The sequence below is a fragment of the Serratia sp. PGPR-27 genome (assembly GCF_022678525.1).
GTDB classification, from domain to species: domain Bacteria; phylum Pseudomonadota; class Gammaproteobacteria; order Enterobacterales; family Enterobacteriaceae; genus Serratia; species Serratia nematodiphila.
The window spans coordinates 1-56255 of record NZ_JALBYS010000015.1; the positions used below are offsets into that span (position 1 = coordinate 1).

Annotated in this window: 55 protein-coding genes and 2 pseudogenes (1 of these 57 running past the window's edge); 36 read left to right on the top strand and 21 right to left on the bottom strand. The window is 57.9% G+C overall.

Features of this window, described 5'->3' with window-relative positions; all coding sequences use genetic code 11:
- The first annotated feature begins 514 nt into the window (after nt 1-514).
- The 6 genes from MMS95_RS10195 to MMS95_RS10220 all read left to right on the top strand — a co-directional run bounded on the left by MMS95_RS10195 (nt 515) and on the right by MMS95_RS10220 (nt 7412).
- Entirely contained in the window at nt 515-1981 is a 1467-nt protein-coding gene (locus MMS95_RS10195) for a peptide MFS transporter (RefSeq protein WP_156865700.1), read from the top strand.
- A gap of 127 nt (nt 1982-2108) precedes the next feature.
- A complete protein-coding gene (gene ghrA / locus MMS95_RS10200; protein ID WP_156865499.1) occupies nt 2109-3050 on the top strand; it encodes a glyoxylate/hydroxypyruvate reductase GhrA in 942 nt (313 codons plus the stop codon).
- Nucleotides 3051-3140: 90 nt separating this feature from the next.
- Nucleotides 3141-3878, top strand: coding sequence for a phosphatase (locus MMS95_RS10205; protein ID WP_004928821.1), 738 nt, complete (start codon nt 3141-3143; stop codon nt 3876-3878).
- A 42-nt stretch (nt 3879-3920) separates the two neighbouring features.
- A complete protein-coding gene (locus tag MMS95_RS10210; protein WP_015377474.1) occupies nt 3921-4499 on the top strand; it encodes a molecular chaperone in 579 nt (192 codons plus the stop codon).
- A gap of 157 nt (nt 4500-4656) precedes the next feature.
- Nucleotides 4657-5310: a DUF533 domain-containing protein gene (locus MMS95_RS10215; protein ID WP_076740540.1), complete on the top strand. Its 654-nt coding sequence runs from the start codon at nt 4657-4659 to the stop codon at nt 5308-5310.
- Between the two features lie 68 nt (nt 5311-5378).
- Complete coding sequence (locus MMS95_RS10220) at nt 5379-7412, top strand: prolyl oligopeptidase family serine peptidase (protein ID WP_118892170.1); 2034 nt, start codon at nt 5379-5381, stop codon at nt 7410-7412.
- 35 nt (nt 7413-7447) lie between these two features.
- Here the strand turns inward: MMS95_RS10220 and exoX are convergent, their stop codons facing one another.
- Nucleotides 7448-8116 carry an exodeoxyribonuclease X gene (gene exoX, locus MMS95_RS10225; RefSeq protein WP_004928833.1) on the bottom strand — a complete coding sequence of 223 codons (669 nt, stop codon included), beginning with the start codon at nt 8114-8116 and terminating at the stop codon, nt 7448-7450.
- Between the two features lie 26 nt (nt 8117-8142).
- Nucleotides 8143-8889, bottom strand: coding sequence for a carbon-nitrogen hydrolase family protein (locus tag MMS95_RS10230; RefSeq protein WP_242141637.1), 747 nt, complete (start codon nt 8887-8889; stop codon nt 8143-8145).
- 369 nt (nt 8890-9258) lie between these two features.
- Here MMS95_RS10230 and dksA point away from each other — a divergent pair, with 369 nt between their 5' ends.
- Nucleotides 9259-9684, top strand: coding sequence for an RNA polymerase-binding protein DksA (gene dksA / locus MMS95_RS10235; protein ID WP_004928840.1), 426 nt, complete (start codon nt 9259-9261; stop codon nt 9682-9684).
- Nucleotides 9685-9688: 4 nt separating this feature from the next.
- On the opposite strand, the gene MMS95_RS10240 is transcribed toward dksA, so the two are convergent.
- A complete protein-coding gene (locus MMS95_RS10240) occupies nt 9689-10585 on the bottom strand; it encodes a LysR family transcriptional regulator (RefSeq protein ID WP_277951807.1) in 897 nt (298 codons plus the stop codon).
- 148 nt (nt 10586-10733) lie between these two features.
- On the opposite strand from MMS95_RS10240, the gene MMS95_RS10245 reads away from it, so the two are divergent.
- Nucleotides 10734-11129 carry a RidA family protein gene (locus tag MMS95_RS10245; RefSeq protein WP_015377479.1) on the top strand — a complete coding sequence of 132 codons (396 nt, stop codon included), beginning with the start codon at nt 10734-10736 and terminating at the stop codon, nt 11127-11129.
- A gap of 156 nt (nt 11130-11285) precedes the next feature.
- Nucleotides 11286-12239, top strand: a complete 954-nt coding sequence (pip, locus tag MMS95_RS10250) for a prolyl aminopeptidase (RefSeq protein WP_242141639.1) — start codon at nt 11286-11288, stop codon at nt 12237-12239.
- A 31-nt stretch (nt 12240-12270) separates the two neighbouring features.
- Here the strand turns inward: pip and MMS95_RS10255 are convergent, their stop codons facing one another.
- Nucleotides 12271-12501: a DNA polymerase III subunit theta gene (locus tag MMS95_RS10255; RefSeq protein WP_016928156.1), complete on the bottom strand. Its 231-nt coding sequence runs from the start codon at nt 12499-12501 to the stop codon at nt 12271-12273.
- Between the two features lie 344 nt (nt 12502-12845).
- On the opposite strand from MMS95_RS10255, the gene ftnA reads away from it, so the two are divergent.
- The 5 genes from ftnA (at nt 12846) to MMS95_RS10280 (ending at nt 16261) form a co-directional block, all read left to right on the top strand.
- Entirely contained in the window at nt 12846-13364 is a 519-nt protein-coding gene (gene ftnA, locus MMS95_RS10260; RefSeq protein ID WP_015377481.1) for a non-heme ferritin, read from the top strand.
- 291 nt (nt 13365-13655) lie between these two features.
- Complete coding sequence (gene yobA / locus MMS95_RS10265) at nt 13656-14072, top strand: CopC domain-containing protein YobA (RefSeq protein ID WP_046686875.1); 417 nt, start codon at nt 13656-13658, stop codon at nt 14070-14072.
- 2 nt (nt 14073-14074) lie between these two features.
- On the top strand, nt 14075-14956 hold the full coding sequence (gene copD / locus MMS95_RS10270) for a copper homeostasis membrane protein CopD (RefSeq protein WP_242141640.1): 882 nt from the start codon (nt 14075-14077) through the stop codon (nt 14954-14956).
- A 69-nt stretch (nt 14957-15025) separates the two neighbouring features.
- Nucleotides 15026-15367 carry a YebY family protein gene (locus MMS95_RS10275; protein ID WP_004940890.1) on the top strand — a complete coding sequence of 114 codons (342 nt, stop codon included), beginning with the start codon at nt 15026-15028 and terminating at the stop codon, nt 15365-15367.
- A 489-nt stretch (nt 15368-15856) separates the two neighbouring features.
- A complete protein-coding gene (locus MMS95_RS10280) occupies nt 15857-16261 on the top strand; it encodes a hypothetical protein (RefSeq protein ID WP_015377537.1) in 405 nt (134 codons plus the stop codon).
- On the opposite strand, the gene MMS95_RS10285 is transcribed toward MMS95_RS10280, so the two are convergent.
- Together MMS95_RS10285 and MMS95_RS10290 are read right to left on the bottom strand one after the other, a co-directional pair.
- Nucleotides 16258-16476, bottom strand: coding sequence for a hypothetical protein (locus MMS95_RS10285; RefSeq protein ID WP_004940942.1), 219 nt, complete (start codon nt 16474-16476; stop codon nt 16258-16260). The genes MMS95_RS10280 and MMS95_RS10285 overlap by 4 nt on opposite strands.
- 74 nt (nt 16477-16550) lie before the next feature.
- Nucleotides 16551-16901: a hypothetical protein gene (locus MMS95_RS10290; protein WP_015377538.1), complete on the bottom strand. Its 351-nt coding sequence runs from the start codon at nt 16899-16901 to the stop codon at nt 16551-16553.
- 248 nt (nt 16902-17149) lie between these two features.
- On the opposite strand from MMS95_RS10290, the gene MMS95_RS10295 reads away from it, so the two are divergent.
- On the top strand, nt 17150-17500 hold the full coding sequence (locus MMS95_RS10295) for a DUF4377 domain-containing protein (RefSeq protein WP_004940949.1): 351 nt from the start codon (nt 17150-17152) through the stop codon (nt 17498-17500).
- A gap of 39 nt (nt 17501-17539) precedes the next feature.
- On the opposite strand, the gene MMS95_RS10300 is transcribed toward MMS95_RS10295, so the two are convergent.
- Nucleotides 17540-18439: an aminoglycoside phosphotransferase family protein gene (locus tag MMS95_RS10300; protein ID WP_080497816.1), complete on the bottom strand. Its 900-nt coding sequence runs from the start codon at nt 18437-18439 to the stop codon at nt 17540-17542.
- Between the two features lie 138 nt (nt 18440-18577).
- Here MMS95_RS10300 and fabV point away from each other — a divergent pair, with 138 nt between their 5' ends.
- The 4 genes from fabV (at nt 18578) to MMS95_RS10320 (ending at nt 21083) form a co-directional block, all read left to right on the top strand.
- Nucleotides 18578-19777: an enoyl-ACP reductase FabV gene (gene fabV / locus MMS95_RS10305; protein WP_021504847.1), complete on the top strand. Its 1200-nt coding sequence runs from the start codon at nt 18578-18580 to the stop codon at nt 19775-19777.
- Between the two features lie 226 nt (nt 19778-20003).
- The gene (locus MMS95_RS10310; RefSeq protein WP_021504846.1) at nt 20004-20222 is read left to right on the top strand and encodes a hypothetical protein; all 219 of its coding nucleotides are present in this window, start codon (nt 20004-20006) and stop codon (nt 20220-20222) included.
- A gap of 171 nt (nt 20223-20393) precedes the next feature.
- Nucleotides 20394-20699 (top strand): hypothetical protein, encoded by a 306-nt coding sequence (locus MMS95_RS10315; RefSeq protein WP_004940954.1) that lies wholly within the window; start codon nt 20394-20396, stop codon nt 20697-20699.
- 48 nt (nt 20700-20747) lie between these two features.
- Nucleotides 20748-21083: a hypothetical protein gene (locus MMS95_RS10320; protein WP_004940957.1), complete on the top strand. Its 336-nt coding sequence runs from the start codon at nt 20748-20750 to the stop codon at nt 21081-21083.
- Nucleotides 21084-21120: 37 nt separating this feature from the next.
- Here MMS95_RS10320 and dcuR read toward each other — a convergent pair whose 3' ends face one another.
- The 3 genes from dcuR to MMS95_RS10335 all read right to left on the bottom strand — a co-directional run bounded on the left by dcuR (nt 21121) and on the right by MMS95_RS10335 (nt 24414).
- Nucleotides 21121-21840: a two-component system response regulator DcuR gene (dcuR, locus tag MMS95_RS10325; protein ID WP_004940959.1), complete on the bottom strand. Its 720-nt coding sequence runs from the start codon at nt 21838-21840 to the stop codon at nt 21121-21123.
- Nucleotides 21833-23446, bottom strand: a complete 1614-nt coding sequence (locus MMS95_RS10330) for a sensor histidine kinase (RefSeq protein WP_076740328.1) — start codon at nt 23444-23446, stop codon at nt 21833-21835. Before MMS95_RS10330 ends, dcuR begins: the two co-directional genes overlap by 8 nt.
- A 125-nt stretch (nt 23447-23571) precedes the next feature.
- A complete protein-coding gene (locus tag MMS95_RS10335; RefSeq protein WP_015377543.1) occupies nt 23572-24414 on the bottom strand; it encodes a deoxyribose-phosphate aldolase/phospho-2-dehydro-3-deoxyheptonate aldolase in 843 nt (280 codons plus the stop codon).
- Nucleotides 24415-24898: 484 nt separating this feature from the next.
- On the opposite strand from MMS95_RS10335, the gene MMS95_RS10340 reads away from it, so the two are divergent.
- The 5 genes from MMS95_RS10340 to MMS95_RS10360 all read left to right on the top strand — a co-directional run bounded on the left by MMS95_RS10340 (nt 24899) and on the right by MMS95_RS10360 (nt 30331).
- Nucleotides 24899-25828 carry a sugar ABC transporter substrate-binding protein gene (locus tag MMS95_RS10340; protein WP_015377544.1) on the top strand — a complete coding sequence of 310 codons (930 nt, stop codon included), beginning with the start codon at nt 24899-24901 and terminating at the stop codon, nt 25826-25828.
- 75 nt (nt 25829-25903) lie between these two features.
- The gene (locus MMS95_RS10345) at nt 25904-27388 is read left to right on the top strand and encodes a sugar ABC transporter ATP-binding protein (protein WP_004940975.1); all 1485 of its coding nucleotides are present in this window, start codon (nt 25904-25906) and stop codon (nt 27386-27388) included.
- A gap of 15 nt (nt 27389-27403) precedes the next feature.
- Nucleotides 27404-28444 (top strand): ABC transporter permease, encoded by a 1041-nt coding sequence (locus MMS95_RS10350; RefSeq protein ID WP_004940978.1) that lies wholly within the window; start codon nt 27404-27406, stop codon nt 28442-28444.
- A gap of 63 nt (nt 28445-28507) precedes the next feature.
- The gene (locus tag MMS95_RS10355; RefSeq protein WP_004940980.1) at nt 28508-29428 is read left to right on the top strand and encodes a sugar ABC transporter substrate-binding protein; all 921 of its coding nucleotides are present in this window, start codon (nt 28508-28510) and stop codon (nt 29426-29428) included.
- A gap of 138 nt (nt 29429-29566) precedes the next feature.
- The gene (locus tag MMS95_RS10360; protein ID WP_004940984.1) at nt 29567-30331 is read left to right on the top strand and encodes an SDR family oxidoreductase; all 765 of its coding nucleotides are present in this window, start codon (nt 29567-29569) and stop codon (nt 30329-30331) included.
- Between the two features lie 46 nt (nt 30332-30377).
- Here the strand turns inward: MMS95_RS10360 and metQ are convergent, their stop codons facing one another.
- Nucleotides 30378-31193, bottom strand: a complete 816-nt coding sequence (gene metQ / locus MMS95_RS10365) for a methionine ABC transporter substrate-binding lipoprotein MetQ (RefSeq protein WP_015377546.1) — start codon at nt 31191-31193, stop codon at nt 30378-30380.
- A gap of 236 nt (nt 31194-31429) precedes the next feature.
- Between metQ and MMS95_RS10370 the strand changes: the two genes are divergently transcribed.
- From MMS95_RS10370 to MMS95_RS10390, 5 genes are all read left to right on the top strand, one after another.
- On the top strand, nt 31430-31948 hold the full coding sequence (locus MMS95_RS10370) for a hypothetical protein (RefSeq protein WP_015377547.1): 519 nt from the start codon (nt 31430-31432) through the stop codon (nt 31946-31948).
- Nucleotides 31949-32096: 148 nt separating this feature from the next.
- Nucleotides 32097-32522 (top strand): universal stress protein, encoded by a 426-nt coding sequence (locus MMS95_RS10375; protein ID WP_015377548.1) that lies wholly within the window; start codon nt 32097-32099, stop codon nt 32520-32522.
- Between the two features lie 121 nt (nt 32523-32643).
- Nucleotides 32644-32958 (top strand): metalloregulator ArsR/SmtB family transcription factor, encoded by a 315-nt coding sequence (locus MMS95_RS10380; protein ID WP_004941008.1) that lies wholly within the window; start codon nt 32644-32646, stop codon nt 32956-32958.
- Complete coding sequence (locus MMS95_RS10385) at nt 32955-33284, top strand: SRPBCC domain-containing protein (RefSeq protein ID WP_015377555.1); 330 nt, start codon at nt 32955-32957, stop codon at nt 33282-33284. The genes MMS95_RS10380 and MMS95_RS10385 overlap by 4 nt, the downstream gene beginning before the upstream one ends.
- 45 nt (nt 33285-33329) lie before the next feature.
- Complete coding sequence (locus tag MMS95_RS10390) at nt 33330-33923, top strand: ATP-dependent Clp protease proteolytic subunit (protein ID WP_015377556.1); 594 nt, start codon at nt 33330-33332, stop codon at nt 33921-33923.
- 5 nt (nt 33924-33928) lie between these two features.
- Here MMS95_RS10390 and MMS95_RS10395 read toward each other — a convergent pair whose 3' ends face one another.
- The 6 genes from MMS95_RS10395 to MMS95_RS10420 form a co-directional block, all read right to left on the bottom strand.
- A complete protein-coding gene (locus MMS95_RS10395; protein ID WP_015377557.1) occupies nt 33929-34795 on the bottom strand; it encodes a hypothetical protein in 867 nt (288 codons plus the stop codon).
- A 43-nt stretch (nt 34796-34838) separates the two neighbouring features.
- A complete protein-coding gene (locus MMS95_RS10400; RefSeq protein WP_242141641.1) occupies nt 34839-35588 on the bottom strand; it encodes a molecular chaperone in 750 nt (249 codons plus the stop codon).
- On the bottom strand, nt 35588-36928 hold the full coding sequence (locus tag MMS95_RS10405; RefSeq protein ID WP_156865504.1) for a fimbrial protein: 1341 nt from the start codon (nt 36926-36928) through the stop codon (nt 35588-35590). The genes MMS95_RS10400 and MMS95_RS10405 overlap by 1 nt, the downstream gene beginning before the upstream one ends.
- Nucleotides 36929-36955: 27 nt before the next feature.
- Nucleotides 36956-39487: a fimbria/pilus outer membrane usher protein gene (locus MMS95_RS10410; RefSeq protein WP_242141642.1), complete on the bottom strand. Its 2532-nt coding sequence runs from the start codon at nt 39485-39487 to the stop codon at nt 36956-36958.
- 20 nt (nt 39488-39507) lie between these two features.
- Nucleotides 39508-40230: a molecular chaperone gene (locus tag MMS95_RS10415; RefSeq protein WP_242141643.1), complete on the bottom strand. Its 723-nt coding sequence runs from the start codon at nt 40228-40230 to the stop codon at nt 39508-39510.
- A gap of 88 nt (nt 40231-40318) precedes the next feature.
- Nucleotides 40319-40852 (bottom strand): fimbrial protein, encoded by a 534-nt coding sequence (locus MMS95_RS10420; RefSeq protein ID WP_033633310.1) that lies wholly within the window; start codon nt 40850-40852, stop codon nt 40319-40321.
- A gap of 375 nt (nt 40853-41227) precedes the next feature.
- Between MMS95_RS10420 and MMS95_RS10425 the strand changes: the two genes are divergently transcribed.
- Nucleotides 41228-41911 carry a LuxR C-terminal-related transcriptional regulator gene (locus tag MMS95_RS10425; protein ID WP_232733352.1) on the top strand — a complete coding sequence of 228 codons (684 nt, stop codon included), beginning with the start codon at nt 41228-41230 and terminating at the stop codon, nt 41909-41911.
- A gap of 7 nt (nt 41912-41918) precedes the next feature.
- Here the strand turns inward: MMS95_RS10425 and MMS95_RS10430 are convergent, their stop codons facing one another.
- Entirely contained in the window at nt 41919-42413 is a 495-nt protein-coding gene (locus MMS95_RS10430) for a helix-turn-helix domain-containing protein (protein WP_242141644.1), read from the bottom strand.
- A 155-nt stretch (nt 42414-42568) separates the two neighbouring features.
- Between MMS95_RS10430 and MMS95_RS10435 the strand changes: the two genes are divergently transcribed.
- Nucleotides 42569-42997: a tautomerase family protein gene (locus MMS95_RS10435; RefSeq protein ID WP_048322987.1), complete on the top strand. Its 429-nt coding sequence runs from the start codon at nt 42569-42571 to the stop codon at nt 42995-42997.
- 54 nt (nt 42998-43051) lie between these two features.
- On the opposite strand, the gene MMS95_RS10440 is transcribed toward MMS95_RS10435, so the two are convergent.
- The 3 genes from MMS95_RS10440 to MMS95_RS10450 form a co-directional block, all read right to left on the bottom strand.
- Complete coding sequence (locus MMS95_RS10440; RefSeq protein ID WP_242141645.1) at nt 43052-46378, bottom strand: efflux RND transporter permease subunit; 3327 nt, start codon at nt 46376-46378, stop codon at nt 43052-43054.
- Between the two features lie 10 nt (nt 46379-46388).
- Nucleotides 46389-47552: an efflux RND transporter periplasmic adaptor subunit gene (locus MMS95_RS10445; RefSeq protein WP_242141646.1), complete on the bottom strand. Its 1164-nt coding sequence runs from the start codon at nt 47550-47552 to the stop codon at nt 46389-46391.
- Between the two features lie 916 nt (nt 47553-48468).
- The gene (locus tag MMS95_RS10450) at nt 48469-49053 is read right to left on the bottom strand and encodes a TetR/AcrR family transcriptional regulator (protein ID WP_060444381.1); all 585 of its coding nucleotides are present in this window, start codon (nt 49051-49053) and stop codon (nt 48469-48471) included.
- A gap of 317 nt (nt 49054-49370) precedes the next feature.
- Between MMS95_RS10450 and MMS95_RS10455 the strand changes: the two are divergent.
- The 5 genes and pseudogenes from MMS95_RS10455 to MMS95_RS10475 form a co-directional block, all read left to right on the top strand.
- Nucleotides 49371-49662, top strand: a pseudogene (locus MMS95_RS10455) (Arm DNA-binding domain-containing protein); the annotation flags it as partial.
- A pseudogene (locus MMS95_RS10460) lies at nt 49644-50111 on the top strand (GNAT family N-acetyltransferase). The pseudogenes MMS95_RS10455 and MMS95_RS10460, both read left to right, overlap by 19 nt.
- A 138-nt stretch (nt 50112-50249) precedes the next feature.
- Nucleotides 50250-51365, top strand: a complete 1116-nt coding sequence (locus MMS95_RS10465; protein ID WP_242141647.1) for a DNA cytosine methyltransferase — start codon at nt 50250-50252, stop codon at nt 51363-51365.
- A gap of 9 nt (nt 51366-51374) precedes the next feature.
- Nucleotides 51375-54140 carry a hypothetical protein gene (locus MMS95_RS10470; RefSeq protein WP_242141648.1) on the top strand — a complete coding sequence of 922 codons (2766 nt, stop codon included), beginning with the start codon at nt 51375-51377 and terminating at the stop codon, nt 54138-54140.
- A 35-nt stretch (nt 54141-54175) separates the two neighbouring features.
- Nucleotides 54176-56255 carry the 5' portion of a kinetochore protein gene (locus MMS95_RS10475; protein WP_242141649.1) on the top strand. Its footprint extends 701 nt past the window's final position, so only the first 2080 of its 2781 coding nucleotides appear in the window; it begins with the start codon at nt 54176-54178; its stop codon lies off the right edge, out of view.

Below are 56255 nucleotides of genomic sequence, written 5' to 3' on the forward strand. Positions count from 1 at the left end.
CCCTCGATACACTTTCGCGTATACACACTTTCCAGGCGTGCTCCTTCAGCCACTCAGACACCTCACCGTTTTGTTGTCGATAACGCTTTGCGCTGTCGACGGGCGCTAATGTAGGAGAATCTGATCTCAGCGTCAACCCTCTTATTTCATTCTCATGACTGTTTAGCCAAACTTGCAGCAATTTGCTGATTTACCGAACGATATTCCAACTCTTGGCCACCGGCGGGCAGGGCGGACTATGTTCAAAACGCGTGAAAGATGATTGTTTGACCTTTTTCTGTACGGGTAGCTCAATATATCGCCAATGAGATTAGTCTATTTGATGTTATATGCATTAATACTGGATTATTAGTCAAATGTGTCGCTAAATGGAATTATGTCGGCGCGGCGTTTTTGGCAAGGAACATCACGGCGCCGCGCAGATTGCCGGGAGACAGGCCGGCGATATCGCAGACAGGGACAGACTCATTACATAATAATGCAGTAGAGGTTCGTTTTGACTCCTTCAGATGCCATGCCGGCGCCGCAAGCGCGCCATGCCATTCCCCCCGGTGCGGGGGCGCTGTTCTTCATCCAGATCTTCGCCACACTGGGCTTCGCCGTGCTTTACTCCACGCTGGTGCTGTACGCCACCAAGCGATTGGGCTTCAACGAAAGCAGCGCCAACGCCATGATGGGCGTGTTCGGCGCCTTCAACTATGGTCTGCACATGTTCGGCGGCTACCTCGGCGGCCGTTTCCTCAGTAACCGCAACCTGTTCGTGCTGGGCATGGTGCTGCAGGTGATCGGCTGCGCGCTGATTGCCGTCGCGGGCGTGTGGGGGCTGTACTGGGGGCTGGCGATGTTCCTGACCGGCAGCGGCCTTAACGTGACCTGCATTAATATGATGCTCACCCAGCGTTTCAAACCGGATGATGACCGGCGCGAATCGGCATTCCTGTGGAACTACGCCGGCATGAACCTCGGGTTCTTCGTTGGCTTTACCGTGGCCGGGTATTTCCAACTGACGGAAAACTATCGCGCGCTGTTCCTGTTCGCCACGCTGGGCAATGCGGCGGCGATCATCGTCGCCGTCTGCCGCTGGCGGATTCTGGCGGATCTCAATACGCCGCTGCACGATGCCAGCCTCAGTCAATACCGTTGGCGCATGCTGGTCGGGCTGGCGGTGCTGGTGGCGCTGGTGCCGATTATCCGCGTGATGCTGACCCACGCCGAGTTCAGCGGCCATTTCGTGATCGTGCTCGGCGCGCTGATCTTCCTGATGCTGTGCGTGGTCACGCTGCGCCACCATCCGCGCGATGAGCGCCGCAGAATGGCGGCCTATCTGATCCTGGCGCTGGGGTCGCTGGTGTTCTGGGCGCTGTATCAGCTGGCGCCGATGGGGCTGATGCTGTTCTCCGAGCACAACATCAACCTGAACGTTTACGGCATTCAGGTGGCGCCGCAGTGGATCCAGAATATCAACACGCTGGTGATCGTGGTGGGCGGCCCGCTGCTGGCCTGGTGGTTCAACCGCCTGCGCGCCCGCGGTTGCAACATCGACATTCCGCTGCAGTTCTCCGGATCGCTGTTCTGCATCGGGCTCGGCATGCTGGTGCTGCCGCTGGGCATCAGCATGGCCGGCGGCGACGGGCTGGTGGCGTTTAAATGGATCGTCATCAGCTATGTGCTGCAAAGCGTCGGTGAATTGATGATCTCGCCGATCGGTTACGCGATGATCGGCAAGCTGGCGCCGCCGCGCTATCAGGGCGTGATGATGGGCTGCTGGATGATGGTGACCGGCGTCGCCTCGGTGCTGGCGGGCTACGTCTCCGGCCTGATGCCGGAAAACAGCGGCAGCACGCCGCTGCAAACCAATCCAGGCTACAGCGAAATCTTCAGCGCACTGGGCTGGGGGGCGACGGGCGTCGGCGTGGCGATGCTGATTTTAATTCCGCTGTTGCGGCGCCTTATCCGGCGCGACGGCGCGTCTGCCGCCTGATTTGGCGAGAATACACAACAGCCCCACTGGTCGGGGCTGTTTTTATTTTGGGCTTTAACGCTTGCATCCGGCGATGAATCGCGGAAGGCTGAAGGAAAACCAATAAAAACAAACCGGAGCCCGCAGTATGAACATCATCTATTACCACCCCTTGTTTAACGCCCAGGAATGGCTGACCGGCATCAAGCAACGCCTGCCGCAGGCAGAGATCCGCGAATGGCAGCGCGGCGACGAGCGGCCGGCGGATTACGCGCTGGTATGGCGCCCGCCGCACGAGATGCTGGCCAACCGCCGCGATCTGAAAGCGGTATTCGCCCTCGGCGCCGGCGTCGACGCCATTCTCGATCAGGAGCGCAAACACCCCGGCACACTGCCCGCCGGCGTGCCGCTGCTGCGGCTGGAGGATACCGGCATGGCGCAGCAGATGCAGGAATATGCGCTGAGCTATGTGCTGCGCTATTTCCGCCGTTTCGACGAGTATCAGGCGTTGCAGCAGCGGCAGGAATGGCAACCGCTCGAACCCCACTCGCTGGATGATTTCACTATCGGCATCCTCGGCGCCGGCGTGCTGGGGCAGAGCGTGGCGCGCAAGCTGACCGAGTTTGGCTTCAGCGTACGCTGCTGGAGCCGCAGCGCCAAACAGATCGACGGCGTGCAAAGCTTCGCCGGAGAGGCGCAGCGCGGCGCCTTTCTCGACGGCGTCAAACTGCTGATCAACCTGCTGCCCAATACGCCGGAGACCGTCGGCATTCTCAACCGCGAGCTGTTCGCGCAACTGCGGCCGGGCGCTTACCTCATCAACATCGCGCGCGGCGCGCATCTGGTGGAGGCCGATCTGCTGGCGGCGCTGGAGCAGGGGCAGCTGGCCGCCGCCACGCTGGATGTGTTCACCCGCGAGCCGCTGCCGCAGGATCACCCGTTCTGGCGTCATCCGCGTGTCACCATTACCCCGCATATTGCTGCCATCACGTTGCCGCAGCAGGCGATGGATCAGATCGCCGCCAACATCCGCGCGCTGGAGGCGGGGCATGCCCCGGCCGGCGTGGTCGACAGGCAGCGGGGTTACTGAGCCTTCAGCCGCCGTTCGGTAACTGATAAGCTGTTATCGTCATCGCGCCTGCCCGTACCTTTGCGGGCGGGCCCTCTGGAAGGAGAAACAATGTACCCCGTTGATTTGCATATGCACACCGTCGCCAGCACTCACGCTTACAGCACGCTGCACGATTACATCGCCGAAGCCCAGCAGAAGGGCATCAAGCTGTTCGCCATCACCGATCACGGCCCGGACATGGCCGATGCGCCGCACTACTGGCACTTTATGAACATGCACGTGTGGCCGCGCCGGGTGAACGGCGTGGGCATCTTGCGCGGCATCGAAGCCAACATCAAAAACCTGCAGGGCGACATCGACTGCACCGGCCCGATGCTGACGGCCACCGACGTGATCATCGCCGGTTTCCACGAGCCGGTGTTTGCGCCGCAGGATAAAGCGTCCAATACTGAAGCGATGATCGCCGCGATGGCGCAGGGGGACGTGCATATCATCAGCCACCCCGGCAACCCGCGTTACCCGATCGACATTCCCGCCGTCGCGGCGGCGGCGGCCAAATACGAGGTGGCGCTGGAGCTGAATAACTCGTCGTTCACCCACTCCCGCAAGGGCAGCGAGGCCAACTGCCGGGCGATCGCCGCCGCGGTGCGCGACGCCGGCGGCTGGCTGGCGCTGGGTTCGGATTCGCACGTCGCTTTTTCACTGGGTAATTTCGAGCACTGCGAGCGCATCATCGAAGAGGTGGGCTTCCCGCAGGAGCGCATTCTCAACGTCAGCCCGCGCCGGTTGCTGGATTTTCTCGAGCGGCGCGGCAAGCCGGCGATTGCGGAATTGGCCGATTTGTGACATCGTCCCGGCAAAATTTTCCGTATTGTATAAGGCATTATCATGAATGAGTTTTCCATTGTCTGCCGCGTGCTGGGTACGCTGTTCTACCGCCAGCCGCAGGATCCGCTGCTGGTGCCGCTGTTCGCGTTGATCAAAGAGGGCAAGCTGCAGCAGCACTGGCCGCTGGAGCAGGATGACCTGCTGAAGCGCCTGCAGCAGGGCTGCGACGTCAACCAACTGGCGACCGACTTTAACGCGATGTTCGTCGGCAGCGAATGCAGCGTGTCGCCGTTCCGCTCCGACTACGTCGAAGGAGCCAGCGAAGCGGAAGTGCGCACCTTCCTGCAGCAGCGCGGCATGCCGCTGGCGGAGGCGCCGGCCGACCATTTCGGCCAGCTGCTGCTGGCCGCTTCCTGGCTGGAGGATCAGTCGCAGGAAGATGAAGCGCAGGCGCAGATCGCGCTGTTCGACGAGTTTCTGCTGCCGTGGTGCGGCCGCTTCCTCGGCAAAGTGGAAGCGCACGCCACCACCGGTTTCTACCGCACGCTGGCGCTGATGACCCGCGACGCCATCCAGGCGATGCGCGACGAGCTGGCGGAGTACGAGCAGGACGACGAAGCGGGCGACGAAGACGCGTAACGCCGCAGCCATCCAGGCGGGCCGCCCGGCCCGCCGATCCGCTAAACACAGGTTTGCATCCCCCAGACGTAAATTGACAAAAGATCCCCTAATCTGGCGGTTTACCGTCGGTTCGGCCGCGCCTGCGCGCCGCGCTTTTTCACGCAAGGGGTAGATGATGAAAAGTAACTGGATGCAGCAGATTCAAACGTTGATCGGGCAGAAGGCCGGCGCGATGGGCGGGGCGGAAGGCATCGGCAAGCTGCTGGCGCCCACGGCGCTGGGCGGTTTGGTCGGCGTGCTGTTGGCCAACAAATCCTCGCGCAAGCTGGTGGGTAAGTTCGGCAAGAATGCGCTGATTATCGGCGGCAGCGCGGCGGTGGGCGCGGTGCTGTGGAACAAGTATAAGCAGCGGGTGAAAGAGAGCCATCAGGACGAACCGCAGTTCGGTTTGCAAACCACGCCGGTAGATCTGCGCGCCAAGCGTTTGGTGCAGGCGTTGGTGTTCGCCGCCAAGAGCGACGGCCATATCGATGCCGACGAGCAGCGAGCCATCGATCACAGCCTGTCGCAGCTGCAGGTGGGGGAAGAGGCGCAGGGCTGGGTGCAGGAAGCGCTCGATCAGCCGCTCAACCCGGAATTGATCGCCCGCAGCGTGCAAAATGAAGACGAGGCGCTGGAGGTTTACTACCTGAGCTGTCTGGTGATCGACGTCGATCACTTTATGGAGCGCGGCTACCTCGATGCGCTGGCGCAGGCGCTGAAGATCCCAGCGGACGTCAAGCAGGGCATCGAGAGCGACGTCAACGAGAAAAAGCGCGAGCTGGCGTAGCGCCGCTTGGCAAGCCGGGGGGAATCGTGTCACTCTTGCCGCAATCTATGTAAGCGGATGATTTAGTAATGATGACCCCACCGAAAGCGGAAAAACGCCCTTATCCCATCACCATCCACGGCGACACGCGCGTGGATGACTACTACTGGCTGCGCGACGACGAGCGCGCAGACCGCCAGGTGCTGGACTACCTGCAGGCGGAGAACGCCTACACCGATGCGATGCTGAAACCGCAGCAGGCGCTGCGCGAAACCCTGTACGAAGAGATGGTGGCGCGCATTCCGCAGCAGGAACATTCGGTGCCTTACGTGCGCCACGGCTATCGCTATCAGACGCGCTACGAGCCGGGCAACGAATACGCGATTTATGTGCGCCAGCCGCAGGCCGAGAGCGAGCAGTGGGATGTGCTTATCGACGGCAACCAGCGCGCCGAGAACCACGAGTTTTACACCCTGGGCGGGCTGGACGTCAGCCCAGACAATCAGCGGCTGGGGGTGGCGGAGGATTTCCTGTCGCGCCGTCAGTATGACATTCGCTTCAAGAACCTGGCCGACGGCAGTTGGGCGGAGGAAGTGTTGGAAAACACCTCCGGCAGCTTCGAGTGGGCTAACGACTCCTCGACGGTGTACTACGTGCGCAAGCACGCCAAGACGCTGTTGCCGTATCAGGTCTATCGCCACGTGGTGGGCAGCGATCCGCAGCAGGATGAGCTGATTTACGAAGAGCTGGACGATACCTTTTACGTCGGGCTGGAGAAGACCACCTCCGAGCGTTTTATCCTGATCCACCTGAGCAGCACCACCACCTCGGAGATCCTGCTGCTGGACGCCGATCGTGCGGACGCCAAGCCGCAGCTGTTCGTGCCGCGCCGCAAGGATCACGAATACGCCATCGATCACTATCACCAGCATTTCTACATCCGCTCCAACAAGGACGGCAAGAACTTCGGCCTGTACCAGAGCGAGCAGGCAGACGAAGCGCAGTGGCAGACGCTGATCGCCCCGCGCGCCGACGTAATGCTGGAGGGCTTCAGCCTGTTCCGCGATTGGTTGGTGGTGGAAGAGCGCAATGCCGGCCTGACGCTGCTGCGCCAGATCCACTGGCAGACGGGCGAAGAGAAGCGCATCGCCTTCGACGATCCGACCTACACCACCTGGCTGGCGTATAACCCGGATCCGGAAACCGCGCTGTTGCGCTACGGCTATTCGTCGATGACCACCCCGACCACGCTGTACGAGCTGAACATGGACAGCGGTGAGCGGACGATGCTCAAACAGCAGGAGGTGAAGAACTTCACGCCGGAAAACTACCGCAGCGAGCGGGTGTGGGTGAAGGCGCGCGACGGCGTCGAGGTGCCGGTCTCGCTGGTGTATCGCCAGGACAGCTTCCAGCGCGGCGCCAACCCGCTGATGGTGTACGGCTACGGCTCTTACGGCAGCAGCATGGATCCGGCGTTCAGCGCCAGCCGCCTGAGCCTGCTGGATCGCGGTGTCGTGTTCGCGCTGGCGCATATTCGCGGCGGCGGCGAGCTGGGGCAGCTGTGGTATGAAGACGGCAAACTGTTCAACAAGCAGAACACCTTCAACGACTTTATCGACGTGACCGAAACGCTGATCGCCCAGGGGTACGGCGACGGCAAGCGGGTGTTCGCCATGGGCGGCAGCGCCGGCGGTCTGCTGATGGGCGCGGTGATCAACCAGGCGCCGCAGCTGTTCCACGGCGTGGTGGCGCAGGTGCCGTTCGTCGACGTGGTAACCACCATGCTGGACGAGTCGATCCCGCTGACCACCGGCGAATACGACGAGTGGGGTAACCCGAACGAGCAGGCCTATTACGACTACATCAAACAGTACAGCCCGTACGATCAGGTGAAGGCGCAGGCATACCCGCATCTGCTGGTGACCACCGGCCTGCACGATTCGCAGGTGCAGTATTGGGAGCCGGCCAAGTGGGTGGCCAAGCTGCGCGAGCTGAAAACCGACGATCGGCAGCTGCTGCTGTATACCGACATGGATGCCGGCCACGGCGGCAAATCCGGCCGCTTCAAGGCCTATGAGGATATTGCGCTGGAGTACGCCTTCATTCTGGCGCTGGCGGAGTAACGGCGAACAGCGGGCGGCCTGCGCCGCCCGCTGTGCTAGCCAATCAGATAGTATTTCAGCGTGTGTTTCATGTCCGGGCTCAGATCGTCGATGGATTTCAGCATCCAGCGCAGATAGCCGGGATCTTCCTGGGCGATGCGATCGATTTCCTGCCCGCGATACTTGCCGAATTTGAACTTCTTCAGCAGCACCGGCTGTTCGGTGATCTGCACCATTTGCTCCGGCGTCCAGCCCGAATCCTTGATGATGCGTTGCAGCAGCGCGGCGGTGACGTAGCAGTCGTACAGCGCGCGGTGCGGGTACAGCGTGGCGTCTGCCGGCAGCTGCACGTCCAGGTTCAGCGCGTAGCGCAGATACTGGTTGCCGTACTTGATGTCCGGATACAGCGTGCGCGCCAGCTTGAGGGTGCAGATCCAGGCGCCGTTCATCTCCGGCAACACCCCGCGATCAAAGGCGGCGTTGTGCGCCACATAGTAGGGGCTGCCCTGATAGCGGCCGATCGCCACCGCGATGCGCGGTTTGCCTTCCACCATCTGTTCGGTGATGTGATGAATCGCCATCGCGTCGAGGCTGATGGGGCGATCCGGGCTGACCAGGTCGCTCATCGGATTGGTTAACTGGCCGTCGAGCAGATCGAGGGAGGCCACTTCCACCACGCCGCCGTCCAGCCCGCAGGTCTCGGTATCTATTACGCGTAACGTCATGCTTTCCTCCGCGTTGCCGTCAGGCTTCAGCTTAACCGGCACAGGCGGCCGTGCCAACCGTCGAAAGTCTTGCCGGCGATGGTAAGACCAGGAGCGTCATCCGGCGCGGCAACCAAAAGCGCTCCCGTTTCATCCCAGATGGCGCTGCGGCCTGCCGGGATCCAGCCGCCGGTCGGCGCCGCATGGTTGGCCATCAGCGTGAGCATGCCGTAACGCCGGGCATAGCCTGCCAGCGCGGCGCTGTCTTTCGCGTAACCGGCTTCAGATACCAGCACGCCGGCAGCATAAATCTGCGCGCCCGCTAGCGCGGCGGCGCTTGCGTGGCCGGGCTCCGAAGTATCGGCACAGATAGCCAGCGCGATGCGTTGCCGATGTATTTCCAGCAGCGAGCCGCCATCGCCGGGCAAGAACCGTTGCCGTTCCGCGCCGTGCAGATGCTGCTTGGTATAGGGCGTCAATGCGCCATTGGGGTGAAAGATCAAGGCGGCGATATGCAGCGCCTGGCCGCTGCGTAAGGGCGCGCCGACGATGATCGTCATCTGATGCGATTGCGCCGCCGCAGCGAGCGGTTGCAGACGCGGATCGCCCAGCGTCAGCGCCAGTTCGGCAGCATCAGCCAGTTCATAGCCGCTGAGCGACAGTTCGGGAAACACCAGCAGCTGCACCTGCTGTTGGGCTGCCTGCGCGACAAATTCAAGGTGGCGTTCAAGGTTACAGGCGATATCGGCCGCAGCGGCGGGGTATTGGGCGGCGGCGAGGGTGAAGCAGGACATCGGCCATCTCTCCTGTGAGGCAATAAAAAACCCGCCTTGGCGGGTTTAATGACGGATGGAAGGACGCTTACTCACCAGACGGATGCGCTTTTTTGGCGCGTTTCTCCGCACGTTTCTCTGCTGGGGTTTTCAACGGCTTCTTCTTCGCATTTTTTTTGCTATCCATTCCCTTACTCATGATGGCCTCTCGTTACCTATGATTGGGTGGCTTGCTCAGCCATTAACCGCCTAAAGCCGGCAGGATGCAAGCGACAAAGTGCGAATTGCACTTAACCGGCTGTTTACACGTGAAATTTTGTTTTTGGATGACCGGGTGATAAAAATAATTATTATGTTATAATATTACACTTTCAATATTCGGAGAACGCAATGACTGTGATGGCATTACCGGATGCGCAGCAACTGCTGGCCATGCCGGATTCTGATTATATGAACTCGGTTCAACGGGCGTTTTTCCGTCAGCTGCTGCAGGATGAGCGGCAAAAGCTGCTGCTGCACATCGATGAGCTGAAAAAAGAGATCGATGGCGGCGAAGCGACGGGCGATGAGGCCGACAAGGCGGCGCGCGAAGAGGATCTGCGCCTGCTGTTCCGCCAGCTGGATCGCGAAAGCCGCCTGCTGCCGAAAATCGATGCGGCGCTGGCGCGCTTGCAGAACGGCGAATACGGCTACTGCCGGGAAACCGGCGAACCCATCGGGCTGGCGCGCCTGCTGCTGCGCCCGACGGCGGAACTGAGCATCGAGGCGAAAACCGCGCAGGAGATGCGTGAGCCGCATATGCGTAAAGGCGGGTAAGGTCTCAGCCGCCGAGCGTATCCACCAACAGATCGAGAAAGCGCCTGACGCGAGGTTCCAGCAGGCGCTTATTCGGATAGAGCGCCACAATCCTGACTTCTTCACCCGCCACGGCGCGCAACACCTGCTGCAGACGGCCGGCGGCCAGGTCCTCCGCAATCATAAACTCCGGCAGATACGCGATGCCCAACCCGGACAGAGCGGCGTCGCGTAACGCTTCCCCACTGTCCAGCCGCAGGCGGCCGCGCGCCGGGGCCTTGACCCATTCGCCGCGCTCGTCGCGCAGCCGCCAGGGCTGTTTTTGGTTGCGGCTGCTGAACAGCAGAGCCTCATGCCCGGCGAGCGACTCGACGGTTTGCGGTTCGCCACGGGCGGCGAGGTAGGCGGGGGAGGCGCACAGCAGGGCGCGATACCTGGCGAGGGTTCTGGACACCAGCCGGGTATCCGGCGCCGTGACGCCGATCCGCACCGCTAAATCAAATCCTTCTTCCACGATATCCGCCAGGCGATCGGAAAAACTGATCTCCACCTGCACCTCAGGCCAGGCGACGAGAAATTTCGGCACCAGCGGCAACAGGATCCGTCTGCCGAAGGCGGCGGGAGCGGTCAACCGCAGCACCCCGCGTGCGGTGCCTTTGTCGCCGGCCACGCTGGCCTCGGCGTCGTCGACCGAAGCGAGGATCTGCAGGCCACGTCGATAAAACTCTCGCCCCTCGTCGGTCAGGCCAAGCGAACGCGTGGTGCGATGCAACAGCCGCACGCTCAGCCGCTGCTCCAGACGCGCGATGGCTTTGCCCGCCGCCGAGCGCGACAGCCCCATCGTCTGTCCGCCGGCGACAAAACTGCCGGCGTCGACGACGGCCATGAAAACCTGAATGTCATTGAGATTCGCCCGCAACATGCCGCCCCCCGAGATTCGATGATAAGATAATTAATTTAACATATTCAATGAATTAACTGCATATCCAATGTCGTTTCAGTGACGACGTCCATTCGCCAATCAAACGATTATAGTCGCCATGGAAACGATAAACGGTTGGAGAAGCAGCATGAAAAACGGCATCACGCACTACCATCACGGGGTCATTTGGGAAGAGGAGAATGGCGTGTCCCAAGGCGTTCGCGTCAAAGACACCCTCTACATTTCGGGGCAGTTTTCCCATGATATGCAGGGTGAGTTTATCGGCGCGGGCGATATCGAACGGCAAACCCAACAGACGTTGGACAACCTGGATCGGGTATTGGCGGGATTCGGCGCCGAACGTTCGAACCTGGCGTATGTGGAGATCTATCTGACTGACGTACAGGCGCATTTTGAACCCTGCGTTGCGTTGTTCAAACGCTATGTCGGCGCTCACCGGCCCGCCGGTTCGCTGATCGGCGTCACCGGGCTGGCTTCGCCCGAGCAGTTGGTGGAGATCAGCGCGATTGCGCACCTGAACTGATCGGGCCTGTGGGCGTTTTGCAAGCAGGTCGTTGTGATTTTGAGCAAACGCGCGCCGAGTTCCCGGCGCGCGTTCGAGTTTTCGGGTTTTACCGTTGACCTGCCGGGCGGCTTCCGCTTTGATGAAAGCATGACTCACAGAGAGACGGAAAGCGCCATGGAACAATTACGAGGTTTGTACCCGCCGTTAGCGGCATACGACAGCGGTTGGCTGGACACTGGGGATGGCCACCGGATCTACTGGGAGCTGAGCGGTAACCCGAACGGTAAGCCGGCGGTTTTCATTCACGGCGGGCCGGGCGGCGGCATCTCCCCGCATCATCGTCAGCTGTTCGATCCCGAACGCTACAAGGTGCTGCTGTTCGATCAGCGCGGCTGTGGCCGCTCCCGTCCGCATGCCAGCCTGGACAACAACACCACCTGGCATTTGGTGGCCGATATCGAGCGGCTGCGCGAAATGGCCGGCGTCGAACAATGGTTGGTGTTCGGTGGTTCCTGGGGATCGACGCTGGCGCTTGCCTATGCGCAGACCCACCCGGCGCGCGTCAGTGAAATGGTGCTGCGCGGCATCTTCACCCTGCGCAAGCAGGAGCTGCATTGGTATTACCAGGACGGCGCTTCGCGCTTCTTCCCGGAAAAATGGGAGCGCGTGCTGTCCATCCTCTCGGATGACGAGCGTAAAGACGTGATCGCCGCCTACCGGCAGCGGCTGACCTCGGCCGATCCGCAGGTGCAGCTTGAAGCGGCCAAACTTTGGAGCGTGTGGGAAGGGGAGACGGTCACGCTGCTGCCGAGCCGCGAATCCGCTTCGTTCGGCGAGGATGATTTTGCGCTGGCGTTCGCCCGCATTGAAAACCACTACTTCACCCATCTGGGCTTCCTGGAGAGCGACGACCAACTGCTGCGCAACGTGCCGCTGATCCGCCATATTCCGGCGGTGATCGTCCACGGCCGCTATGACATGGCCTGCCAGGTGCAGAATGCCTGGGACCTGGCCAAGGCCTGGCCGGAGGCGGAGCTGCATATCGTGGAAGGGGCGGGGCATTCGTATGATGAGCCGGGCATTTTGCACCAGCTGATGATCGCCACCGACCGGTTTGCCGGCAAGTGACGCAAAAAACCCGCCGTAACGGCGGGTTTTTCTATTTAGCCTTCGGCTCGTACGGCAGGCGCGAAAACTTGTGGGATTCCGCGCGGTAGTGCGCCACGCGCTCGCGAAAATAGTCGCGCAGCGCTTCCGGTTGCTCGCGCTCCACCACTTCCGGGATCACCGGCATGTTGTAGCGCTCTTTGTACGCCACGCCTGAGGCGGCGAGATCCACATTCACCCTGTCCATTTCCTCTTTGGACAGCTCGGCCAGATTGTAACCCACGCTATGCTCCTTACTTACTTTGCCGCATTGAATCTGCGCAGAAGGTAATCCACCCGGCGGCGCTTGGCAAGCCCATTACGCCGTTGCCGGGAGCGATATTTATCCGAGAGTAATGCAATCTATTTATTCTTTTAAATAAGAATGATTCGCTTTTTGATTAAAATAAAAGATGAAAATAATTATCATGTGAATTCTCAACGTGGGGTTGATATTTTAATTTATTGATATTTATGATTTTTATAATTAATATTTGCTTGGTGTGAATAATGTGTTTTTATTTTTACGGCAGCAAGGCATAATGCGCGGAAATTAAATTCATGACCTGCAAAATAAAAGGAATCATTATGCTGACGCAAGAAATGACTCAAAAGCTGAATGAGCAACTGAATCTGGAGTTCTACTCCGCCAACCTGTATCTGCAGATGAGCGCATGGTGCAGCGATAAAGGCTTTGAAGGCGCCGCCGCATTTCTTAAAGAGCATTCTCAGGAAGAGATGCAGCATATGCAACGTTTGTTCGACTATCTGAGCGACACCGGCTCTCTGCCGCTGCTGGGCACCATCGCCGCGCCGCCGGTGGCGTTTGAGTCGCTGGCGGACGTGTTCCAGCAGACCTACGAACACGAACAGCTGATCACTCGTCAGATCAACGAACTGGCGCACGCCGCCATGACTGCACACGATTACTCCACCTTCAACTTCCTGCAGTGGTACGTGGCGGAGCAGCATGAAGAAGAGAAACTGTTCAAATCCGTGCTGGACAAGCTGGCGCTGGTGGGCACCAGCGGCAAGGGCCTGTTCTTCATCGACAAAGATCTGAAGAAAATGGGTGCGATGGGCCAGGGCGGCAACGACCAGGCCTGATCTGCATCAGAACATCGAAAAACCGCGCGCGGGCGAGCCTGATGCGCGGTTTTTTTTACCCTGCGTTTATCGCGGTTATGCGGCGATACGTGCTGCCGGATCGCAAAATGCCAGTGATGCGCTCGACTTGCCGCGGCGTGGTCGTTATGATTTACCGCGATACGCTACAGGGATGGTAGAGTCAAAACAGCGGGTTAGCCGATACAACCCGTTTTTCTGTTTACCCGTGGCGCAATCATTGCGGTGGGTTGGGGCCGCTGATACATCGCCTTGGCTGTGGCCTTAACCCTTATGACCCTCTTTATTTTGTTAAGGGATACCACTGTGATCGGTAAAATTCGTTCCTCCTGTCGCCTGCTTTCCACCGTTTTCGTTCTGTTCGTTGGCCTGTCTTCGCAGCAAGCGCTGGCGCACGCCCACCTGAAAGTGGAAACGCCGAAGGCCGACGCCAGCGTCAGCCCGGCGCCGAAGGCGCTGACCCTCAGCTTCTCCGAAGGCATCGAACCAAACTTCAGCGGCGTGAAAATCACAGGCCCGGACAACGCCGTGGTGAAAACCGGCAAGCTGCAGCTCGATCCGAACAACAACACTCAGGTCAACGTGCCGATTGAAGGCGAGCTGAGCGCGGGCAAATACAACGTCAGCTGGCATGTGGTGTCGGTCGACGGGCATAAAACCAAAGGTCAGTACAGCTTCACCGTAAACTGACTGTGAGTCTGGCGACCCTGTTCGTTCTGTGTCGCTTGGTGCACTTTGCGGCGGTGATGCTGATGTTCGGCATCAGTCTGTTCACCGCCTTATTGTCACCGCAGCGCCTCTCCCCGATCCTCTCCCGCGATGTGCGTCCGCTGCTGCTTGCCGGCACCTGGGTAGCCGGGCTTTCCGCCGTGGCGCTGCTGGCCATCCAGGCCGGGCAGATGGGCGACGGTTGGGAAGACGCCTGGCGGCTGGAGGTCTGGTGGGCGGTACTCGGCACCACCTTCGGCGAAGTGTGGCGTTGGCATCTGGGTCTGTCGCTGCTGGCGATCCTGAGCCTGCTGCTGCCGGAACGGCCGCGTGCGCAGGCGTTGGCGCTGTGTTCGGCGCTGCTGCTGGTGAGCCTGGCGTTCATCGGCCATGCGGCGATGCACGAAGGCGCGCTGGGCGTGTTGCACCGCGCCAACCATGCGGTGCACCTGCTGGTCGCCGGTTACTGGTTCGGCAGCCTGGCGCCGCTGCTGGTTTGCCTGCGTTACCTGTCGCCGCCGCAGTGGCGCAGCGACGCCATCACCACGCTGATCCGTTTCTCGCGCTGGGGGCACCTGGCGGTGGCGGCGGTGATCGTCACCGGCATCGTCAACAGCCTGATCATTCTCGGCGGTTGGCCGCTCAACCTCGGCTCGCCTTATCAGCGCCTGCTGCTGATCAAAACCGCGCTGGTGGCGCTGATGGTGATGGTGGCGCTGGCCAATCGCTATGCCATCGTGCCGGCGATGAGCCGCGTACCGGCGCTGGCGCAGCGCGGTGTGGTGCTGGCCTGCTGGCTCGAAGTCGGGCTGGGGATGGCGGTGCTGCTGCTGGTCAGTTTATTTGCAACCTATGCGCCGGTATGACATTTCAGCTTGCCGCAACCGGCCAAGCTGCGGGAAAATCGGCGCGAATAGCAACCTTAAGGCCATCACATGAAATCGGTATTACTCGGCATTACGCTGCTGGCAACCGCGACCGGCGCGCTGGCGGCAGACAAACTGGTGAACATCACCAAACTGGAGTACGGCAAACAGTGGGCGTTCACCAAGGAAGAGGTGACGCTGCAGTGCCGCAGCGGCGGCGCGCTGTTCGTGCTGAATAACAGCACCCTGATGCAATACCCGCTCAACGACGCGGCGGAGCAACAGGTGAAGAAGGGCCATCAGCGTGCGCAGCCGCTGGAGGTGATCCTGCTGGACGACCCTGCCGAACCGGGGAAAAAAATGAGCATGGCGCCGTTCATCGAGCGCGCCGAGAAGCTGTGCGCTGACTAACCGCTTGTTTGCCAACGTCTTGTCCAAGGTGCGCGGATTGATGCGCATTTGCCGCATAGTTATTTCGTCACGAAACTATCACGCGGCCGCCGGGCGGCTGGCAAAACTGGCGCGGTAGGCTACTCTTAAAGTGCACGGCTGAACAAGCCCTGCATTAAATGCCAACTTTTAGCGCACGGCTCTCTCCCAAGAGCCATTTCCCTAGACCGAATATAGGAATCGTATTCGGTCTTTTTTTGTGTGATTGATTTATAAGGAAATTCCACTTAAGACGCCAATAAATTTCTGGTTTCTCTTTCCAGTCGTAACACCTCAGCCCGATCTCCGGCTCCACACACCCACCGCACCTATCGCTAATTTAGCCGCACCAAAAGTCATTACGTCATTTATGGCGCTGATAAGCTCCGTTCATTGTTCCCATTATCGGTTTAACGAGAGTGGCATTATGCAGAATATCAAGGCATTAGGCGTTGTAAAAGGAAACCTGCGTTGAACGATCGGCTGAATCAGTTGAAGAGGGCGCTACCCGGCTATCTCAATGCGTGGCGTGAGGGGGCCTTACCCTCTGACTGGGGGCAGGTGGCTAATCCTGAAGTGGTTGCCGCCCTGTTGGCGGAGTGGGAGGCGCTAAGCGAGTTGGCGTCTCAGTTCGAAACCGCCACTGAAGCCCCCTCCGAACCGGCCGCCTTTTGGCAGGCGCGCGCCGAGCTGATGGCGCAGCGCAATCGTGAGCTTATGGCCCAACTGGCGACGCCAGTCCGTTTGCCCGGCGCACGGGTGGCCTTTTTTGGCTATGTGAAAACGGCCGTGATGGACGCCAGGCAGGTTAAGGCGGCGATTCGCGATGCCGGTTTTATCGTTGCGGGCGGCGCCCCCAACGAGAACACGGCTTAACGCGGTTTCTTCTCAAATTTCTCGGCAAAAAAGAACCGCAGCAATTTATGGGTCCACAGCAGGATGGCGCCAACCACCACCAGCGAGACGACGAAATGCGACAGATTTTTAGGCGCGGCGTAGCCGTGGGTAAAGGAGACCCCCGCGCCGCTGAGCAGCAGGGTGGCGATCCAGAAGCCGAGCAGCAGGCATAAGGTACGAAACAGTTTAAACATGGTTATCACCAAAAATACGGAAAGCGCCGACCGAACGGAGAGGCTCAGCCGGAGCTTTGATTAATTAAAACCGCTTAGCGCGAACAGGTATTGCCGCCTTTACTGCTATTGTTATTGCAGCTGCTGCCGCTGTTTTTGTTGCCGCCTTTCCCCATGCCGACGTTGCCGCCGCCCTTGCTGCCCTCCTTGAAGCAGCCGCCGTTGAGCGCGCCCACCGCCAGGCCGCCAAGGCCGCCCAGAGAGCCGGTGATCACGCCGTTAACGCAATCCGGCGAGGTGTGCTTGCCGTAGAATCCCTGATTGGATGACCCGCCCCCGTTCTTGTTGCCGCCGTTGTTGTTGACGCGGCCATTGCTGCCGCGGTTGTCGGCAAAGTTACCGGCACCGGCGATCAGGTGAAAGTGTTTGGCATCGATCTCTTGCATAAAATTCCCTCTTTATCGATTCAGTTAAATTCAGTAAAGCTTGCGCAAGCCAGCTGTTTTTAACAGAAAAAATAGCGGGGGTAATTACCGGTTCGGATAAGAACAGGGGGTTTATTTTGCGATATTTTCCAGACTGATAGAGCACAGAGGAATGATATTTGGGGCGTGTGGAACCGTAGCGCTATCTGTTCTCTTGGGTCGGTTAATTTGTTAGCATGGCGCCCCTGGATGACTATTGGTGCAGTACATTGAAAATTAAAGCGTTGTTATTTGTTGCGTTGGCCGCGCTGGCCGGCTGCAGCCAGGAGGGAACCTCGATGAATCAGCCCGCAAACGAGAAAGGCGGCCAAACGGAAGTGTTGCTGGTCAACAGCGCGCTGGTGGACTGCGTGGGCGTCGGCCCGATGAAGTGCATGCAGGTGCGCCGCTCCGCGCAGCAGCCGTGGGAGTTGTTCTATACCGGCATCGAGGGCTTCACCTTCGAACCTGGCTATCAGTATCGATTGAAAGTGCGCGTCACCCCGGTTGAGAACGTACCGGCCGATGCCTCATCGCTGCGTTACACGCTGATTGAGCAGCTGGAAAAGAACAAGGCGTAATGATTATCAGGCCGGGCGAAGTGAGCCCGTCCTGCTGTTTTATAGCGTCAACCCCATCTCCGCCGCGACCTGCTCCAGCTGGTAGCGTGATGTGCGCGTGAGTGAAGGCTCCTTATCGACATAGTAGATGTAAGCGATAACGCCAATCGACAGCGCCCAGGCGCGGCCGCGCCGCCAGGTCTCATCGTCCACTTTCACCGCCTGGCGGAAATGTTCGCGGGCTTCCGCTCCCATCAGGTTCCAGGCAACTATCATATCGACCGCAGGATCGCCGATGGCGATACCGCCCCAGTCGATCACCGCCGCCAACTCACCGTTGTCGATCAGCACATTGCCGGGTTGAATGTCCGTATGCAGCCAGCATGCGCCGCTGGTGTTTTCACTCACCTGGCTCACGTTGTCCCATGCTTGCAGTAGGGCGGCAGCGTCGAGGTGAGGGGCGCACTGGGCAATAGATTCGCGAGTGAGGGCATCTCTGGCGCTGACCGGGCCGCCGCGATAAGCGCTGATCGCGTAGCCTGCGGTTGGGATGGCGTGGAGTGCGCGCACGAACTCACCCAATTGCGTCGCCAGCAGCGGGCTGCACTCGCCGCAGGTGGGCGTGCGGCCGGTGATCCAGCGGCCGATGCTCCAAGCGAAAGGATAGTGGACGTTCGGCTTACCCTGGGCCAAGGGCGCGGAAATCGTCACTGGCAGATGAGGTGCCAGCAACGCGGGGTAGCGGTTCTCGCGCGCCAGCGCTTCGGCCGCCGAGGCGGTACGCGGCAGACGAATCAACAGCTCGTCGCCTAGCCGCAGCATCACGTTGTCGGTACCGCCGGTGGTGACGAGTTCGATGGGCAACGCCGCCCAGGCCGGGAATTGTTCGGCGAGCATGGCTCGGACATGGGGGAGGGAAATCTCGGCCTCATCGGCATGTATTTTGGGAATGGCATTCACCCGGTACGGCTCCTTCACTGGCGCGGGGGGGCGGCCCCGACTGGTCTGTTCACTGCGCTTGTTTTCGCACTTTCTTAAGTATATCGAGAAAATCAGGTATATTGTCCTTCGGTTTTTAGCTACCAAGAAAAAATTACTATGATTATCAAACCTAAAATTCGTGGTTTTATCTGCACCACCGCTCACCCGGCAGGCTGTGAAGCCAACGTCCGTGAGCAAATCGCCTACGTTAAGTCACGCGGCGAACTGAAAAACGGGCCTAAAAAGGTGCTGGTCATTGGTGCATCCACCGGTTACGGTCTGGCCTCGCGCATCAATGCCGCTTTCGGCAGCGGTGCGGCCACCATCGGCGTATTTTTCGAGAAGCCTGGCAGCGAAGGCAAAACCGGTTCCGCCGGTTGGTACAACTCCGCCGGTTTCGACAAGGCAGCTAAAGAAGAAGGCCTGTACGCGAAAAGCATCAACGGCGACGCATTTTCCAACGAGTGCCGTCAGACCGTGATCGATCTGATCAAAAAAGACCTGGGTCAGGTTGACCTGGTGGTTTACTCGCTGGCTTCGCCGGTGCGTAAGATGCCGGAAACCGGCGAAGTGGTGCGTTCCGCACTGAAGCCGATCGGCGAGCCATACAAATCCGTCGCGCTGGACACCAACAAAGACGTGCTGGTTGAAGCCGTGGTCGAGCCGGCCAACGAGCAAGAAATCGCCGACACCGTGAAGGTGATGGGCGGCCAGGACTGGCAGCTGTGGATGGACGCGCTGGACGAAGCGGGCGTGCTGGCGGATAACGCGCAGTCGGTCGCTTACTCCTACATCGGTACCGATCTGACCTGGCCAATTTACTGGCACGGTACGCTGGGCAAGGCGAAAGAAGATCTGGATCGCGCAGCGCACGCCATCAACCAGAAGCTGCAGGCCAAAGGCGGCGCGGCTTACGTTGCGGTGCTCAAGTCGGTAGTGACTCAGGCTTCCTCCGCCATTCCGGTGATGCCGTTGTATATCTCTATCGTGTTCAAAATCATGAAGGAGCAGGGCATTCACGAAGGCTGCATCGAGCAGATCCAGCGTCTGTTCGCCACCAAGCTGTACAGCGGTGCGGCGCCGGATACCGACGAGAAACACCGTCTGCGCCTGGATGACTGGGAACTGCGTGACGAAGTGCAGGAAACCTGCCGTAAAATCTGGCAGCAGCTGAACGACAGTAACATCAACGAACTGACGGATTACCAGGGCTACAAGGCGGAATTCCTGCGCCTGTTCGGCTTCGGTCTGCAGGGCGTTGACTACGACGCCGATCTGAGCGGCGAAGCCAATTTCGATGTGATCGAGCTGGTCTAAGCGCGTCGAGCGGTCAAACAAGGTCGGGTTAGCCCGGCCTTTTTTATTGCCTGCGAATTATCGGGTGGCTAAGCGAAAATGTTTATTTCGGGTTAAGAGAGGAACCGGGTGGTTAACATCGGCAGTCGGATGGTGAAATAACGGCGGTTATTAAACTAAAGAAAGTCATTTTTTATTTACCCTTGCCGCCGGCTGCGGGTATTTTATTTCCTTTAAGGAGAAAACCATGACATGGCGTTATTGTGCCACGGTATCGTTGTTTTTGTTGGGCGGCTGCAGCGCGATCCAGCCAACGTCGACGTCCCCGGACTGGTCTCAGCCTCAGCCGGCCACGCGGGAACAGCGGCAACGCATCATGGCGGGTGAGTCTGCCTCGTCGGTATTGCATGAAGGTAATATCGGTATTGGCGGCACGTTAGATGGGGCGAAAATATTCGATCGTTAAACCGCTAAATATATTCAGCCAAATTAATGCGCGCATTCTGCCGATATTGTCGGAGGGTTTACCTTTCCTGCGTTATTCTGCCGTGGCTTGACCATTCATTGCGTTAGCAGACAATTCGTTTTCCTTATAGGGAACCGCCGGTTTATTTCGGCGTAATCAAAGGAGTTGCCCATGACGAAGAACATGGCCGCGATCTTTCTCTTGCTGTTGCCGCCGCTAAGCCAAAGCGCCGGCGCAGCGCGCTACGACAGGCCGTGCGAAGGAGTGTCGCCGGTGCTGTTTCAAAAGCGCCTGAAAGCGCTGGCGCAGGATCTGCGTCAGGAAATGAGCGAGGAAGCGCCGCCGACAGAGCGCGATGCGGAAGAGCTGGCGCGGTTGGCGGAGTGCGCTATCGAGCCCGGCAAAGCGCCCGTCACCGGCGGGCAGCGCGTCTCCCGTTCAGAGGAAAAGCCGACGGCATCGCCGAACGGTTGCTGAGCCGGCGTGTACGCAGAGTCTAGCGATGTAATGTAAAAGGAGTCATTGATGAAAAGGATCGTGTTGGCCGGCGTGGCCTTGTGTTGTTCCAGCTTCGCGCAGGCGCGGGTGGATCTGGAATACCATGCGGCGGCGCCGAAGGACAGTAAGGTCACCGAGGAGTACCAGAAAAAGCGCGACGCATTGCGCCACAAGGTGTGGAATGTCGATAACCTGACGCTGGCCAACGAGCAGGCGATTGCACGCGAACAGCAGCGCGAAGCCGCTGAGACCGCCGAGCGGCAGCAGCGGAACCTGGAACAGCAGCAGAAAAAGCAGCGCTGCCTGCGCAGACACTCGAAAGATCCTCATCCCGAGGCGAAGTGTTACATGCACAACTTCTAACCTTTAACGTCCGGGCGCTTTCTGCGCCCGACGTCGTTTAGGCCGGGCGGCAATGCTCTTTCAGCATGGCGATAGCGTCCGGTTTCAGCTGATACAGATAGACCGGCCGGCCGGTGGCGCCGTACAGAATACGGGTGCCGAGGATGCCGCTTTCCGCCAGATAGATGAGGTACTTGCGGCAGGACACCCGCGAAATGCCAATGGCGTTGGCCAGATTGTCGGTAGAGAATTCGCTGTCGTGCTGCTGTTCGATCCACTCGCACACCGTGCTCAGGGTGATGCTGGTCAGGCCCTTCGGCAGCTTTTTGCTCTCCTGGCCGCCGGGCTGGCGGCGCAACAGGCTGTCGACGTCGGCCTGCGAAAACTCGCGTTGCGCCAAGAGCTGTGACTGTTGCCGGTAGTGGCTCAGCGCCTCCTTGAAGCGGCTGAACTGGAACGGCTTGATCAGATAATCCACCACGCCGTAGTGCAGCGCTTTTTGCACCGTGTTCACGTCGCTGGCGGAGGAGATGATGATCACATCGGTCTTTTCGCCGAGTTCGCGCAGGCCGGGCAGCAGATCCAGCCCGTTCTCCTGCTGCATGTAAATATCCAGCAACACCAGATCGATGCTGACGCTGGCGTCGGCCAGCAGGGCACGCGCCTGGCTCAGGGTCGCGACCGTCGCCTGGCAGTGAAAACCGCCGACCTGGCTCAGGTAGTATTTATTCAGCTCCGCCACCATCGGGTCGTCGTCGACAATCAGTACGTTAATCATGGGCTCTGCTCTTGGCCTGATAGGGAAGGTGCACGAAAAATTGGGTCAGCTCGCCCGGTTCGGATTCGAAATCGATGCTGCCGCCCAGTTTCTCCAGATGGCTGCGGATCAGCGCCAGGCCGATGCCGCGTCCCGTTCCCTTGGTGGAAAATCCGTGTTCGAAGATGCGCGCGCCGATCGCCGGATTTATGCCGGGGCCGTCGTCGCTGACGATACAGTGTAATTGATCGTCGTGATGATGGAAGCTCAGGCCGATCTCGTGGCCCTCAACGCCGTCGATGGCGTCGATGGCGTTTTCGATCAGGTTGCCGAGCACGCTGATCAGCACGTGGGTGGTTTCCGCATCGTCGGTTTCCGGCAGCAGGCTGTTTTCCTCGATGGTCAGTTCGATGCCGGCCTCGTGGGCGCGGCTGATCTTGCCGATGAAGAAGCCCGCCACCTCCGGCGAATGGATCTTGCGCAGCAGCGCGCCGATCTCTTCCTGGTAGTTGCTGGCGGTGTTGATGATGTAGTTTTCCAACTGCTGATAGGCCTTCATATGCAGCATGCCGAGTATCACATGCAGCTTGTTCATAAATTCGTGCGACTGCACCCGCAGGGCGTCGGCGTAGTGCGCCATGCCGCTCAGCCGCTGCAGCAGGCGGCTGATCTCGGTCTTGTCGCGGAAGGTGGCGATGGCGCCGGTCACCTGGCCGTTGACGATCACCGGCACGGTATTGGTCAGCAGTTCGCTGCCGTTGAAGCTGATCTGCCGATCGCGCAGCGGTTCGCCGCTGGCCAGCACCTCCGCCAGATGCAGCTGCGCCGGCCAATGTTTGCTGGCGGCTTCCAGCAGCAGGTTTTCCACCGGCCCGCTCTGGCGCAGCAGGCGCTTGGCTTCGTCATTGACGATGGTGATGCGGGATTCATTATCGACCGCGATCACGCCTTCTTTAATCGATTGCAGCATGGCGTTGCGCTGTTCGAACAGGTTGGAGATTTCGTAAGGCTCGAAACCCAGCATGATGCGTTTGAGCGCAGAGACCAGGAAAAAGGTGCCCAGGCTGCCGACCAGGGCGGCGAAGGCGATGGTCCAATAGATGATCCATCGGCTTTCCGCCACCACCCGCTGCACGGTGTCCAGCGCGATGCCGAGCGCCACCACGCCGATTTGTTTTTTCTGATCGTCATACACCGGCACGAACACCCGCAGCGCCGGAGCCAGCGTGCCGCGGTTGATGGCGCTGTTGACGTTGCCTTGCAGCGCGGGCGCCAAATCGTCGCCGATAAAATGCTTGCCGATCAGCCAGGGTTTAGGGTGCGAATAGCGGATGCCCTGCATATCCACCACCACCACGAACAGCAGCTCGTTTTGATGGCGCACCTGCTCGGCGAAGCGCTGAATGGCGCCGCTGTGATCGCGCCGCTGCAGGCCGTCGATCACGGTGTTGGAGAGCGCCAGCGTGTTGGCGACGGCGATGGCTTTTTGCTGCAGCTGATCTTGCCCCTCGCGGCTCATCTGCACGAAAAACAGCGCGAACACCACCAGCAGCACCGAAGCGATGATGGCGGACACCATCAGCGTGATGGAGGTGCTCAGCTTGAGCGGCACCCGTTGTTTTGGCATGGCGGTTCTCCGAATGGCGATATCACGGCGTATTCTAGCGAGGAATGCGGCAAGCTGCAGTTACCGGCAGCAGGTTATAGCACGCTGCCGGGGTGCGGAGGGGTTATTTTAGTTACAAAAGCGGGTTACTGCTGGTGGTAGATCTCCAGCGCCTGTTGGCCGCTGGCGCCCTGATGGATGATCGCCATCAGGGCGCGCACCACCTGCGACGGGTTGCTGTGTTGATAGACGTTGCGGCCATAGACCATGCCGGAGGCGCCCTGGGCCATCAGCGCGGCGGATTTCTCCAGCACCGGGCCCAGCTCTCCCTTGCCGCCGCCGCGCACCAGCGTCGGGCAGCGCGCCGCTTCCACCACGCGGTGGAAATCTTCCACCCGATCGGTCGGATCGGCCTTGATGATGTCGGCGCCCAGCTCGCGCGCCAGCCGCACCAGCGGCACGATTTTCTCCACGTCACCCAGCGATCCGTAGGCGGCGCCCTGGCCGGCCGGGGCCATCACCAGCGGTTCGATCATCAGCGGCATGGCGTAGCGATCGCAGGCGTGGCGCAGGCGGCCGATGTTTTCTACGCACTGGCGGAAAATGCCGGGTTCATCCGGGATCATATAGAGGTTGACCACCACCGCGGCGGCGTCCATTTGCAGCGCGGCCAGGATCGGCGCTTCCGGGTTGTGCAGCACCGCCCACATTTCGCGGTGGCGTGCGGCGTTATAGGCGTTGCCGACGTCGGTGCGCATCACCAGCGCCGGTTTTTCGCGCTGTGGCGCGCGCTGCAGCAGATCCGCCTGCCCGTAGTTGACCTGAATCGCGTCGGGGCGCGCGGCGATCAGGTTGCCCATCACCCGTTCGATATCTTCCAGCCCGATTAAAAAATCCGGTTCGTTGGCGATGCCGTGATCGATCGCCACATCCAGGCACTTGCCGTTGTTGAACAGGCGGTTCATCCGCACCTTACTGCTGAGCTGCATGTCAGGTCCTCCTGAGATAGGGATATGTCCATTATTGCCGAGTAAGGATGGTCGGGAAACGCGGAAACCGCAAACTGCGCGCCCGCTCGCAGTTTTTGCCTGCGCACGAAAGGGGAACGCTCGCGGGCGGCTTTCATTTCATTTGTTAGATCCGTGTCATGTTTTTGTTAATAAGCCATTCCAAAACGCATGTTTCGCTTGTTTGGGTTAAAAAGTTTCAATAGTCTAAATTATGAAATAAACATTTAAAAAAGCGGCGAGGACGCGACTTGCTCCACCAGGGGTTTATTTCAATTGATTGTTTTTAATCTGTTTTGAGATATCGATCACCATTTTGTTCACGGCCTTAATACGGCGATAACGCGGTAATTTCGCCGTATCAAAGGGATAACACCGACCGTATTGTTGTTTGAATGTAAAAAATATTTTTCATTAGCTGTCAACCAACAGACCTCTTCATTCTAACGATTAAAGGGTAACGAACATGAAGCTGAAGAAATTGATCGCCGCCTCGGTACTGATGTGCATGCTGCCGGCCAGCGTGTTGGCGAAAGACATCAAGATCGGCGTTTCCATGGCTTACTTCGATGACAACTTCCTCACCATTCTGCGCCAGTCGATGCAAAGCAAAATGAAGGCCGACGGCAACGTCAGCGGCCAGTTCGAAGACGCCAAGGGCGACATCGCGCAGCAAATTCAACAAATCGAAAACTTCGTCAGCCAGGGCGTCGACGCCATCATCCTCAACCCGGTGGATACCCAGGGCGTCAAGCCGATGATCAAACTGGCCGAGAACGCCAAGATCCCGCTGGTGTTCGTCAACCGCAAGCCGGAAGTGACGCTCCCGGCCGGCATGGCCTACGTCGGCTCCGATTCCAAGCTGGCCGGCAAACTGCAGATGGAAGCGTTGGCCAAGCTGATGAACGGCAAGGGCAACGTGATGATCCTGATGGGGGAACTGTCGAATGAATCGACCCGCGACCGCACCCGCGGCGTGGAAGAGGTGGCGGCCAACTATCCCGGTATCAAGATTGTCGATAAGCAAACCGCCAAGTGGACGCGTAAAGATGCGGTGGATATCACCACTGACTGGGTGCTGACCGGCCAGCAGATCGACGCTATCGCTTCCAACAACGACGAAATGGCCATCGGCGCTATCCTGGCGCTCAAGCAGGCTAAAAAGTCCGGCGTGCGGGTGGCCGGCGTGGATGGCACGCCCGATGCGCTGGAATTCATCAGAAAAGGCGATCTGGCGCTGAGCGTGTTCCAGGACGCCAAAGGCCAGGGCGAGGGTGCGGTGCAGACCGCCGTTCAACTGGTGAAAGGCGAGAAAGTGGAGAGCAACGTGCTGATCCCTTACCAGCTGATCACCCAGGCCAATTACCAGCAATTCGCCGATAAAAACAAGAAATAAGCCTTGAAGCCCGCCGCGGGCGCCGGTGTGGGGCGAGCGCGGCGGAAAACGTGGGTCAGTGCGGAGGTAAGCGGTATGTACCCTTATGTTCTTGAGGCCGAAGGCATCAGCAAGCAGTTCCCCGGCGTCAAAGCGCTGGATAAGGTCTCGATTAAAATCAAACCCGGCAGCGTGCACGCGCTGATGGGGGAAAACGGCGCAGGCAAATCGACGCTGATGAAATGCCTGATCGGCATCTACCACCCGGATGAAGGCTCGATAAAAATCAAAGGCCGGCCGGTCACCTTCAGCGACACGCTGCAGGCGCTGCATTCGGGCATTTCCATGATCCACCAGGAGCTGAACCTGGTGCCTTATATGACGGTAGCGGAAAACATCTGGCTGGGGCGCGAGCCGGCGCGGTTGGGGTTCGTCAACCACGAGCAGCTGAACGAGAACACCCGCGAGCTGCTGGCGCGGCTGAACATCAAACTGCAGCCGGACACGCTGGTGGGCGAACTGAGCATCGCCAACCAGCAGATGGTGGAGATCGCCAAGGCGGTGTCCTACAACGCCGACGTATTGATCATGGACGAACCGACCTCGGCGCTGACCGAAGGTGAAGTGGTGCACCTGTTCGCCATCATCCGCGAACTGCGCGAGCAGGGCAAAGGCATCATCTATATCAGCCACAAGATGGACGAGATCTTCGCCATCACCGACGAAGTGAGCATTTTCCGCGACGGCACTTTCATCGCCTGCGACAAGACCGAAAATCTGACCAAACAGTCGCTGATCACCATGATGGTGGGGCGTGAACTGACGCAGATGTTCCCCAAATTCAACAACAATATCGGCGAGGAAGTGCTGCGGGTGGCGGGGCTGCGCCGCAGCGGCTGGTTCCACGACGTGTCGTTCAGCGTCAAACGCGGCGAGATCCTCGGCGTCGCCGGGCTGGTGGGCGCCGGGCGCAGCGAAGTGATGGAAAGCCTGTTCGGCATGCACCCGGCGGACGGCGGCGAGATCTTTATCGAGGGCCAGGCGGTGAAGGTCGATTCCCCGGCGAAGGCGATCGAGAGCGGGTTGGCCTTCCTCACCGAAGACCGCAAAAAATCCGGCCTGTTTTTGGTGCTGTCGGTGGTCGAGAACATGAGCATCGTCAACCTGTCGGAATACATCGGCAAGAACGGTTTCGTCAGCCACGTGCAGATGGCTAAAGACTGCATGGATCAGATCAAAAAGCTCAACATCAAAACGCCGACCATGGATCAGATCATCAATAACCTCAGCGGCGGCAACCAACAGAAGGTGCTGATTGCGCGCTGGCTGCTGGCGCAGCCGAAAATCCTGATCCTCGACGAACCGACGCGCGGCATCGACGTGGGAGCCAAAGCGGAAATCTACCGCCTGATCAGCGAGCTGGCCAACCGCGGCGTCGCCATCATTCTGGTCTCCTCCGAGCTGCCGGAGATCCTCGGCATGAGCGATCGGGTGATGGTGATGCACGGCGGCCGCATCACCGGCATTTTGGACAAAGACGACGCGGACCAGGAAAAGATCCTGGCGCTGGCCTCAGAATAACGAAGGGTGAACATCATGAGTAACGTAAAGATTGAGAAGCCGCTCTCCGCCGATTCAACGAGCAAGGGAACGCTGTTCTCCGGGCTGAGCGGCAAAATGCCGAAGGATACCGGCATCTTCATCGTGATGCTCGGCATCGCGCTGGTCTTCGAAATCCTCGGCTGGTACATGCGCGATCAGTCGTTTCTGCTGAACCCGAACCGCCTGCTGCTGATCGTGCTGCAGGTGGCGATCATCGGCATCATCGCGGTGGGCGTCACCCAGGTGATCATCACCACCGGCATCGATCTCTCCTCCGGTTCGCTGATTGCGCTGACTGCGGTGGTGGCGGCCAGCCTGGCGCAGACCTCGGACAGCATTTCGCCGATGTACCCGGGGCTGCTCGATCTGCCGGCGGCGATCCCGATCGGCGCGGGGATTGGGGTGGGCATTGTCTGCGGCTTTATCAACGGCTTCCTGATCACCCGCACCGGCATTCCGCCGTTCATCGCCACGCTGGGGATGATGGTATCGGCGCGCGGTCTGGCGCAGTACTACACCAAGGGTAACCCGGTCAGCTTCCTGTCGGACGGCTTCACGTCAATCGGTCAGGGCGCGATGCCGGTGATCATCTTCCTGGTGATTGCGGTGATCTTCCATATCGCGCTCAAACACACCCGCTACGGCAAATACATCTACGCCATCGGCGGCAACATGACCTCGGCGCGGGTGTCCGGCATCAACGTCAACAAATATCTGGTGACGGTTTACACCATCGCCGGCGGGTTGGCGGGACTGGCGGGCGTGGTGCTGGCGGCGCGCGTCAGCAGCGGCCAGTCGAGCATGGGGATGTCGTACGAGCTGGACGCCATCGCCGCGGCGGTGATCGGCGGCAGCAGCCTGATGGGCGGCGTCGGGCGCATCACCGGCACGCTGATCGGCGCGGTGATCCTCGGCCTTATCAAAAGCGGCTTCACCTTTATCGGCGTCGATTCTTACATTCAGGACATCATCAAAGGCGTGATTATCGTCGCCGCCGTGTCGATCGACATGCGTCGCAACCGCAAGAAACACTGATTGCCGTGAATTGCCGCCGGCGCCAGGGTTGGCCGGCGGTGTTTTTTTACCGGGGGGCACATCATGAATTACCTGAAAGGGCTGTGGCTGGCGGTGGCGCTGTGTGCGTCCACCCCGGCATGGGCGCAAACCATCGGCGTATCGATGGCCTATTTCGACCAGAACTTCCTCACCATTATCCGCCAGGCGATCGACAAGGAGGCCAAGGCGCGCGGTATTACCGTGCAGTTCGAGGACGCGCGCGGCGACGTCGGCCGCCAGACCGACCAGGTGCAGAGTTTTATCAGCGCCGGGGTGGACGCGATTATCGTCGATCCGGTCAACTCGGCCAGCACGCCGGTAATGACCAAAATGGTGCAGGCCGCCGGCGTGCCGCTGGTGTACGTGAACCGCACGCCGGGCGACGCCAAACTGCCTCAGGGCGTGGTGTTCGTCGGCTCCGATGAGCGGGAGTCCGGCACGTTGCAAATGGAAGAGTTGGCGCGGCTGGCCAACTATCAGGGCAACGTGGCGGTGATGATCGGCAACCTGACCGACGCCGGCGCGCTGCAGCGCACCAAAGACGTGGAGCAGGTGGTGGCCAAATACCCGAACATGAAGGTGGTGCAGAAGCAGAGCGCCAACTATTCACGCAGTGAAGGCATGGATCTGATGATGAACTGGCTGACCAACGGCGAAGCGATCGACATCGTCGCCGCCAACAACGACGAGATGGCGATCGGCGCGATCATGGCGCTGCAGCAGGCGGGCAAGGCGGACAAGAAAGTGCTGATCGGCGGCATCGACGCCACGCCGGACGGCCTCAAGGCGCTGGCCTCCGGCAAGATGCAGGTCACGGTGTTCCAGGACGCGATCGGCCAGGGCAAGGCCTCGGTCGAGGTGGCGCAGCGCATGATCAACGGCGAAAAGCTTGAGCCGTATTACTGGATCCCATTCGAGCTGGTGACGCCGGCCAATCAGGAGAAATACGCGGCCAAACCGTGAGTTCGCCGTCGGATCCGCGTTGCCGGGGCGCTGCTTGCAGCGCCTTTTTTATTGCGCCAATTGCATGTCCGCTTGCGGCCAGCGCGGCGTCGAACCTTGCCTCACACTGAGGATCTTTAAACAGCGTGAGGATGAGCGATGAACGCATTAAACGGCAAGGTGGCGGTGATCGGCGGCGCCAGTTCAGGGATCGGCAAAGCGGCAGCGCTGCTGTTCGCCCGGCAGGGGGCGGCGCTGGTGTTGGGCGCCCGGCGCGCGCCGCTGTTGGCCGAGCTGGTGGAGGACATTCGGCGCGAGGGCGGCCGGGCATTGGCGGTGGCGGGTGACGTGCGCGATGAAGCCTTCGCCGAACGGCTGACGGCGACGGCGGTCGACGAATTCGGCGGCCTGGATATCGCCTTCAACAACGCCGGCACGTTGGGGCCGCTGGGGCCGTCGCTGGCGCTCAGCGCGTCAGAATGGCGCGAGGTGCTGGAAACTAACCTGTCCAGCGCCTATTACGGCGCCAGGCATCAAATTCCCGCCATGCTGGCGCGCGGCGCGGGCTCGGTGATCTTCACCTCCACGTTCGTCGGCCACACGGCGGCGTTTCCCGGCACGGCGGCCTATGCGGCCGGCAAATCGGGGCTGATCGGCCTGACGCAGGCGCTGGCGGTGGAGTTTGGCGGGCGCGGCATTCGGGTGAACGCGCTGCTGCCGGGAGGCACCGATACGGCGATGGGGCGGCAGATGAGCAATACCCCGGAAGCCTTGGCGCAGGTGGCCGACCTGCACGCGCTGAAGCGGCTGGCGATGCCGGAGGAGATCGCGCAGGCGGCGCTGTATTTGGCGTCTGACGCTTCCTCATTTGTCACCGGCACCGCGATGCTGGTGGACGGCGGCGTGTCCATTCAGCGCGGCTGAGGTTGGCATGGCCCGTGGCCTGGCGCCACGGGCATACGGGAGAGCGTTACCAGCCTTTGACGGCGTCGCCCTTGTAGATTTCGGCGGCGCTGGCCGCCACTTCGTCGGTCTGATAGGCCTTGACCAGATCCTTCACTTTCTCGCTGTCTTTGTTGTCGATGCGGCTGGCGAAAATGTTGACGTAAGGCGAGTTTTTGTCTTCGACAAACAGCCCGTCCTTGGCCGGCGACAGGCCAATCTGGCTGGAATAGTTGGTGTTGATGATCGCCAGCGTCACCTGTTGGTCGTCCAGCGCGCGCGGCAGCTGCGGCGCTTCAATCTCGACGATCTTCAGCTTTTTCGGGTTGCTGACGATATCCAGCGCGGTCGGCAGCAGGCCGACGCCGTCTTTCAGGGTAATCAGCCCCTGTTTTTGCAACAGCAACAGCGAGCGGCCCAGGTTGGTGGGATCGTTCGGCACCGCCACCTGCGCGCCGTCCGGCAGCTGGCTGAGTGCGGTTATCTTCTTCGAATAGCCGGCGATCGGGTAGACGAAGGTGTTGCCCACCGCCGCCAGCTTGTAGCCGCGCTCCTGCATCTGCTTGTCCAGATACGGTTTGTGCTGGAAGGCGTTGACGTCCAGATCGCCGTTGTTCAGCGCTTCGTTCGGCAGCACGTAGTCGTTGAAGGTCACCACCTCCACGTCCAGATCGTATTTCTGCTTGGCGACCTTTTGCACCACCGCCCACAGCGACTGATCGATACCGGCGCTGATGCCGACCTTGATGTGGTGATCGTCCTGTGCGGTCGGGCCGCAGGCGGTCAGCAGCAGCGTGCCGGCGGCGGCCAGCGCCAGGGTGAGGTTTTTCAGCGTAAATGTCATTTTCCCAGGGTCCTTGTCAACATTGCCTGCTAATTTTGGCGGGCAGAATAGTGGCAGTGACTGTAGGTAATCGCTGGGCTAAAACAAAATACTGATTCACTATGACTCATAGCGATTAGCTATGAGCGGCCGCGGCCCGGTGCGGAGCGGATTGTTTTGACGGCGAATCGGCGGGCTTATTATGATAGCCGTTGGCCCGCGAGGGCAGACTGGGTACTGAAACGAAGGAAAAGACAATGCGATTGAACACTTGGAGCAAGGCGCTGCTGCCGCTGGTGGTGTTGGCCTGCGTCTCGGCGACTCAGGTTCGGGCGGCGGAAAGCGATACCGGGCCGATCCCCAAACAGCTGCTGGGCAACTGGCGCGTCAGCAAGATCGTGCCGACCCAGACCACCGGCTGCTGGGATCAACAGCAGGCGCAGAGCCTGATCGGCGGCAAAATCAGCTACAAAGCGGATGCGTTCAGCTGGAACGGCACGGCGCTGAAAAGCGAAGGGGCCACCGTCAGCACCGTAGAAGCGCAGGAGTTTGTCGAGGACAATGCCGGCAGCAGCTCCTACATCGATTTCCCGATGCTGGGCATCAGCACGCCGTCGGTCGAGCGCGTGGCCATTCAGCACGCGGATACCGCCATCAAAGGCATCACCGATCAGGGCACCGATGGGGTGCCCGGCGATAACGTGCTGGTGAAAGATGCCAACACGCTGATCCTGTCGCTGTGCAACGTCTGGTTTGAGGCGCAGCGCGAGAAATAATTTTTTGCCTTCAGCCCCGGCGACGGGGCTTTCCCACTGCATCACCTCCCGCCACGAGCGCCATTTCTGAACTAAAATTAATCATAACGATATGACCCCGGCGTGATATCGGAGCCTCGGCTCAACCGAGTCCATGACAGGAGGCGCTATGTGTTACCACCATATTGTCATCGCCACCGATCTGAGCGATGACGGCAAACGGCTGGTCGAAAAGGGGGCGTTGCTGGCGGAGGCGCTGCAGGCCAAACTCTCGCTGATCTATGTGGACGTCCACTACGACACCTACCACGCGGCGATCGGCTTTTCGGAGCGCAGTTATGACGGCGTGCCGTTCGAAGAGAAGATCCGCAAAGAGCTGGAACCCACCACGCAAAACGTCAATTATCCGATCGCGGAAGTGATTATCGGGCGCGGCGGCTTCGTTGACGAACTGCGCACGGCGGTCGTGGACAAGAACATCGATCTTCTGGTGTTCGGCCATCACCACGATCTGTGGAGCAACCTGTTTTCTTCTACCCGCAACGCCATCAACCAGCTGAATATCGACGTGCTGGTGATCCCGATCCGTTCGTAAGCGCGATTTGCCGGCGATCATTCTTCATCCATTCACTCCGCGCCGCGGCGCGGAGTTTTCTCGAGGCAAAAATTTGCCTTGTTTGCTTGCATAATACATAAGTGAGTACTAATGTGTTTGTATGAACGAAAATGACATCTTCAAGGCGTTGGCCGATCCGACCCGCCGCAGCATCTTCGACAAACTCGCTGTCGCCAGCATGAACGCCAGTGCGTTGCGCGAAGGGCTGCCCATCAGCCAGTCGGCGATGTCGCAACACCTGGCGGTGCTGCGTAACGCCGGACTGGTACGCGAGACGAGGCAGGGGCGCTGCGTCAATTACCAGGTCGACCCGGAAGGGCTGGCGCAGATCGCCCAGTGGCTGGCGAAGTACCGCGCCTACTGGCCGGCGCGCATCGACGCGCTGCAAACTTTGCTGAAGGACATGGATCAATGAACAAACAGGCTGAGCGGCCGCCGCGCGACCGGCTGGTGTTGGAATATTCGCTCGAGGCGCCGCCGGAAAAAGTGTGGCGGGCGCTCAGCGTTCCCGAATTGCGTGAGCAGTGGCTGCCGACGGGGGATCTGGCGCAGGCCGAGCCGCTGGCCGCCACGCCGGGCGAGGCGGTGAGCTATCGCCTGCGCGATGACCAACCGCCGTTTCTCGAAAGCGTCGTCACCCTGCAGATCGTGCCGGACGCCGGCGGCGGCAGCCTGCTGCGGATTATCCACCAGCTCGATGCCGCCAACGATGGCCCGCCGACGGTGATGCGCGCCGCCTGACGCGTTAAACACATTTCCCTTTGTTGCCAACCCAGGAGTTCACCGATGCGTGAGAAGATGATGCTCGTCCCGATGGTGGTGGAACAGACCAGCCGGGGAGAACGTTCCTTTGATATTTATTCGCGTCTGCTGCGCGATCGGATCGTGTTCCTTAACGGCGAAGTCAACGACGACGTGGCCGAAATGCTGTGCGCCCAGCTGCTGTTTCTGGAGGCGGAAAACCCGGAAAAACCCATCCATCTTTATATCAACTCGCCGGGCGGAGTGATCACCAGCGGGTTGGCGATTTACGACACCATGCAGTATATCCGCGCCCCGGTGCATACGCTGTGCATGGGCACCGCGCGCTCGATGGGCTCGTTCCTGCTGATGGCCGGCGAATCGGGGCACCGCATGGCGCTGCCTAATGCCAGCCTGCACGTGCACCAGCCGCTGGGCGGCTTTCAGGGGCAGGCCTCCGACATCTTGATCCACGCCGAAGAGATGAAGCGCACCAAAGACACGGTGATTCGGTTGTATGCCCAACATTGCGGCCTAAGTTATGAAGAGGTGGAGCGGGTGTTGGATCGCGATCGCTTTATGACCGCCGACGAAGCGGCGGCCTGGGGGCTGATCGATCGGGTGCTGCGGGCGCGCTAAAGGGCTCAGGAGTGCGTGGCGGATTGTAGCGTTTGCCAAACCCGTTCAAGTCCGAATTCGACCATCGCGAAATAGAGACTAAAATAGCGCTCCGCCATGATGAAGAACGAACTGTTGAGTTCGATTACCACATTATTGGTGGTGGTCAGCAGGCCGGATTTTTCCGCCGCCTGCAGAATGCGGTTCACGTGCGCGCGTGAGACGGAGCAGGACTTGGCGATTTTCGCCGAGGAGAGCAGCAGAAAGGGGGAGTCCTGTCGGATGCTTTCGATAAACAACATCAACAGCACCATGTGGCCAGCATCTTTGCTGATGAACAGCGCGGATTGCGGCACCAGGTCGATCAGGTAGACCTCCTTGAGCATCAGTTGCCCGTAGGCGGCGAAAAAGGTGGACAGAAAGTCGGGCGCCGCCAGCAGCGCCGCGATGGGCATCTGTGGCGCCAGCGCCTGATAAGGGCGCGCCATTGAGGCGATCAGCGCCTGGGTTTCCGCCAGCGCGTGCGGCGTAGGCTTATAGCGTAACTGGCGTTTGTCATGTTCGCAGGGTTTGACCTCCAGCCGGCGCCCGACCCGTAAAAAGAACAGAAAGGAATCCAGGGAATTCTCGCTGATCATATTCTTCCCTTTGAAAAAGGCTTTGATGTCTTTCAGCGCGGCGGCGTGCTGGTGGTAATAAATGGACAGGATGGTGGAGCAGATGATGAACCGGCTGTTCCTGAAAATGATTTTGTAAAACAGCGGATGCTTCTTGTAGGTCTCCCTCAATAATTCCCCGTGTTTGACGATGGCGGCGTGGAACGCCGGTGACTGCCTGATGATGTTGGCCTGTTTCTCCAGGTGAAACTGTAGCTGGAATCTGCTTAGACTCATTTTCCCTATTTCCTGTACTTAAAAAATGTGCTGCTTTTTATCGTTATGGGTTTGCTGTGTATGGCTTGACGATCTGTTGGCCCTGGTCGTTGATGAGAGTGGCCTGAACGGTGACCTGAGAAGGGAGTGTCGGCGCTGCAACGCCGTCCAGGTGATAATCTCGCGTGCTGAACGGCGCGGTCATCATGTCGCTTTCTTGCCGCACCGGGTAATCGCGCCTGTCGGCGTGCACGGCGATGCGCGCGAACGAGAGATAAAACGCCGATCGGTTTTGACAGCGCAGCAGATAACCGTCCGGCGATTTTTGCAGCGTGAATGAGACGGCCTCGGTCGCGTTCTCGGCTTTCCCCTGCAGCGTTCTGGGCCGGTAGAAGATCTTCATCTGGGTGTTCATCGCCAGCGTCACGCGCGACGCCAGCGGCGGCGTGGCCGGCCGGCTGGGCGGGATCTCATACAGGTTAAGCCAGAACACCGACTCCCGGTCGGCGGGCAGGTTCGCGCCGGCAAACAGGATCCTAAGCCCCTTCAGCGCCGAAGGCGGCAGGGCGAACACGCTGGGCAGGGTGACAAACGGCGCGCGGGACAGTTCGGGGGCGGCGTTGACGTCGCCGTTATCGACCCAGGTTTGCGCCACGATCGGATAGCCGTTGGTGTTGAGCAGCATCAGGGTTTTTTCCGTCTCGCCTTCGCGGAAAATCACCCGCGTGGCGGAGGCGATGATGCCCGCCTGCGCGCCGATGGAAGCCAGCGCCAGCAGCAGGGCGCATCCCATCGTCAGATATTTCTTTCTCATCATTGAACCTTAACCCAAACGTAGGCCCTGGCGTCCACCTTGCCGGCGGTGACGGTTTGCCCGGGCAACCGGGCGAGCGTGGCGGTGAGCTGGGTGGTGTAGTGGGTAAACCCCGCTGCGGTGCTGCCGCCGCCGCTGGCGCCGTTGAGCACCGGATACCAGCCGGCGTCGTTGCCCTGCGGACATTGCCCGGCGCTGCAGCGCGCCCAGCCGACGAAATTCATCGGCGCGCCGTTGCCGGCGTTAGCGAGCGCGATACCCACGCCGGTAGCGACGCTGCTGTCGGTGCCGTAGCCGCTGGAGAGCAGGTAACTCACGCCGCCGTTGGCGCTGACCAACCCGAGCCGCTGCGCCGCGACATAGCTTTCATACGGCACCTGCAGGCCGAGGGCGGTATTGTTGCTGCTGACGCCGGACACGGCGGCGTTGTCACATTCGATATTGAGGGTGAACTGCGCCTGTGAGGTTTGCCCGGCGGTCAACTGGCTGACGGAAATGGTCGGCAGGATCACCAGCGGCGTGACGTTGCGCGCCACGCAGGTGGCGGTATAGGTCAATGAGGAGATCGGTGCGGTGCCCATGCCCATCGCGTTCCAGCGCCCGGTGCCCCAGGTGGCGTAGTTGGTGGCGGAATCGCTGCCGATAGGATCCGAAGCGATGCCGGGCCCCTGAAAGGTGACATAGCCGTTCGGCTGCGTGCAGGTATAGTTCGAATTGCCGGTGGTCGACGCCATGCCCACCAGTGGGTTGCCGGCGCTGTAGCCGCAGTAGTTGCTGGCGCCCGCGCCCGGCAGCGAGCTGATGCGGATCAGATCGGCTCGGATGGCGCTGAAGTCTTTCACCCGGATCTGGATTTTGTTGCCGACGGTGGCGTAGCGGGTAATCGGCGCCGACTGCCAGTAACGGGTAAAAACCTTGCCGGAATCCAGGTGGGTCAAACGGATGCCGACGTAAGGGAAGTAGGTGGCGTAATAGTTGGGGTTGCCGTCCCTGGCGCCCAGATCGAAATAGCCGCCGACGCGATCGTCGCCGTTGGTGGCGAAGACTTCATAAATTTGCCCAACATCGCTGGCATCGCATTCATACAGCACCTTGTTGGGATCGGGATAACGGGTGCCGGAGGTCAGATCGAACACGCTGGTGCCGAGCGGCGTGCCGACGGGCTGCAGGTAAGTGCTGGTCAGGTTGACCCGGCCCAGCGCCGTGCCCACCCCGCAAGGATCGCAGCCGGAGTCGATCCAGGGGGCGACCCGCGTGCATTGCGCCAGCGCCGCGGGGGCGCCGAACAGCGACAGGGCGAACAGCGCCGGGGCTGCGACCAGATAAGAAATGCGTTTCATCGTCTCTCCTGAGATAAGTTAAACGGGCTAACGGCACGGGGCGCTGAGCCGCTGAATCGGGTTGTCTTCCGCGGCTGGCAGGCGATAATGCAGCGTGCACTGCTGGCCGGGCGCGTCGCCCCAGTTCAGCGTCAGCGTGCCGGCATTCCGGTCGCTGCGCAGATATACCTGATTGGCCTGGCCAACCATGCCCACGCTGTTGCCTGCCGCGTCAAGGACGTTGGCGCCCATCGGGATCGGTGCGTTATCGGGCCGCTGTGCGGTGATCAGCAGCGCTTGGCCGCGCACGGTGTTGAAGCGCAGGCGCACCGTGGCACCGGCATAAGGAGCCACGCGCCGCTGGCCGTCTTCCAGTTCCGCTTTGTCGTTCATGCCCTCGGGGTTCAGCGCGACGGTGTTGTAGTGATAGGGCACCAGCGACGGCGCCAGGGCGTAGCCGAAGCGATCGACGCGCGCGCCCTGGCCGTCCATCACCCGTGCGCCGCTGGCGCCGGGCGCTTCGATCAGGGCGAAGGTGTCGCCGACATACGGCCCTAATGTCACGCCGCCGCGGTGCGCCACCACCGCGCCCTGCAGCGACAGGGAGCCTTGTCGGTACTGGCGCGCGGTGGAGAACGAGCCGGTGACGTTGGCGTAAGGCAGGCGGGTTTGCAGGTTGCCGCCCCAGACGCTTTGTTGGCGATCGTCGTCGGTGGTGAAGTTCAGGCCGTAACTGACCGGCTGTTCGTCGCCGACGCTGCCCGACAGCGCAGCCTGATAGTTGCCGCCCTGACCCTGGCTGTGGTTGGCCAGCAGCGAGACGCTGGGGGCGGATGATGAGCGCCCGAGCGGGAAGCTCAGCGACAGGGCGGTGACGGTCTGCGCGTTCTGCGCCAGCGGCGCGCTGTAGACGTTATCCAGCGGCCCGTAGCCGCGGTAGTCGCCGTTGCTGTAGCCCAGGCTGCGGGTGCGGGTGACGGAGAGGTTAAGCGCCACGCCGTTGCCGAAGGTTTTCCCCCAGCCCAGTTGGAGCTGATTGTCGCGGCCGCGCTGATCGCGGTAGTCCTGAGTCGAGCCGGACATCGTCAGGCTGCCGAACGCGCCCATGCCCTGATTGACGGCCACCTCGAAACGCGAACGCTGGCGGTAGGAGTCGGACTGCCAGTTTTGGCCGGTAACGGTGGCGCGCCGCACGCCGAGCACGTCGCTGAGATCGCGAAAGCCTTCGGTAGAGTAGCGGTAGCCGGCGATGGATAGCGTGGTGTCCGTCGGGCTGAAGGTTCGGCTGTAAGAGAGGTGCAGCATCCAGCCGGAGGCGCCGCCGTCCGGCAGGCTGGCGTGGGAATAGGTGGTATCCATGCCGAAGGCGCCCAGCCAGCTGCTGTACACGCCGCCCAGCATCATCGCCTGATAGCCGTCCGCCAGCTGATTGCCGAGGTTGAAGGTCAGGGCGTTGGTCAGGCCGTGCTGCCAGGTCACTTCGCTGAACAGATCGTTGTCGCCGACGTAGCGGGAACGGCCGACGATGGCGGAGTAGCGCGACTGGCCGGGGCGAATGGATTCCGGCACCGCGGCGAACGGCACGGTGAAGGTGCTGACGCTGCCGTCGGCTTCGGTCACCACCACGGTCAGATCGCCGGCGTAGTTGGTGGCGTACAGATCGTTGATGGCGAACGGCCCCGGCGCCACGGTAGTTTCGTACAGCGTGCTTTTACCCTGCAGCACCGTCACGCGCGCGTTGCTTTTCGCCACGCCGCGCACCACCGGCGCATAGCCGCGCTGTGAATCCGGCAGCATGCGATCGTCCGAGCTGAGCTGAATGCCGCGAAAGCCCAGGCCGGAGAAGAAGTGCCCGTCGGTAAAGCCTTCGCCCAACAGCATTTCGCTGCGCCAGGGCAGGATTGCGTGCTGCACGTAGCGGCGGCTGGTGTCCAGGTGACCGCCGAACTCCCGATCGTAGCGGTAGCTGGACTGCTGGCGGTAGCGCCAGAGCCCGAGGTTGAACCCGCCGTTCAGGTTGGCGTAGGTCGAATCGAGATCGCGGGTTTGCCCCTGCCGGTAGCTGACGTGGTACTGGTTGAGGTTGTAATTGACGAAGGCCATTGATTCGCCGCTGTCCAGGCTGGCGGGATTGACGCTGCCGCGCGGCCGGCCGTTCAACAGCGCCTGCGGAATGCTGAGATCCAGCCGCAGCCGCGAGATATCGGCGTTCACCATGATGTCCTTCAGATCCCGGCCGGGCAGCAGGCATGCCGTTTCGGCCGCCGGCGGATTTTTCAGCCCGAAGCGCGTCAGCTGCGGCCGATCGAAACAGGGCAGCACCTGTTTGCCTGCGCGCACGAAGCGAATTTGATCGCGCTCGAGAAACTGGCCGTTGAGGTACAGATCGATCTGATAGCTGCCGGGGGCGACGGCGTCCTGCTGGTTGAACTGGCTCAGGGCGCTGTTGCTCAGCACGCTGCCGCGCAGCAGCGCGGGATCGAAGGTGTAGCCATCGGCGGCGGCGCAGCCCAGCGGCAGCGCCAGCAGCGCGCAACACCAGCGTGCGGGAAGCGGCGTCGCCTTGCGAGCATCGAACATGAAAACCTCCCTGTCTGGTTTCAGCGCGCGACGTTCAGGGTGCGTGTGATTTCCACCCCATAGTCATTGATGACGCGCAGCGCGATCTGCCGCACCTCACCGTTCACTGGCCAATTGGCCTGTGAAAACGGCGGGATCAGATCCGCCTGCGGAATGGCGCTGCGCTTCGCACCGCTCAGAATTACCGCCTGGCTGACGTTGGCGTAGTAGCCGGTCGGGTTGTCGACGCGCAGCGCGTTGCCGACCTGACGCAGGCTAAGGCGATCGATGACGTGGTTGGCGTCGCCGGCCAGCCCGGCCGGGCGATAGAACACTTTCAGCCGGTTGGTGACCACCAGCAGCAGTTTGTTCTTGTCGCTGTCCGTCTGACGCACGGCGGGGACCTGCAGGAAGTTGAGGTAGAACAGCGATTCGCGATCGCGCGCCAGCGGCTGGCCGACGAACGACAGCCGCACCATTTGCCCGCTGTGCGGATCCATGCGGAAGATTTGCGGCGAGGCGACAAAGGGCGCATCGGCGTTTTCCGGCGTGGACTGCGGGTTGTTGATGTCGAGCCAGATCTGCATCAGCGCCGGGACGCCGTCATCGTTGGTGAACTGCAGCGTTTTCTCTCGCGCCTCGGCGGGGTAGATCACGCGGTTGCCGAGCAGCGTTACGCTGGCCAAGGCGTGGGGGGCGGCAAAACTCATCAGGCAAAGCGACAGGGCGGCCCATCGGCGGGCGGAACGGGATATCTGCGGCATAAACGTGAACCGATAAAGAAGCGAGTCATTCAGCGCCGTCCGCTAAGGAACGGCGCTGGCATCAACAGGTATGGCGCCTGACGCCGGCTTATTTGTAGCTAATGGCGAACTGGGCGGTGGCGATCACCGAACCGGCCGCCACGCCGGTGTCTTCCGCGTAGTAGCGGGCCACCAGGTTCTGCGAGGTGGAGGTGGCGTCTTTCGCCAGCGTCATCGCCGACGTGGTGACGGTCGAACCGCTGGCGAACGACAGCGGCGTGGTGGCGTCGCTGTCCAGCAGTTGAATGGACACCTTGGCCGCATCGCCCGCGTTGCCCAGATTGCCGTTGGTGGTCGGGTTGTTGCCCGCCAACACGGTTTTGATCGCCGTATCGCTGGTCGCCGCCGCACAGCCCGTGACGTTAACGGTAAAGGTGGTGTCGCCGGCGGTGGCGCCTTTGGTGGCGAGCTGGCTGGCGGCGACGGTCGGCAGCAACACGACCGGGTTGGATTGGTTGCCGTTAATATTCACCGAACAGGTTTGCGTGCTGACTTCGCCTTTGAATTGCACGGTATTGGACGAGGCGGCCGCACAGGCGCCGGAGAGAGCCAGCATGGATAATGCGACTAATTTAACATTCATGTGAAATACCCTTTAATTAAATTTAGAGAAAAGCTTTCCTGACAGTAATAAATTACTGACGTGCGTTTGTTGATTAATCATGTTGCGCAATTGTTTTTTAAACGCGTCGGCAAACATGGATTTTCATCCTAACAAACTAAGAATTTTCCCTATAGGTGTTTTCCGCATGGTAATAAGTTTGCGATGCGGGTTGTTACATTTATTTTCATTTTTGCTTATATCATACAAAATGGAAAATAGATCTATATCATTGCGTTGCGTTTTTATTGGATCGTCGGTTTTTGTTTATGAAATAATTTGAAACATTCATGCCTTTTTTGCGTATTAATCAAAGTGCTGGCTGTTGCGTGATTATTTGAAAAACATGTTATCAAGATGTTTTATATCGGTGTGCTTTGCAGGCGAATTACCCCAAAAAAGAGCAGCGACAAGCCGCCTGAGGTGTGGAAGCATACTTTCACGCTGATAAGGAGAATTAAAGTGAGAGTGATTTATATCGACGGTTCGCCGCTGTGCTGTTTGGGGATGAAAACATTATTGGGAGAAGGAGTGATAACCTTATCCTCGCCCAATATTAATATTATTAAAAATATAAGCCCTGCGCCTGATTTAATTATCATGGATTTTCCCCATGAAATTTATCGGTTCGAAGCGTATTTGCGATTTATTCACGCCTCACGTGCTGAATATGAAGGCGTCCGGATACTGTTCTTCGTCGATAAGACTTCGCCGCTGATCATGGCATTTATCGCGGCGGCGCAGCCGGATGCGATTTTGCACAAACGGGAAGCGCTGCGAGTGGTGTGGGAAACCTGCGCGGCGCTAGTCCGCCGTGAAGAGGCGGGCGAACGGCGCGTGGTGAGGCGGCATCGGGCGGCGGCGATCACGCCCGGCGAGGCGGCGGTGCTGTGTGAAACGGCCCGTACGGAAGATATCCGCCTGACCGCGCGGCGGCTGAATTTGCACCCGAAAACCGTTTATTCGCACCTCAACAATGCCGGCAAGAAGTTCGGCATCCGCAATCGGGTGGAATTGCTGAAGATGATTGCGCTGCTGTAGCGCGCCGTTAACGGGCCTGGCCGACGGCCAGTCGCCATTGCGTCATTTCGTCGGCGCCCGGCCCGGCCGCCAGCGCCAGGCTTTGCGGCGGCAGAGATTCGCCGGTCACGGCATCTACCACGCGCAGGGTGGCGGGGTGGCCGGTCGTGCGGTCAACCACGCGCAGTGGCGGCCCGGCCAGCTCGGACAGATTCCATTTGTCGCCAATCTGAATCATCGCCATCACCAGCAGCCCGAGATCTTTTCCCTTCTCCGTCGGCAGATACTCGTAGCGAGCGGGGCGCGTTTGGTATTGCCGCTTTTCGATAAGGCCGTGGCTTTCCAGGGCCTTGAGCCGGTCGGCCAGCGTATTGTTGGTGATGCCGGTCGAGTGGCGCAGATCGTCATAGCGCGAGAGCCCCAGCAATAGATCGCGCATGAGAATCGCGCCCCAGCGATCGCCCAGTGCTGACAGCACGTGCGCCACCGAGCACGTCATGCCTTCAAACCCTTTTGCTTTCACGTTGCCTTACCTCCGCTTGCCGCCTGATTGCCGAGAATTTTATCGCCTCGGCTTGATAACTTCAATAATTGGAGTTATTACTCTTATTATTGGAGTTTATGATTAACAGCGGCTGATGGCCTGAACGCCGGCCGGAAAGCCTAGGAGACAACGCGATGCCACTGTGGCAGATTTACCACCCGGAGCCGGCCTTCAGCGCCGCCGATAAACGCGCAATCGCACAGAAGATCACCGCCCTGTATCAGGACTTTTTGCCGCGTTTTTACGTCAACGTCTTTTTCCACGCGCTGCCGCCCGGTACGGCGTATCTCGGCGGCGAAGCGGCCGATGATTTCGTGCGGGTGACTATCGACCATATCGCGCGCGCCATGGACAACGACGCAGAGCAGCAGCAATTCCTGGCGGCCTGCACCCGCATCCTGCAACCCTACATCGCCGCACGCGGGCTGCGTTGGGAGCTGCACGTGGACGAAACGCCGTTCTCGCTGTGGACCATTGACGGATTGAAACCGCCGGTGCCGGGAACGGCGGCGGGGGAGAAGTGGCGCAGCGAGAATCGGCCTTCGGTGTGGGAGGGAAGTTGATGGGGGAGCGGCGGCGGCAAAACGCTATTCGCCACCGCGAACCGTTATCAGCGCTTAGCCTTTTCGCTTAAAGACCTTCTGCCGCAGCCAGTGTTTGATCTGGCCCCAATACTCTTTGCCCAGCAAGGCGATGGCAATGACAAACAAGGTTTCGCCGACCACGACAAGCGTAGAGACAACGACAATCTTGTAGGGGATGTCGAGGAACGGAATGACAGGAAATGCCAGCCAATACAGCAGAACTACGATAAGCATGGCAAACCCGGCTTTCTTCCTCCCGCTCAGGTTCTTGCTGCGTGCCAGCAGGCTGGGCAACTTGCGCAGCCAGTTTTCAAGATCGTCAATCAGGGTATAAACGACAGGAATAACCAGCAGGCTCAGCACGGTGGAGGTGATCAATCCTCCGATGACGGCCACCGCCATCGGGCTGCGGAAGCTGGGATCGGCACTGCCGAAACCCAGAGCCACAGGCAACATGCCTGCTCCCATCGCTAACGTCGTCATGATGACGGGGCGGGAACGTTTGTGGCAGGCATCAATCAGCGCCTCCGTTCGGCTCATGGGTTTATTGAGCACTTCGCCATTCGGGCCGTAATGGCCGCGCCGTGACTCGATCGCATAATCGACCAGCAGTATCGAGTTTTTGGTCGCAATCCCCATCAACATGATTAACCCGATCAGGGATGACATCGTGAACGACTGGCCCGCCAGCAGTAACCCGACGAATGCGCCGCCCAATGACAGCGGGAGCGCAGCCAGAATGGTGATCGGTTGGAAGAAGTCTTTGAACAGCAGAACCAGCACGATATAGATGGCCAGGATACCGGCGACCATAGCCGTGCCGAAACCGGCAAACAGTTCCTTCATCATTTCGTCATCACCCTGCACAACCTGGTGCACGCCGACCGGCAGATTCTGGATTGACGGCAGCTTCGCCACTTGAGCGGCCAGATCCCCGAGTTGGGTGCCCGACAGTTCCACGTCAAGAGTCACGCTGCGTGTGCGATTGATGCGATTGATCTGGGCCGGCCCACTGTCTTGCTCAATGTTGACGATCTGATTGAGCAGCACCGGGCCTCTGGCGCCGGGTACGGTCAAACGTTCAAGTAATCCCATATCCTCACGGATATCTTTTGACAGCTTGACGACGATCGGGATCTGGCGCTGCTCCACGTTAAATTTAGACAGGAACTGATCGTAGTCGCCTACGGTCGCAATACGCAAAGTATCGGCAATAGCGACGCCCGATACGCCAAGATCGGCCGCTTTGGCGAAATTGGGTTGCAGGAGGATTTCGCTGCGCGCCAGCCCGGCACTGGAGGTAATGTTACCGAGGCCGGGGAGCTGCCGCAGATCACTTAATACTGAATCGGCCGCCTTAGCCAGCAGCTGAGGATCATCGCCGGCCAACACCAACTGGTATTTTTCACCTGATCCGCCAAACCCCACTTTGCTGCGAACCCCCGGAAGTGCTGCCATTGCCGTGCGTATCTCGCCTTCGATGACCTGCTTCTTCGGGCGCGCTTTACGCACATCCAACAACACCGTCAGCGTTGCCATGCGAACGTCGGTTTTCCCATCGGAAGCCATGACATCGCCGCCCGTTGCACCGCCACCGATGGTGGTATAGATGTTACGGATATGCGGGATGGGAGCCAGGCGATGCCGAGCGAGTTCTGCCATGGCCTGGGTTTGTTCCAGCGTGCTCCCAGGCGGCAGTTCCAACGTCACCTGCGTCTGGGAGTTGTCATCTGCAGGGAAAAAACCCTGGGGCAGCAGAGGAATAAGCATCAGAGAGCCGATAAAGAACCCGCCGGCCAGCGCCAGGGTGAGCCCGCGGTGCCGCAGTGTCCACCGGCAGGCGCGCAGGTAGATCGCCATCCAGAAAGGATCGCGCTGAGGGCGCACATGCGGTTTCATCAGGTAGGCGGCCATCATTGGCGTCAGCAAGCGCGCCACAACCAGCGAGGCAAATACCGCCAGCGCCGCCGTCCATCCAAACTGCGTGAAGAATCTTCCGGCAACGCCGGACATGAAGGCCGTCGGCAGGAAAACGGCGATCAAGGCAAACGTCGTGGCGACGACGGCCAGGCCGATTTCCGATGCGGCATCCATCGCGGCCTGGTACGGCGGTTTACCCATGCCGATGTGGCGTTCGATGTTCTCCACTTCGACGATGGCATCATCCACCAACAGGCCAATCACCAGCGACAGCGCCAGCAGCGTGACGATACTGAGCGAAAAGCCCATCATGTCCATACCGATGAAGGCCGGTAAAATCGACAGGGGCAAAGCCGCCGCCGAGATCAACGTCGCGCGGATATCGCGCAGAAACATGAAGACCACCAGGATAGCGAGAATGGCGCCTTCATAAATCATGTGCATGGAGGCGTCGAACTCCTCTTGCACAGGCCGTACAAAGTCGAAGACCTGCGTGATGTGCAAATCAGGCCGCTCCGTGCGCAATTGCGCCAGAACTTTTTCAACCTTGTTGCCGACCTCGACTTCACCGGCGCCTTTGGCGCGCGTGATCTCAAAGCCCACCACCTTCTTGCCGTTGAGGAGCGCAAGTGCACTGCGTTCCGCAATGGTGTCTTTCAGCGTCGCCACGTCGTCCAGGCGAAAACGTTGCCCGCCGGGCAACGACAGTTCGACTGCGGCTAATTCATCCACGTTCTTGACGCGGGCGACCAAACGCAGCGGTTGTTTTCCCCGCCCCAGATCGACTCGCCCGCCCGTCGCGTCCATCTGTACATCACGCAACTGACGGGAAACCTCGGCGGCGGTGGCGCCAATCGCCTCCAGTTTGACCGGATCGAGTTCGACTTGGATCTCGCGGTTCACGCCGCCCACACGGGTGACCGACCCTACGCCGGCGACGCCTCTCAGACGCCGCGACAGGGTATTGTCCACAAACCAGGACAGTTCATTCTCATCCATCTTGCTGGCGCTGATGGAAAAGGCCAGGATAGGTTTGCCCGTGATGTTGAGCTTGCGAACGATAGGATCACGTAAATCCGTCGGCAACTCGGTGCGAATGCTTTGCACGGCTGACCGGACTTCATCCACCGCTTCCTGAACGGGTTTTTCCAGACGAAACTCCGCTGAGATATCGACCAGCCCGTCCTGGATCGTGGTGCGCAGGTTCTTCAATCCCTGCACCGAAGAGACGGTGTCCTCCAGCTTGCGCGCCACCTCCGTTTCGAGTTGGGGCGGCGCAGCGCCCGGAAGCGAAGCGGACACGGTCACCGTGGGCACATCCATGTCCGGGAAGCTCTGGATCTTCATCAACTCGAAAGAATAAAAGCCGGCAACGCTCAAGATGACAAAGAGCAAGATAGACGGAATGGGGTTGCGAATGGACCAGGTAGAGATATTCATGATGGGCCTCTTAGCGCGGTTCCGATGAGTGGGAAGCCTCGGCCGTGTTGGCCAACTGGACTTTATCGCCCTCATTGAGGAACACGCCGCCGCTGGCGACGATGCGTTCCGCGCCTTGAAGACCGGACAGGATCTCCTGCTGGTCATGCACCAGACGGCCTACCGCGACTTTAAGCGAATGTGCACGCATCTCGTCATCTACGGTGAACACCAGGTGAAAACCGTCGCGCGCCACGACGGCGGATTGCGGCACGGTCAGCCCTTGCCGATCGCCTATCGTAATCGTACCGCTGGCATACGTGCCGGGCCGAATGGGAGAGGCGTTCTTCGCTGTCGATGGGAGGATGTCCACATAGGCAATCCCGCGGCGCGAGGTCGCATTGACCGTCGGTGCCGCCAGGCGCACGACGCCTTCCCAGGTGTTACCGCCAGGTGAGGCGATCTGCGCTTTTTGCCCCGGTTGGATTTGTTCCAGCTGCTGCGCCGACAATTCCGCCCGCCATTCAAATTTTCCCTGGCGGATCAGGCGAAACATTTCGGTGCTTTGCATAGGAACTGAACCGATCGTGGCCGATCGCGCGGAGATGATGCCGTCGTCGGGGGCGCGTAATATCGTCTGGTCCAGCCGCAACTGCTGAGCCGCCATACGTGCTTTCGCCGACTCCAGACGCGCCTGCGCCGTCTTTTCCTGGGTTAACAGTTTCTGAATATCCTGTTCGCTCAGGCTGCCGACACCGCGCAGCAATCGCGCTCGTTTTCCATCCGCTTGCGCATTCAGAGTGACCGCTTTCGCTTCGTTGAGATCGGCTTTCGCCAGCAGCCAGTCATTCATCACGGAGTCGCGTGTAAATTCCGCCAGAGGTTGGCCCTGACGTACAACATCCCCCTCCTGCACCAACAGTTTTTGCACGCGCAGCCCATTGGCTTCCGGGCTGATGATCGCCTCTTGCCAGGCCGCAATCGAACCATTAGCCGTGACAGTGCGGGAAAGGGGCTGTATTGCCGGTGTTGTCAGGGCCACGGTCAGCATCGGTTTATCTGCCGGTGGGGCGACCTTGTCCGCCGGCGCATCGCAGGCCGATAAGGCGACAATCGGCATCACCAGCACGGTTGTACGAAGTGTCTGTAAAGACCAAAAGCGGGGGCGTGTGTTTTGAGCTATCAGTTGTGTCATCGGGAGAACCCATAAGGTAATTATTTGTCGGACCAGTCGCCAACGGCGCGGCGATGTATTGTTCTGTATTGAATTTCAAACGAATCCGGTGCTGTTCTGCTGCGGTTCAGCCTGGCGTTGAAGCATTGCCCGCTCTGACGAAGTGAACAAACGCCGTATCCACTTCCGCACTGTGGATCGCACGCGGTTATGATGCTCATGCGGTTCAGCCTGCCAATCCGCCTCGCTTTCGCCGGGGTCGGTGTCTACGCTCGATAGATCCAACGTCCGGGGAGCAGAATGCTGGGTCGTGTGGCGGTTGATCTCGCTTCCATCGGGTTCGGCTTTGCCACGCTCGGCGACTTCCTTCTGACCAGATTGGGACGCCCGGCGAGGGGGCGTTTGTATCGCCCGTTCGAAGGATTCAGGCAATGGCGCGCTTTGGGTAGAGAACGCGTGTTGTCGCCGGCAGGTACGCGATGCGTAATAGAGGGCCGCAGCCTCTGCCGCAGCCAGTTTGCGAGCGTCATTCCATAATGTTTGAGCGCACTCCAAATTGGCACGCGCAACCGGCGTTTTTGCTCCGCGCTCATTCTCCTCGTGACTGGGCTTGCCAGCCGGAGCGCGCAAGCGCCGGGCGCCGGATTCATTTCGGGCGGAGGGCCATGCATTCCACACAGGCACATGTGCCGAGTCAGACGGGGAGGCTCGCCATGTTGCTGGAACATGCTGGGTTCCTGACAGACGGTCTGATGCAGGCGAGGTTACGCACCCGCAGAGGATCAAAGACACGTTGAGAATAAAAGAAACGATTGTGAGTCGGCGGAGCCTTGGACAGGCCCGTCTCCGCAGCATTTTTAGTTTTGAAACGGGTGGCATGATTGTCGTGTCTTTTTAATGCGTGAGTACATACTCATTTTTTAATTAAAAAAAGAAGCTAGATGGCTGTATGAGCGCCAGGAAGCTCAATGGCCCGCACCATGGCTTCATAACCTGCGCGTTTGTAAATATCCAACAGGTGCGGTTTTTGAACGGCCATATCGATAACGCCATTGGCCATTACCGTGCAGATCATGCCCTGAAACTCGCTCGACTGCGGTAAATCCAGCCCTTGGACCAATGGAATACCCAGCTGGGAAATATCACCGAACCGTACGCTTCTTTCCCTCTGTGCAGGGGATAACTTGCCGGAGACCATCAATTTGTTCCCTGTCGCATACGCGGCGGGATTGGCGAGCGCCCAATCAATGTAGGCATCCCAGGCGAGCTGCATTTGATCTTTACCCGGCAAAACGCCCTGCAAGCTTTGCGTCAGCAGGCGCTCCATTTCATCAAGCAGGTAGTCGCAGACTGCGCTCAGCAGTACGTCCTTATTTTCAAAGTAGCGGAACAGCGTGCCTTCCGAGACGCCGGCTTTCCTGGCGATGGCCGATGTGGGCGCCGCTAATCCTTGTTCGGCAAAAATGTCGGTGGCGGCCTGCAAGAGCGCCTGCTGCTTTTCTTCACTGCGGGGACGGGCCACTTTGAGGCTCCTTTAATAAGTGAGTAAACACTCATTATAAGACTGCAACGGAAGATGACAAGCTTTTTCCTGTAGGACAAAGTATCAACACGAGAGCCATTTTTCGTGCAGCGATGCGGATAATGCCGTCATGAAGGGCGCAATAAAACGTACGGCGAAGATCGTTCAGTGGGAAAGAACCGGGAGGGTGAGACGGCGTCCTGGTTGCCAAAACGCAGGCCCTAGAGACAAAAAAATCCACGCCGAAGCGTGGATTTTTCCGTTTCCGGCAGCGGAGAAAAGCGCTGCGGAGAGAGGCTTAGACGTCCATATACTGCCGCATGAAATATCGCTTCAACGGGAAAGAGAAGCGCATGGCCTTTGGCGTGTACCCTACAGTGACTCTCGCGCAGGCGAGGGCATGGCGTGATGAAGCCAAGAAAAAGTTGGCCGAAGGGATCGATCCATCAATAACAAAGAAATAAGAGAAACTGGTTTGCGATGTACAGCTCAACAACACGTTCCAGACCGTGGCGCTTGAGTGGCATGCGACGGAGAGTTGGTCGACGGTCTGAAGGATATGCCTCTGACATTCTGGAGGCTTTCAATAAATACATTTTCCACTTCATACAGGGCATATTCTTACCTCGTTCTGTTGTGGAGTGGATTCTATGGATAACTGGTTAAAACAGTGGGCGATGAAGAACCAGCTTTCCGTCGCATCCCGCACGTTTGTCTGCTTCGACGATGCTAAGGTGATGGCTTCCTACTCGCTGGCTTCCAGCGCTGTAACAACAAATACTGCCCCCGTGCGCTTTTGTCGCAATATGTCTTACCCGATCCCCTTCTGGTGCTGGGACGCCTAGAGGTGGATAAATCGCTACATAGGCAAGGTATGGGGCTGGCACTGATACGTGACGCCGAGTTGCGGGTAATACAGGTGGAGGAAACCATCGGTATTCGCGGGACGCTGGTTGATGCGTTGTCTGACGAAGCGCGGGAATTTTATCTGCGGGTGGGGTTTGAGCTGTTGCCGATGGATGTTGCTGATGGGGGATTTGGTGGGAAGCGCTATCTGAAGAACGGCCATTTAGTAATACCTTAAAAACAAAAACACCACTTCCCCCTCCAAAGCTAAGTATATTGATGTAAGTTTCTTTACAGAGGGGTATAATCTTTCTCTATGATTTTATGGTAAATTAACAACCAGTTACGGTTTGTTAGAAGAAGATATTTGGTATGGGCGTATGAGCAGTGTTTTTGAGAGAGAGAACGATAATATTCGGGTACTTTCACTTTTCTCCGGTTGTGGTGGTATGGATTTTGGAATTACCTCAGCTGGTGGAGACGTCGTCTTTGCCAACGATGTTGTAGAGAATGCCTGCAAAACATTAGGGAACTATTTCCCCGATAGTGATATCAGGCATAGTGATATCTCTCAAATTTTGTCTTTTCCGGATGTTGATATTGTTGTTGGAGGCTATCCCTGTCAGTCATTTTCAATGGCAGGTAACAGAAAACCTAATAATGACGACAGAACAAACCTTTATAAACACTTTTTACGGGTATTAGAGACTGTTCAGCCGAAGTATTTTGTTGCTGAGAATGTTTCGGGCTTGAAACATTTAGGGGCAGGTAGCTTTCTGGAACAACAGCTCACGGCATATAAAGCTGCCGGGTACCAAGTCAGCTATCATATGGTAAACGCGAGGGCTTACGGCGTGCCTCAGTCGCGCAAGCGTTTGTTTATTATTGGCGTCAGAAACGATCTGGGGCAATACTTTGAATTTCCTGCTGAAACACATGGCAAAGCGACAAAAAAGAATCCTCATTTAAAACCCTATGTTTCACATGGTGAGGCTATTAGGGATTTACCACTATGGCCTGAAGGTGAGTTTTACGAACGACCACATGATCCTGAAGGGCATTTCTCATGGTATTTCATGTCCCGAAATCGTAAAGCTCTATGGGACAGCCCTGCTTACACCGTCGTAGCTAACTGGCGTCATGTGACATTACATCCTGCCAGCCCGGTGATGAAGTTAACATGGTCAAACCTGGAGGATGGCTGGAAGCAGCGCTGGGACTTTTCTGATGAATATGAGCATCTAATTGTTGATACTTCTCGTCCCAAACTGGAACAGGCAAGGCGGTTATCATGGCGGGAATGTGCACGAATACAAACTTTTCCACAGGGTTTTGAACCTGTAGGAGACATCGAGTCAAAATTTACCCAAATTGGTAATGCTGTTCCTCCACTGCTGGCTGAGGTACTTTTTCGGCATTTATTTTCTGGTGCTGGTTTGAAAAAGATGACAGCGAACGGTAATTAGGCGGTGAGTATGGATGATTTTTTCCCGGTTACTTTAGAAGAATGGAATGCTGAACTAGTAAAGATCGTCTTTCTTGAGTCTTCGCATACGGGCTCGACTTTAAGCCGGATTGATACTACGGGACGCATTTTTGAGCAACTTGCAGGTCCACGTAGCAAAGAGGATGCTAAGCGAAGTTTCCTGATTTCGTTTGGAAAAAAAGCGTCTAAAATCCAGGATGCTCTCAGGGATGATTCGCGATTAGACATTTTAGCGCAAATAAAAGGATACCCTACTTATTTTGCCGTTTTATATTTAACATTACTTGCTGCCAGTGCTGATGATGAAACACATGACGAAGGGGATTTTCGGGTTCGATTTTCTGTGCTGCTTGGCTTTGATAAAAATAAAAAATTTGTTTTTACTGAATTACCCAACTTATGGGAAAGGTTAGAAAGATGGAGTAGTAAAAGACAAAACTGTACCCGTTTAATCTTGCCAAGGCCATCAAAGCATGAGAGATTGATTGGGTATTCCAAGAGAATTGCTTTTCCCTGCTACAAAGATGAGGTCTTTTTACGGAATATTCTCATCGATAATAAATTAGATAACTATTCAACTTTTGAATCAGTTAATAAGGTAGTACATCAATATATATCTTATTTTAGCGAAGTTTTTAACCAAGAGTTTATTGAGTTCAGAACATTACTTTCAAAGGCTGCCATGCAGCAGGCTTATGACTCTCCTTTTTGGGGCGCTGTTCGTGATATCACTGTACATACAGAGAGAGAACAACTCAAAGAGAATGGTAAGTATTGTATTCACATGGAGTTTAATGATTCAGGCAATCCGGAGATTTATCTTCTTATGGATGACGCTGCTGCTACAGCCTCAGAAATTCAGCGTTATTACTCCTTGTCTAATGAAATAGAGAACTATAATAATATATATTACGAACGAGATACAGGCACTACACTAAATTCCTTGGATTTTTTATTAAAAAAACGGAAGGGTTACTTCTATAAATCACGAGTGGGAGTAGCACTGCGGTCTGGGTGTTTGCCGCTTTTTCGTGATGGTTTTTGTCATATTAGTTCAGAAGGAGAATATTATGAAGATTCTCCAACCTATTTAATACTTCATCATACATATGCAGACAGTATTTTTACTGTCTTGAAGAAGGTTGGCGAAAGAGTACAACGTCGGGATATTGAATCTACCAAATGGTCGATAGTTTCTTCCGATAAAGTTGGCAGGCAAACGCTGGATAAGATTGCCCGTTTGTTACCAGAAGAAGCCCGTCGTTTTCTAATACAGGGATGGCAGCCTGCTCGACCTCGTATGTCAGGTGCAGCTCGATTTGGACAGGCTATACTGCTTAACCCTGCCAGTACACCGATAATTCATATGCCTGAAGTACTAAGAGGATGCTATGTCATCAGCAATAAAGACGGAGAAGAATTAACTCATGGCTCGCTATCTCAGGGAGCTGAAGGATTATTCATTCCACCAGAGGAGTTGATGGAAATATCTGGTCAGGCATTTTGTCGCTACGAACTTACGTCAGCGCATTCAGATATCCCAGTAAATTTTGATGTACACGTGTTAGATCACGCGCCTTACGCCACTTATTGTAAAATTACAGAGCCACATGATTGGCTTGTTGATGGACCATCGGGAGTATTAATGGCGTTAGGGGATACGGCAGTGATCCCCCCACTGAAACGCGAAGAAATAACACCATTGAGTGGTGCTCAGATGTTATGGCAGTATGAAAATTGCCTTCCTGTAACATGCCAATATACCGAGTTACATAATATACCCGCAGCATTTGACTGGCTCGCTGAGGCGCTGGCATTGCGTTTTCAACGTCGTAGCACATTGCCTTTTGGTGAATTAAAACAACATATTGACCCCGTATCACAGGTAACGAGGATACCCGAGTGGCAATTGCGTCGCATGCTCTTTGCTGCTGGCTGGCTTTGTGTAGTACAACGACGTCATGCGCCATATTCGTTAGTCTCATTGGCTGAAAGAACCATTTCCGTTGATGTCACTGAGCAGGGAGTTGTTGCCCGAATTCTGGGGATGTTTACAAGAAGTGAACGTAATCTTCTCCAAGAAGCACTTAATAACGGTGAGCGAATAGGGCGTCGGTTGGTTGAGGATAAAGGTTGTTCAATGGGTTGTATTGAATTGCATCTATCAGCCAGAGAGCGTATTCATGCTTTCATTGAACAGTTTGGGTTACGTTTGGTTAGTCACGACGATTTCTCCGTAAATGCTTTGAGCGGAGTATTGCTACCGCTGTCTCAAATGCAGTTTATCCCGGCTTTACCCCCGGAACTCCATGTGTCGCTATGGCAAGCTGAAAAATACCAATGGTCAGAAGAACAGCGGCTTACTCAAACGGCTAATAATCTATTGATACGGTGTCAGGAAAAGCAGCGTTATCGTTATTTTATTCGGCAGAACACCGGATACTGGCAAACTGATAGCTTCTCCTGGGCATTAATGGCTCAAATGATATGCTCAGGAGAAACGGTTGGCGTGCAAAAAGGCGATACTGACTGGTGCTGGTCAAAGAAAATCTTTGCGTTACCGCCCTCCGTTTTACAGTGGTGGATCCATGTTGCCCATGGATGCTTGTCGATAACAGATAATGGTGGTTACTTATTTGCAGGGGGGAAATTTCCACTCTGGGACAATTTAATGGTTTCCCCGTCGTCCCAACGCGCGTTGGAACGACGGAACAGAGCGCTGACAATACGCAAGCTGCGTAGAACCTTACAATAATTTTACAGAATCAGGTAGTAAGGAGAACGTTTAAGATGGCTAAAAAGAAAAATATTATCAGCGACCGGCTGGGACAAATGTACTACTTCGGTACAGAATCTCATGAATTGAGCAGATGCTTGCAAGAGTGCAAACAAAGGCTCACCAGAAATGGCGCTAAAGCGGATAATTTACCGAAAGGACCAGAAAAAAGGCTACATTTTCTCCGTACGTTACCACCTAAAGCCAAGCCTATAGTGTCTGATTGGCTTCGTGAAAATTTGACGTTTTCTGAACCAAATGATCCACAAACCGTTCTTAGGGAACTGTTAGAAGCAGAAAGTAATACGGAAGATATTGCTCTCTGTAAACCGCTATGGCGCACAATTCTGGGATTCTATATTTCTTCTGACTGCCCTGATATTATAACGAAATTCCTAAGCGGCGAACAAATTGATTTATCCCAACATGGTGTTTCTGACTCCATGACAATTAATGTCACTGATGAAGACATTGAGCAATGTGCCTTGATTAGTCAGGGTAAAGAAATTCCTATACCAGATCGAACTATTCCACTATTTGTTGGGGGATTAGTTTATGCACTCCAAGGAACGCGCACAGCCGATAATCAATGGCGGACAAAGCTATCAGAACATTCTTTACCGCTGGCGCGGAAATTGGGTGAACTTATCGAACAATTTGAAGCCAGTAACGACCTTAAAACAATGGATGGTACCAGTGTAATAAAAGCTCCTCCCGTTGTGTCCAAAGAAATCGACGGTGCGATGGACGAAGTTATGTTCATTGGAAAAGTGTTAGCGTTAACCGCGTCCGGCGCTTTTTTTGTTACGCCGGTTAGTCTGTTAATTAATGGCAACCTACGAGATCTCCCGGAGGAACTGGTAAAAGAAATTTTCCCCCATGGCGGTGAAGCAATTGGTTTTGAAAGCTATTTCAACAAAAAAATTACTCGAGGTGAAATAGCAATATGGAAAGCCCGATATCAGCCGTCTGATAAACCTGCGCAGTATGTCATTACTGACTACCTGTCGCGCGTTTATCCTGTAGTCGCGCTACCCCATGCCTCTGATGAGCCTGACGCTGTCAGGGAGTGGTTACTCACAAACTACCAGCCGCAAAACGATACGCCGGTCATTTTTCAGCTAAGTGATGGCGTATCCCTGAGATTACCGGGTGACTTGCCGGATCCTAAAAAATATGACTTTGATATGCCGCTGGAGAGTTATCGTCAGATTCCTCAGACACTACTTGACGCTCATGCCCTCACGGTGATCACTGAACTCCCTCAGGTAAGTGAAAAATATGATTGCGCGGAAGCCAGCACGTGGATCAAACGCCTGCTTAAACGAACTGATTCAGCAAAATATTTCCCTCAATTCAGTAAAGGGCAGCTACAAAATTTAACTCATTTTATTGCTGAACATGAGTCTGATAACGAGGCATCCTATCTTCGCGCAGTATCTCATCTGGAACAGATAGCAGATATGAGATCCTTTCTTAATGATATGACTCAACAGTTACTGGCTTTACCTGAGGTTGAGACGAAAATTAATATTGAGAAGCAGGAAATATTGGCTCGTTACGAAGACGAGCAGCACCAGATTAAACAATCGATAACGGTATTATCTGAAAAGAAAATACAGCTTGAAAATGAAATAGCCGATCAGAAGAAAAAGTTGAAAAAAGAAACTGATCGCATTAATAAAGCGCTACGTCAGCAAGAAAATGAACTGGAACAACGGATAAAAAAGACCTTTGAAGCCGCATCTCAAGCGGGAGTGGAAACGCTGGCCCAGACAGCGTTACTGCGGGCAATAATCAAAAATGAAACAGCACAGGAGCAACCAGCCCAACAACGAATAACCTCAGAATCTGTAGCCGAATCAGCAAATTCTAATTTCCCATTAGCAGAGACGAATGCTCTGACTCGCAAGCATCAGCTGATATCGGCTATCGAAAAAGAGGCACTGGCGACGGGACTAAGTGAATCTTTATTATCCAGTCTGATTGCCACTGCGAGTATTACACCTGCGATCGGATTGATGGGAAAACAGACAAAACAGGCTATCGCCTCATTAGCGAACCTTTTAGCTGGTAATGTTTGGGGGGAAGTGT

What these genes read in the sequence shown, in the direction of transcription:
- MMS95_RS10470 (WP_242141648.1), top strand. Translation starts at nt 51,375, where the DNA reads ATGGATGATTTTTTCCCGGTTACTTTAGAAGAATGGAATGCTGAACTA.
- MMS95_RS10345 (WP_004940975.1), top strand. Translation starts at nt 25,904, where the DNA reads ATGTACCCTTATGTTCTTGAGGCCGAAGGCATCAGCAAGCAGTTCCCC.
- MMS95_RS10390 (WP_015377556.1), top strand. Translation starts at nt 33,330, where the DNA reads ATGCGTGAGAAGATGATGCTCGTCCCGATGGTGGTGGAACAGACCAGC.
- dksA (WP_004928840.1), top strand. Translation starts at nt 9,259, where the DNA reads ATGACTGTGATGGCATTACCGGATGCGCAGCAACTGCTGGCCATGCCG.
- MMS95_RS10195 (WP_156865700.1), top strand. Translation starts at nt 515, where the DNA reads ATGCCGGCGCCGCAAGCGCGCCATGCCATTCCCCCCGGTGCGGGGGCG.
- pip (WP_242141639.1), top strand. Translation starts at nt 11,286, where the DNA reads ATGGAACAATTACGAGGTTTGTACCCGCCGTTAGCGGCATACGACAGC.
- MMS95_RS10335 (WP_015377543.1), bottom strand. Translation starts at nt 24,414, where the DNA reads ATGCAGCTCAGCAGTAAGGTGCGGATGAACCGCCTGTTCAACAACGGC.
- MMS95_RS10410 (WP_242141642.1), bottom strand. Translation starts at nt 39,487, where the DNA reads ATGTTCGATGCTCGCAAGGCGACGCCGCTTCCCGCACGCTGGTGTTGC.
- MMS95_RS10315 (WP_004940954.1), top strand. Translation starts at nt 20,394, where the DNA reads ATGACGAAGAACATGGCCGCGATCTTTCTCTTGCTGTTGCCGCCGCTA.
- MMS95_RS10400 (WP_242141641.1), bottom strand. Translation starts at nt 35,588, where the DNA reads ATGAGAAAGAAATATCTGACGATGGGATGCGCCCTGCTGCTGGCGCTG.
- exoX (WP_004928833.1), bottom strand. Translation starts at nt 8,116, where the DNA reads ATGACGTTACGCGTAATAGATACCGAGACCTGCGGGCTGGACGGCGGC.
- MMS95_RS10415 (WP_242141643.1), bottom strand. Translation starts at nt 40,230, where the DNA reads ATGCCGCAGATATCCCGTTCCGCCCGCCGATGGGCCGCCCTGTCGCTT.
- MMS95_RS10310 (WP_021504846.1), top strand. Translation starts at nt 20,004, where the DNA reads ATGACATGGCGTTATTGTGCCACGGTATCGTTGTTTTTGTTGGGCGGC.
- MMS95_RS10340 (WP_015377544.1), top strand. Translation starts at nt 24,899, where the DNA reads ATGAAGCTGAAGAAATTGATCGCCGCCTCGGTACTGATGTGCATGCTG.
- dcuR (WP_004940959.1), bottom strand. Translation starts at nt 21,840, where the DNA reads ATGATTAACGTACTGATTGTCGACGACGACCCGATGGTGGCGGAGCTG.
- MMS95_RS10245 (WP_015377479.1), top strand. Translation starts at nt 10,734, where the DNA reads ATGAAAAACGGCATCACGCACTACCATCACGGGGTCATTTGGGAAGAG.
- MMS95_RS10240 (WP_277951807.1), bottom strand. Translation starts at nt 10,585, where the DNA reads ATGTTGCGGGCGAATCTCAATGACATTCAGGTTTTCATGGCCGTCGTC.
- MMS95_RS10360 (WP_004940984.1), top strand. Translation starts at nt 29,567, where the DNA reads ATGAACGCATTAAACGGCAAGGTGGCGGTGATCGGCGGCGCCAGTTCA.
- MMS95_RS10375 (WP_015377548.1), top strand. Translation starts at nt 32,097, where the DNA reads ATGTGTTACCACCATATTGTCATCGCCACCGATCTGAGCGATGACGGC.
- MMS95_RS10320 (WP_004940957.1), top strand. Translation starts at nt 20,748, where the DNA reads ATGAAAAGGATCGTGTTGGCCGGCGTGGCCTTGTGTTGTTCCAGCTTC.
- MMS95_RS10285 (WP_004940942.1), bottom strand. Translation starts at nt 16,476, where the DNA reads ATGTTTAAACTGTTTCGTACCTTATGCCTGCTGCTCGGCTTCTGGATC.
- MMS95_RS10395 (WP_015377557.1), bottom strand. Translation starts at nt 34,795, where the DNA reads ATGAGTCTAAGCAGATTCCAGCTACAGTTTCACCTGGAGAAACAGGCC.
- MMS95_RS10210 (WP_015377474.1), top strand. Translation starts at nt 3,921, where the DNA reads ATGAATGAGTTTTCCATTGTCTGCCGCGTGCTGGGTACGCTGTTCTAC.
- MMS95_RS10440 (WP_242141645.1), bottom strand. Translation starts at nt 46,378, where the DNA reads ATGAATATCTCTACCTGGTCCATTCGCAACCCCATTCCGTCTATCTTG.
- MMS95_RS10330 (WP_076740328.1), bottom strand. Translation starts at nt 23,446, where the DNA reads ATGCCAAAACAACGGGTGCCGCTCAAGCTGAGCACCTCCATCACGCTG.
- MMS95_RS10220 (WP_118892170.1), top strand. Translation starts at nt 5,379, where the DNA reads ATGATGACCCCACCGAAAGCGGAAAAACGCCCTTATCCCATCACCATC.
- metQ (WP_015377546.1), bottom strand. Translation starts at nt 31,193, where the DNA reads ATGACATTTACGCTGAAAAACCTCACCCTGGCGCTGGCCGCCGCCGGC.
- MMS95_RS10230 (WP_242141637.1), bottom strand. Translation starts at nt 8,889, where the DNA reads ATGTCCTGCTTCACCCTCGCCGCCGCCCAATACCCCGCCGCTGCGGCC.
- MMS95_RS10380 (WP_004941008.1), top strand. Translation starts at nt 32,644, where the DNA reads ATGAACGAAAATGACATCTTCAAGGCGTTGGCCGATCCGACCCGCCGC.
- ftnA (WP_015377481.1), top strand. Translation starts at nt 12,846, where the DNA reads ATGCTGACGCAAGAAATGACTCAAAAGCTGAATGAGCAACTGAATCTG.
- ghrA (WP_156865499.1), top strand. Translation starts at nt 2,109, where the DNA reads ATGAACATCATCTATTACCACCCCTTGTTTAACGCCCAGGAATGGCTG.
- MMS95_RS10405 (WP_156865504.1), bottom strand. Translation starts at nt 36,928, where the DNA reads ATGAAACGCATTTCTTATCTGGTCGCAGCCCCGGCGCTGTTCGCCCTG.
- MMS95_RS10205 (WP_004928821.1), top strand. Translation starts at nt 3,141, where the DNA reads ATGTACCCCGTTGATTTGCATATGCACACCGTCGCCAGCACTCACGCT.
- MMS95_RS10445 (WP_242141646.1), bottom strand. Translation starts at nt 47,552, where the DNA reads ATGACACAACTGATAGCTCAAAACACACGCCCCCGCTTTTGGTCTTTA.
- MMS95_RS10290 (WP_015377538.1), bottom strand. Translation starts at nt 16,901, where the DNA reads ATGCAAGAGATCGATGCCAAACACTTTCACCTGATCGCCGGTGCCGGT.
- MMS95_RS10350 (WP_004940978.1), top strand. Translation starts at nt 27,404, where the DNA reads ATGAGTAACGTAAAGATTGAGAAGCCGCTCTCCGCCGATTCAACGAGC.
- MMS95_RS10355 (WP_004940980.1), top strand. Translation starts at nt 28,508, where the DNA reads ATGAATTACCTGAAAGGGCTGTGGCTGGCGGTGGCGCTGTGTGCGTCC.
- MMS95_RS10425 (WP_232733352.1), top strand. Translation starts at nt 41,228, where the DNA reads ATGTTTTATATCGGTGTGCTTTGCAGGCGAATTACCCCAAAAAAGAGC.
- MMS95_RS10435 (WP_048322987.1), top strand. Translation starts at nt 42,569, where the DNA reads ATGCCACTGTGGCAGATTTACCACCCGGAGCCGGCCTTCAGCGCCGCC.
- MMS95_RS10370 (WP_015377547.1), top strand. Translation starts at nt 31,430, where the DNA reads ATGCGATTGAACACTTGGAGCAAGGCGCTGCTGCCGCTGGTGGTGTTG.
- MMS95_RS10215 (WP_076740540.1), top strand. Translation starts at nt 4,657, where the DNA reads ATGAAAAGTAACTGGATGCAGCAGATTCAAACGTTGATCGGGCAGAAG.
- MMS95_RS10275 (WP_004940890.1), top strand. Translation starts at nt 15,026, where the DNA reads ATGAAATCGGTATTACTCGGCATTACGCTGCTGGCAACCGCGACCGGC.
- fabV (WP_021504847.1), top strand. Translation starts at nt 18,578, where the DNA reads ATGATTATCAAACCTAAAATTCGTGGTTTTATCTGCACCACCGCTCAC.
- MMS95_RS10420 (WP_033633310.1), bottom strand. Translation starts at nt 40,852, where the DNA reads ATGAATGTTAAATTAGTCGCATTATCCATGCTGGCTCTCTCCGGCGCC.
- MMS95_RS10385 (WP_015377555.1), top strand. Translation starts at nt 32,955, where the DNA reads ATGAACAAACAGGCTGAGCGGCCGCCGCGCGACCGGCTGGTGTTGGAA.
- yobA (WP_046686875.1), top strand. Translation starts at nt 13,656, where the DNA reads ATGACCCTCTTTATTTTGTTAAGGGATACCACTGTGATCGGTAAAATT.